This window comes from Mycobacterium sp. E3339 (assembly GCF_001666915.1).
Lineage (GTDB): Bacteria > Actinomycetota > Actinomycetes > Mycobacteriales > Mycobacteriaceae > Mycobacterium.
The window spans coordinates 1-47,478 of sequence record NZ_LZIZ01000069.1 but is presented as its reverse complement, the minus strand read 5'-3'; the positions used below and the strand labels follow the sequence as shown (position 1 = coordinate 47,478).

Genomic DNA, 47,478 nt, shown 5'->3' with positions numbered 1-47,478 from the left:
ATGGGCGCCCCCCCCCCCCCGGTGCCGGCGCCCCCGCGCAGCAATCCGCACCAGTTCGGGCGCGTCGACGACGACGGCACGGTCTGGCTGATCACCGCCGGCGGAGAGCGCATCGTCGGCTCGTGGCAGGCCGGTGACCGGGAAGCCGCTTTCGCCCACTTCGGCCGCCGCTTCGACGACCTCAGCACCGAGGTCACGCTGATGGAGGAACGGCTCGCGGCGGGAACCGGTGACGCCCGCAAGATCAAAGCCCACGCCTCCGAACTGGCCGAATCGTTGCCGACCGCGGCCGTGCTGGGCGACCTCGACGCGCTGGCCGGCCGGCTGAGCAGCCTCGTCGAGCAGGCCGAGGCCGCCGTCGCCGAGGAGCGTTCGCGCCGCGACGAGCTTCGCGCCACCCAGACCGCGCGCAAGGAGGCGCTGGCCGCCGAGGCCGAGGAGCTGGCCGCCAACTCGACGCAGTGGAAGGCCGCCGGCGACCGGCTGCGGGCCATCCTCGAAGAGTGGAAGACCATCAGCGGCCTGGACCGCAAGGTCGATGACGCGCTGTGGAAGCGCTATTCGGCGGCCCGAGAGGCCTTCAACCGCCGCCGCGGCTCCCATTTCGCCGAGCTGGACCGGGAACGCATGGGCGTGCGCCAGGCCAAGGAGCGGCTCTGCGAACGCGCCGAGGAGTTGTCCGATTCGACGGACTGGACCGCCACCAGCGCCGAGTTCCGCAAGCTGCTCACGGAGTGGAAGGCGGCCGGGCGCGCGGCCCGGGACGTCGACGACGCCCTGTGGCGGCGATTCAAGGCGGCCCAGGACGTGTTCTTCACGGCACGCAACGCGGCGACGGCGGAGAAGGACGCCGAGTTGCGGGCCAACGCCACCGCCAAGGAGGCGCTGCTGGCCGAGGCGGAAAAGATCGACACCAGCAACCACGACGCGGCCCGGGCGGGGCACCGGGCGCGAAACCGGTTGGGGCACCGGCCCAGCCGGGTCTCCGCCGCGGGGTTCGTCTGTCGTCATGCGCTCGTCACCTACCCTTCGCGCGGTCGAGATTCCGCGCACCTGCCGCGCGTAGCGGCACCGTCTGCTGCACCCGTCGGTCGGCCGGCTCGGCCCTCCCAACAGCTGCTCAACAGTATTCAAGCAGCTTGGCGGCCCACGCGCCGCCACCCTGACGATCCCGCGCAAGATGCCTCGGCGCGGACGCATCGGGTGTCTGTGATCCGTATCCGGCCCGGACGACGAAACGGGCGGCCGCCCCCGGGCTGAACCGAAGGTTGCCCACAGCCGTTGCATAGGTTGATCGCGTATCAACTGAAGGATGATTTTGTCGGCGAGCAGCAGCGTGGGCAACGTCATACAGTTGTTGCTGAACTGATCGCAAATTTTGCGTGTATTTGCCGGGGCCCCAGGGAAAGCTGGTCGGGGCAATCATGAGGTGAGGGGTCCGCTCATGTCGAAAGTTGACGTCGCTGCGTTGATCGCGTTGTGCGCGGCGTTGGCATCCGCGATCGGCGACGTGATCCGTCAGCGCTCGGCACAGGAGATCACCGACAAGGAGGTCGGCCACCTCGAGCTGTTCCGGATGTCGCTGCGGGACACCCGTTGGTGGCTGGGAGGCCTGGCGGCCATCGTCAACTACAGCCTGCAGGCCGGGGCCCTCGCCTGGGGCTCGGTGGTGCTGGTGACCGCGCTGCAGGTCACCGCCCTGCTGTTCGCCCTGCCGATCTACGCGCGCCTGACCAAGCGCCCGGTAACCCGCTTTGAGTGGGTGTGGGCGATCGTGTTGGCCGGCGCGTTGGCGGTGGTCATCATCGTCGGCGACCCGGCCTCCGGGAACCAGCGCGCCTCGGTCGAGACGTGGGCCATCGTGGCCGCGGTGATGGTGCCGCTGCTGGTGGCGTGCGTGGTCGCCGCGCGGATCTGGAAGGGCAGGCCGATCGCGGCCGCGCTGCTCGCGGTGGTGGCGGGCTCGGCGCTGGCGTTGTTCGCGGTGCTCACCAAGGGCATCGTCGAGCTGGGCGAGGACGGCGCACTGGCCGTCGTGACCTCGCCCGAGTTCGTGCCGTGGCTGCTGCTGGCGCTGACCGGGATGATCTTCCAGCAGTCGGCGTTCCGCGCCGGCGCGCTGACGGCGTCCATGCCGACGATGACGGTGGCCAAGCCCGTCGTCGCCGGTTTGCTCGGCATCTTTGTGCTCGACGAAACCCTGAACGCCGACGGGCCGAAGGCCGTACTTCTGGTCGCCGCGATCGCGATGGTGATCGTCGCCACCGTCATGCTGGCCCGCGGCGAGGCCGCCACCATGGTCGCCGAGGTCGGGCGAGACGACGGGAGCCTGGCCGACCCTTTTAACGATCCGGTCTTGGCGGCGCCGGCCGAGGCCTGACCGCCTCGCGACGGCGAAACGTTAGTTTGGTGGCGTGCTCAGCGGCATCGCGATCGTTCCGTCGACCCCGCTGCTCGTGCCCGAGCTCGCCGGAGCGGCCGCCGCGGAGGTGACCGACCTGGCGGCCGCGGTGCTGGCGGCGGCCGCCTTCCTGCCCGCGCGCTGGGCCGTCGTCGGGACCGGCGAGCGTGACCAACTGTGGGGTCCCGACACGGCCGGGACGTTCGCGGGCTTCGGCGCGGACGTCGGGGTTCGGCTTTCCCCGCGGGCCCACCCCGAACCGCCCGCCGAGTTGCCCGTGTGCGCGTTGCTGGCCGGCTGGGTCCGGGGCCGGGTCCGGCCCGACGCGACCGCGGAGGCGCGGATCTACCCGGCCGGTCTTGACGCGGGCACCGCGCTGGCCCGCGGCCGCGACCTGCGCGCCGAGATCGACCGGGCGCCGGAACCCATCGGGGTGCTGGTGGTGGCCGACGGCGCGAACACCCTGACACCGGCCGCCCCCGGCGGCTACGACCCGGCCAACGCCGACGCGCAGCTGGTCCTGGACGACGCGCTGGCAACCGGCGACATCGCCGCCCTGACGCGGCTGCCGCAACAGATCCTCGGGCGCGTGGCCTTTCAGGTGCTCGCGGGCCTGGCCGAGCCCGGGCCGCGGTCGGCCAAGGAGCTGTACCGCGGTGCGCCCTACGGCGTCGGTTACTTCGCGGGCGCCTGGCAGCCCTGAGGTGGCCGTGCGACCACTGGCGATCATCGGCCCCACCGGCACCGGCAAGTCGCAGCTGGCGCTCGACGTGGCCGAACGGCTCGACCCCGGCGCCGAAATCGTGAACGCCGACGCGATGCAGCTGTATCGCGGGATGGACATCGGCACCGCGAAGTTGCCCGCCGACCAGCGCCGCGGCATCCCGCACCACCAGCTCGACGTCCTCGACGTCACCGAGACCGCGACCGTCGCCCGCTACCAGAGCGCCGCCGCCGCGGACATCGAGGCGATCGCGGCCCGCGGCGCGGTGCCCATCATCGTGGGCGGGTCCATGCTCTACGTGCAATCCCTGCTCGACGGGTGGTCGTTCCCGGCCACCGATCCCGCCGTGCGGGCGCGCTGGGAACAGCGGCTGGCCGAGGTGGGGGTGGGCGGATTGCACGCCGAGCTGGCGCGCCGCGACCCGGCCGCGGCCGCGGCCATCCTGCCCACCGACGCGCGGCGGACCGTGCGCGCGCTCGAGGTGATCGAGCTGACCGGCCGGCCGTTCGCCGCGTCCGCACCCCGCATCGGTTCCCCGAGATGGGGCACCGCGATTGTCGGCCTCGATTGCGAGACAACGGTCCTCGATGAGCGGCTGGCCCGGCGCACCGACGACATGTTCGACCGGGGCCTGGTCGGCGAGGTGGTCGCGCTGCTGGACGCGGGTCTGCGGGACGGGGTGACGGCGTCGCGGGCCCTGGGCTACGCGCAGGTGATCGCGGCGCTCGACGCCGGCGGCGGCGCCGACCGACTGCGCGACGCGCGGGAACTGACCTATGTGGGCACCCGGCGCTACGTGCGGCGGCAGCGGTCGTGGTTCCGCCGCGACCACCGGGTGAACTGGCTGGACGCGGCGGACCCGGCCACGCTCGTCGACGGGGCCCTGCGGGCCTGGGGCCACGTATCCTGAGCACGTGAGATTCGCGAAGGGCCACGGTACGGAGAACGACTTCGTGCTGCTCCCGGACGCGCAGGCCACGCTCGATCTCACCCCCGCCCGGGTCACCGCCCTGTGCGACCGGCGGCGCGGATTGGGCGCCGACGGCGTGCTTCGGGTCACCACCGCGGGCGCCGCCCTGTCGGCCGGCGTGCTCGACCGGCTGCCCGACGGCGTGGCCCCGGCCGACTGGTACATGGACTACCGCAACGCCGACGGTTCCATCGCCCAGATGTGCGGCAACGGCGTCCGGGTGTTCGCCCATTACCTGCGCGCCAGCGGCATGGAGGCCCGCGACGAGTTCGTCGTCGGATCGCCGGCCGGCGCCCGACCGATCACGGTGCACGGTGCCGACGCGACCCACGCCGACATCACCGTCGACATGGGCAAGGCCAACACGCTCGGCGGCGGAAGCGCCGTGGTGGGCGGCCGCCGGTTCTCCGGCCTGGCCGTCGACGTCGGCAATCCCCACCTGGCGTGCGTGGACCCCGGCCTGACCGCCGAGGGGCTGGCCCGCCTCGACGTGGCGGCCCCGGTGGACTTCGACCACGCCCAGTTCCCGGAGGGGGTCAACGTCGAAGTTCTCACCGCGCCGACGGATGGCGCGGTGCGGATGCGGGTACACGAGCGGGGCGTGGGCGAGACCCGCTCCTGCGGCACCGGCACGGTCGCGGCCACCGTGGCCGCGCTGGCGGCCGGCGGGGCGGCCACCGGCACGCTGACGGTGCGGGTGCCCGGCGGCGAGGTCGTCGTCACCGTCACCGACGCCACCAGCTACCTGCGGGGGCCGTCGGTGTTGGTCGCGCACGGGGAGGTCAGCGGGGAATGGTGGGACGCGCAGGAGCGTTAATTCGAGTGCGCGGCGCCGATTCGCCGTGCATCATCTTGTATTGCCTATGACACATCCTGAATCGCTCAATTTCGCTCCCGCAGTTGAGGAGCCAAGCACCGGCGAGCTCGCCCTGGAAGAACGGTCGGCGCTGCGCCGCGTCGCCGGCCTGTCCACGGAACTCACCGACGTCTCCGAGGTCGAGTACCGCCAGCTTCGGCTGGAACGCGTCGTCCTGGTCGGCGTGTGGACCGACGGCACCGCCGCCGACAGCGAGGCCAGCATGGCCGAGTTGGCCGCCCTCGCGGAGACGGCCGGCTCCCAGGTGCTCGAAGGTCTCATCCAGCGCCGCGACAAGCCCGACCCGTCGACCTACATCGGGTCGGGCAAGGCCCAGGAGTTGCGCGAGGTCGTGCTGGCGACCGGCGCCGACACCGTGATCTGTGACGGTGAGCTGTCCCCGGCGCAGCTGACCGCACTGGAAAAGGCGGTGAAGGTCAAGGTCATCGACCGCACCGCGCTGATCCTGGACATCTTCGCCCAGCACGCCACCAGCCGGGAAGGCAAGGCCCAGGTGTCGCTGGCGCAGATGGAGTACATGCTGCCGCGGCTGCGCGGCTGGGGTGAGTCGATGTCCCGGCAGGCCGGTGGCCGCGCCGGTGGCAGCGGGGGCGGCGTGGGCCTGCGCGGTCCCGGTGAAACCAAGATCGAGACCGACCGCCGCCGCATTCGCGAACGCATGGCGAAGCTGCGCCGCGAAATCAAGGACATGAAGCAGGTTCGCGACACCCAGCGCAGCCGCCGCCTGCGCAGCGAGGTGCCGTCGATCGCCATCGTCGGCTATACCAACGCCGGCAAGTCGAGCCTGCTCAACGCGCTGACCGGCGCGGGTGTGCTGGTGCAGGACGCGCTGTTCGCCACGCTGGAGCCCACCACGCGACGCGCCGAATTCGACGACGGTCGCCCGCTGGTGCTCACCGACACCGTCGGGTTCGTCCGCCACCTGCCCACGCAACTGGTCGAGGCGTTCCGCTCCACGCTGGAGGAGGTCGTCGACGCCGACCTGCTGGTGCACGTGGTGGACGGCTCCGACGCCAACCCGCTGGCCCAGATCAACGCGGTTCGAGAGGTGATCTCCGACGTCATCGCCGACCATCACGGCGACCCGCCGCCCGAGTTGTTGGTGGTGAACAAGGTCGACGCCGCGAGCGGCCTCACGCTTGCCGAGCTTCGGCACGCGCTGCCCGGCGCCGTCTTCGTCTCGGCCAGGACGGGTGAGGGCATCGACGCGCTGCGGCGCCGGATGGGCGAGCTGGCCGTCCCCGCCGACACGGCCGTGGACGTGGTGATCCCGTATCACCGCGGTGACCTGGTGGCCCGGCTGCACGCCGACGGGCGGGTGCAGGAAGAGGAGCACAGCCCCGACGGCACCCGGATCAAGGCCCGGGTTCCGGTGGCGCTGGCCGGCCGCCTGCAGGAGTTCTCGGCCGACTGACCTACCGGGGTGACCCGGACCCCGGCCGCTGCCGACCAACCGTCTGGTTGGTATATGTTGGGCGGCAGAGTTTCCAGTCGCCGGAGGTCATCCACATGGGCAGTGCCGTCAAGTACCAGCGCACTCTTTTCGAGCCGGAACACGACCTGTTCCGCGAGTCCTACCGGGGCTTCCTCGACCGTCACGTCGCGCCCCATCACGACGAATGGGAGAAGGCGAAGATCGTCGACCGCGGCGTGTGGCTGGAGGCCGGCAAGCAGGGCTTCCTGGGCATGGCCGTGCCCGAGGAGTACGGCGGCGGCGGCAACCCCGACTTCCGGTACAACACGATCATCACCGAGGAGACCACCGCCGGTCGCTACAGCGGGATCGGCTTCGGCCTGCACAACGACATCGTCGCGCCCTACCTGCTGGCCCTGGCCACCGAGGAGCAGAAGCAGCGCTGGCTGCCGAAATTCTGCACCGGCGAACTCATCACGGCGATCGCGATGACCGAGCCCGGCACCGGCAGCGACTTGCAGGGCATCAAGACACGCGCGGTCAAGCAGGGCGACCATTACGTGCTCAACGGCGCAAAGACGTTCATCACCAACGGAATCAACGCCGACCTAGTGATCGTGGTGGCGCAGACCGATCCCGACAAAGGGGCGCAGGGCTTTTCGTTGCTCGTGGTGGAACGCGGCATGGAGGGCTTCGAACGCGGCCGGCACCTGGACAAGATCGGGCTGGACGCGCAGGACACCGCCGAGTTGTCGTTCACCGACGTCAAGGTTCCCGCCGAGAACCTGCTGGGGCAGGAGGGCATGGGGTTCATCTACCTGATGCAGAACCTGCCGCAGGAGCGCATCTCGATCGCCATCATGGCGGCCGCGGCCATGGAGCAGGTGCTCGAGCACACGCTGCAATACACCAAGGAGCGCAAGGCTTTTGGCAAGCCGATCGGCAGTTTCCAGAACAGCCGCTTCGTGCTTGCCGAGCTCGCGACCGAGGCCACCGTCGTGCGCATCATGGTCGACGAGTTCATCCGGTTGCACCTGGACAAGAAGCTGACCGCGGAACAAGCGGCGATGGCCAAGTGGTACTCGACCGAAAAGCAGGTGCACCTGATCGACCGTTGCCTGCAATTGCACGGCGGGTACGGCTACATGCGCGAATACTCGGTCGCCCGTGCCTATCTGGACGCGCGGGTGCAGACCATCTACGGCGGCACCACCGAGATCATGAAAGAGATCATCGGCCGCAGCCTCGGGGTCTAGCACTTAGTCAGCGGAAACGGCCAATTCGGACCTCGACGGCAAACCGCTGCGCGGGCCGGGTCCGTTTGTTCGGGTGGATCGTTGACCAGTTAATGGCTTCACGTACCGTCGCCCCATGCGTTTTGGGTTCGTCGGCGGCGTAATGGCGCACCGCCGAGGCTGTGCCGTATTGGGATTTGAGCGTGGCTCGGCATCATTTCGACATCGGCGTGGTATCCGTTTTTGTAATATTCGTGATTTGACTTCGCATTGTTCGTCGGCGGGAGCAAAGTTGTCCGAGCGCGGCGATAACGCGGATCGGAACGGGGCTGCGTCCCCGCGGTCGTGCGACGGCCCGCTCGCCGGCTGTGCAGGCACGGGCATGGCCGCAGGTCGGGGCGCAGCCGTCGGCTGGGAGGCTTGGTGAACGGGCAGAGAGGTCACATGCGCGGGCTGATCGGGAGCGCGCTGGTCAGCTTGGCCGCCACGGCACTGGCCCTCGGCTTGCTGGCCTCACCGGCGGCGGCGTCTCCGATCGGCGACGCCGAGGCCGCCATGATGGCCGCGTGGGAGAAGGCGGGCGGCGACGGTTCGCCCCTGGGCCCCCGCAAGGGCGATGTGTACCCCGCCGGTGACGGTTTCGAGCTGAATTTCGACGGCGGCAAGATGTTTTTCACCCCCGCGACGGGCGCCAAATTCGTCTACGGTCCGATCCTGGACAAATACGAGATGCTGGGCGGTCCCGCCGGCAGCGACTTGGGTTTCCCCGCCATCAATGAGGTGCCCGGCCTCGCCGGACCCGACAGCCGGGTGGCGACCTTCTCGGCGAGTGACAAGCCGGTGATCTTCTGGACGCCCGACCACGGCGCGTTCGTGGTGCGCGGCGCGATCAACGCCGCCTGGGACAAGCTCGGCAGTTCCGGCGGCGTGCTCGGGGTCCCGGTCGGCGATGAGACGTACAACGGCGAGGTGTCCGCGCAGAAGTTCAGCGGCGGTCAGGTCTCGTGGAACAGGCAGACGAAGCAGTTCACCACCGAGCCGCCGGCGTTGGCCGACCAGTTGAAGGGCCTGCAGGTGGCGATCGATCCCACCGCGGCCATCAACATGGCGTGGCGGGCCGCCGGCGGACCGAATGGGACGCTGGGGGTCAAGAAGGGCGCGCAGTACGCGATCGGCGGCGACGGGATCGTCCAGGACTTCGCCAACGGGAAGGTGTTCTTCAGCCCCGCCACCGGCGCGAACGCCATCGAGAGCAACATCCTGGCCAAATACGACGCGCTGGGCGGGCCGGCCGGCAGCGATTTGGGTTTCCCCACCGCCAACGAATCCGACGGCGGCATCCCGTCCAGCCGCGTCGTCCCCTTCTCCGGTGCCGACAAGCCGGTGATCTTCTGGACGTCCGAGCACGGCGCGTTCGTGGTGCGCGGCGCCATGAAGGCGGCGTGGGACAAGCTTCGCGGGCCGACCGGCAAGCTGGGCGCGCCCGTCGGCGACCAGGCCGTCGACGGCGACGTCGTCTCCCAGCAGTTCACCGGCGGCAAGGTCTCGTGGAACCGGGCGAAGAACACGTTCAGCACCGACCCGGCCAATCTGGCGCCGCTGCTGTCCGGCCTGCAGGTGTCGGGGCAGAACCAGCCGAGCAACTCGGCGATGCCCAGCCACGCCAAGAAGTTCACCTGGCAGTGGTGGTGGCTGCTGGCCGCCATTCCGGTGCTCGTGCTGATCGTCCTGGCGGGATTGCTGGCCCTCGGCTGGCGCCGGCGCCGCGCCGCCCGCGCGGACGTCGGCTACGAGCCCCACCGCGACCTCGATGCCGGTTACGACGCCGCGGGCGACCAACACTGGGGACGCGACGAAGTCGCCACCGACCACTTCGCCCGCCAGCCGGAAGGGGCCGATGCCGAGGGCGGCGGCCGGGTGAGCTGGCGCCGGGGCGGTGCGGACGAGGATTCCTACCGGGCCGACGAGGATCCCGACGCGGTGGACACCGACTCCTTCGCCGCCGTCTCGCCGGCCACGTTGGCGGAGGCCGGCTACCCCGAGGCCGAATCCGATTACGCCGAGGCCGAACCCGGTTACCCCGAATCCGGCTACCCCGAGTCCGAATACGCCGAATCCGACTATGCCGAACCGGATCACGCCGAACCCGGCTACGCGCAAGCCGACTACGCCGAGTCCGATTACGTCGAAGCCGAGTACGTCGACGACGTGCCCGAGCCCGCCTACCCGGAGCCCGTCCGGGCCGACGATGACTACGTCGAGGCCGAATACCTCGACGTCGCCGTGCCACACACGCCCCCGGACACCGAATTCGAGCCCGGCGTCCCCGAGGCCGGCGCCCCCGAGGCCGAGTACCCGGACGTCGCCGTACCGCACGTCCCGGCGGACGTTGCCGATGCCGTGGAAGATGCCGTGGAAGATGTCGAGGCCGACGCCGTGCCCGCGGCCCCGGCGGCCGAACAGCGCGGCGGGCGGCACGCGGCCGCGGAGGACGAGGACAGCGGAGCCGGGGCCGGCCCGGCCGGGCGCCCCACGATCCACCTACCGCTGGAGGACCCCTACCAGGTGCCCGAGGGCTACCCGATCAAGGCGAGCGCCCGCTTCGGGCTGTACTACACGCCGGGCAGCGAGCTCTACCACGACACGCTCGCCGAACTCTGGTTGTCCAGCGAAGAAGTGGCGCAGGCCAACGGCTTTCACAAGGCGGACTGACCCCGGCCGCCGGCTATACCTTGCGGATCACCGTGACGACCTTGCCGAGCACGGTCGCGTCATTGCCGGGAATGGGATCGAACGCCGGGTTGTGCGGCATCAGCCACACCTGACCGCCCGCACGCTTGAACGTCTTGACGGTGGCCTCCCCATCGAGCATGGCCGCCACGATGTCGCCGTTGTCGGCGACGTTCTGCTGCCGGACCACCACCCAGTCGCCGTCGCAGATGGCCGCCTCGACCATCGAGTCCCCGACGACCTTGAGCAAGAACAGCGTCCCCTCGCCGACCAGCTCGCGCGGCAACGGAAAGACGTCCTCGACGGCTTCCTCGGCGAGGATGGGCCCGCCGGCCGCGATGCGGCCCAGGACGGGAACGAACGTCGGCTCCGGAAGGGCATCCGAACCGGCGACTTCCGTGGCCGGCGCCGCCATCTCGTCGTCGGCGCCGCGGACGTCGACCGCCCGGGGACGGTTCGGATCGCGGCGCAGGTAGCCCTTGCGCTCGAGGGTGCGCAGCTGATGGGCCACCGAAGACGTCGACGTCAGGCCGACGGCGTCGCCGATCTCCCGGATGCTCGGCGGGTAACCGCGGCTGGTGACCGACGCGCGAATGACGTTCAAGATGGTGCGCTGCCGTTCGGTCAGCGTCGAATCCACGGCGTGCAGCCGACCGTCCGTGCCCGCCGATGAGGTGTCGTTGCTGTCGCTCATGGCACTGAATGTAACCCCACCGGGCCCAAGAATCAAACATGTGTTCGACTAGCGTGTCGGGATCCTACCGACTCCGCCAAAACGGCGTCTGATGTCTTGAATCACAAAGGTGTAACTCTTCGACGGATCGGGTATTTCAGCCGCATGTCAGCTCTAGCGCCCACGGACTTGTCGGTGGGGTGGTCTAGCGTTCGACTCGTGCGACACGCTTCGCTCACATGTTCGGATTTCGAACACACGAGCGATACAGTCGAACAGCTGAGCGAAGAATAGTTGACCGGAGGAACGCAGATGACAACCATCCACACGCTGGCGCCGCGTACCAGCAACCCTCGGCGTCCGGTCAACGGACCGGTTCAGGGGCTTCGCTACGGCCGGGAGGGCCTGGCCCGCTCCCGTAGGCCCGGCCCGACGCGGCCGGCCGGCGCGCCCACCCGCTATCACGGCACCGGGATCGCGATGTCCGGCGCGCCGCACCGCAAGCGGCCCGTCACGGTGACGACCACCATTTGGCTCGCGCTGGCCGCCGGCGCCATCACCCTGTGGCTGGGCCTCGTCGGCAACGTCGGCCAGGTGCTAAACGGCGACTCGGGCAGCTCGGCCGCTCACGTCCCGGACCGGCTGGCCGTCGTCCGCGTCGAGGCGGGGGAGTCGCTGCAGGACGTCGCCCACCGGGTGGCACCCGACGCGCCGGCGCGCCAAGTCGCCGACCGCATCCGCGAACTCAACGACATGAACTCGCCGGCCCTGGTGGCCGGCCAGACCCTGATCGCCCCGGTCGGCTAACGGCGCGAGTACGCTCGAAGTGCTGCGGTACCTGGATGTCGGCACGGCGAAGGAGCGGTCATGCATTGCCCGTTCTGTCGCCATCCCGATTCCCGGGTGATCGATTCGAGGGAAACCGATGAGGGGCAGGCCATTCGGCGCCGCCGATCGTGCCCCGAGTGCGGGCGGCGTTTCACCACCGTGGAGACGGCGGTGCTCGCCGTGGTCAAACGCAGCGGAGTCACCGAACCCTTCAGTAGGGAGAAGGTGATCAGCGGTGTCCGCCGGGCCTGCCAGGGCCGCCAGGTGGACGACGACGCGCTGAACCTGCTGGCCCAGCAGGTCGAGGACACGGTGCGTGCCGCGGGTTCCCCCGAGGTCGCCAGCCACGAGGTCGGCCTGGCCATCCTCGGCCCGCTGCGCGACCTCGATGAGGTGGCCTACCTGCGGTTCGCGTCGGTGTATCGCTCCTTTGAGTCGGCGGACGACTTCGAGCGTGAGATCCAGGCGCTGCGCGAACACCGCCAGGTGACGACGCCGACCTGACGGCACGGCGGGCTGCGTCGTCGCCGGGCTAGTCTCAGTTTCATGCCCCCCGACTTGCATCCCGACATCGCTGCCCTCGCACCGCTCCTGGGGACGTGGGCGGGCCAGGGCTCGGGCGAGTATCCGACGATCCAGCCCTTCGACTACCTCGAAGAGGTCGTGTTCTCCCACGTCGGCAAGCCCTTTCTGGGATACGCCCAAAGGACCAAGGCGGTGGCCGACGGCAAGCCGTTGCACGCCGAGGTCGGATACCTGCGCGCGCCGCAGCCCGGTCAGGTCGAACTGGTGCTCGCCCACCCGAGCGGCATCACCGAAATCGAGGTGGGCACGTTGACGGTCAGCGACGGTGTCATCGAAATCGAGCTGTCCACAACGGACGTCGGACTCACGCCCACCGCCAAAGAGGTGACCGCGCTGGGCCGCACCATCCGCGTTGACGGCGACGAGCTGTCGTATTCGGTGCGGATGGGCGCTGTCGGGCAGCCCCTGCAGCATCACCTCAGCGCGGCGCTGCGCCGGCAGGCCTGAGCGCGGCCTGCGGTCAATCCAGTTGCCTCACACCGTCATTGACGACGCGTCCGGCCACCCCGACCCAGCCCTCGGCGTTCCACGTCGTCTCGATGACCGACCCCCTGCCCTGGGTCACGTGCAGGTCACGGCTGAGGTAGTCGGTGATCCGCATCGCGGCCGAGCCGGTCGCTTCGTCTTCCGGCACACCGAGGTTCGCGAAAAAGCCGCGGGAGCGCAGGGCTCCGGCTTCCCGGTCGGTCCAGGCCCACAGGTAGTGCGCCGTGTCGTCGGGGAAATCGCCCGGGTCGGCGGCGAGAAGCTCGTCGGCTGAACCGAATTCGTGCAGGGCGACCTCGGGCGCCCAATCCGAGCGCGCGCTGACGCGCGTGCGGTCGCCGGCGTAACTCACCTGCACGAGACCGGCCGGCACGTGCAGCGTGTTGATCGGCGTGCCGTTCTCCCGTAGCCACCACGACGCGCCGACGGTGGGGTGCCCGGCGAATGCGATCTGGACCCGCGGCGTGTAGATGGTGGCGTGCGCGGTGGTGGAACCGGCGGCGGGCAGGTCGACGAAAACCGTTTCGCTGTAGCCCAATTGGGTGGCCAGCCGTTGCCGGTCGGCGGGCGGGACCTGAGCGGCATCCACTACGCCGAGCGGATTGCCGAAATTGCCCTCCGCGTCGGTGAACACCCGCAACACCGTGACGTCGATAGCCATGGCCCGACTGTACGACCCCCGGCGGGGCCGCATCGAGCAAGGTGGTTCAGGTGGCGCTGCGTTCGTCGGAACCCATCGCGTTCAGCACGGCGACGCGCGTGGGCGCGGGGCCGCTGACGGCCTTCTCACCGCCGCCGCTGCGGAGCAGCGCGCGCAGGGCGGCCTGATCGTATTCGGCGGGCGCGGTGGTGTCGATGAAGCGTTCGACCACGTCGATGAAGCGGGCCGGGTCGTCGTGGAACGGGAAGTGTCCGGAGCCTTGAAAGATCTCCAGGCGGGAGCCGGGCATCGCGGCGTGTGCCATCCAGGCGTGCCGGACCGGGACGACCACATCCTTGGTGCCCCAGACGATCTGCACCGGGATGGCTTCGGTCAAATAGCATCGGTCGAGCATGGTGACGATCTGCCCGCGCCAGTCGACCACCGCCCGCAGGGTCCGGCTGAAGGCCGCCGATGCCGTCGGCTCCGGCAGATCATCGAGGATCCGCAAGACGTTGGGCAGGTCGCGGCCCAGGCCGGTCGAGCCGATCGCCAGGCCCGCTATTCGCCCGGCCAGCTGCACGGCCGGCAGCACGAGGGGGAGCCGCAGCAGGGCCAGCGCCTCACTGCCCATCGGCAGCGACGCGAGCCGGAGCGCGACGTTCACGTCCTTGGTGACACCACCCGCGGCGACCAGAATGAGCCGGTCGACCAAATGCGGGAACTGGTAGGCGAATTGCATGGCCACGCCGCCCCCCAGCGAATGCCCGACGACCGTCACCCGCTCGATGTCGAGGACGCTGAGCAGGTCACGCATCCCGTTTGCGTAGGCGGCGACGGAGTAGTCGGCGCGCGGTTTGTCGGATCGCCCGTGACCGAGCAGGTCCGGGGCGATGACCGTGAACCGCTGAGCGAGCTTGGCCTGCACGGTGTTCCAGGTGGTGGAGTTGTCACCGATGCCGTGCACCAACAGGATCGCCGGCCCGTCACCGGCGATGCGGTAGGCCCGCTTGTAGCCGTGGATGGTGCGGAATTCCAGCCGGGGCGCGGTGACCTCACGCACCGGGCGGAGAGTGCTCTTGCGCTTCCGCTCGGTCATGTCGCCAACCTTGGTGTCGGGCCTAGGGCCGTGAAAAGGTCAGACCTGGTCGTCGTCGTCGCGCTTCTTCTCCGCCTGCTGGGCGAGGAATCGCTCGAACTCTGCACCAAGCTCGTCTCCGCTAGGCAGGTCCTCGTCGCGAGTTAGTAACGACCTGTTCTCCTGAGCGTCGATGAAGGCATCGTACTGGCGCTCGAGCGCCGTCACCACTTGGGCAACCTCCGCGCTCGCCTCGACCTGCTCGTCGATCTTGGTCCGGATCACCGCCGCTGCTTCGGTCAACGCCGTCAGCGGCAACTCGAGCGACGCGATCTTGGCCACCTGCTCGAGCAACGCCTCGGCGGCGGCCGGGTAGTCGGTCTGCGTCAGGTAGTGCGGCACGTGGACGGTGTAGCCGACGACCTCGTGACCGTGTTGGGCCATCCGGTATTCCAGCAGGTTGGACGCGCTGCCGGGGACCTGGATCTCGGAGATCCACGGCGTGAACTCGGCGATCAGCTCGGGCTTGTTGGAGTGCGCGGTCATCGTGATGGGCCGCGTGTGCGGTACCGCCATCGGGACGGTGCCCAGGCCGATGGTCTGACGCACATTCAGCCGTTCGGCCAGCAAGCGCACGGCGGTGATGAAGCGCTCCCACTTCAGATCCGGTTCCATGCCGGCGAGCAGCAGGAACGGGGTGCCGATGGTGTCACGCAGCGCGTACAGGCTCAGTTCCGGCTCGTCGTAGTTGGTGAAGTGATCGGTCTTGAAGGTCATCAGCGGGCGCCGCGAGCGGTAGTCCAGCAGCTCGTCGATGGCAAACGACGCGACGAGCTCGGTGTCCAGGGCCGCCTTCAGGTGCGACGACGCCAGCCGGATGGCGTGCCCGGCGTCCGAGAACCCCTCCAGCGCGTGCACCAGCACCGGGCCCCGGCCGTCCGACGTCGACAACTGCGGCGCCGGCAGCTCCAGCTCGTACATCCCGGCCTGTCCCTGCGGGTCCTGTTCGTCAGCCATCACCGCTCGCCTCCTGTCGGGGGTGTCGCCAGCGTGCCCTACCAGTGTCCCCCGAATCACGGGACACCAATATCAAACAGCGGTGTGAAGTTCGCGTTTCATCCGGAGGCGAACATCTTTCGACGTCGGCGGACGAGCGGGCAGGCGCGCGACGCGTGGGAGTCGGCCCGCTGAGCGGGCGTCAGGCATGATGAAACCGATGCGCGTACCGACCGTGATGCTGTGCCTGGTGGTCGCCGTGGCGACGTCGGTGACGTCGTGCAAGCGGCCGCCCGGCGACCGTGCGCTGGTCCCGTCGCCGTCCCCCGCGCGCAGCAGCACACCGGTGCAGCACATGGGTCAGCCGCAGCAAAAGGCGGTGGCGGCGCCGGTGGACCCGGACAAGCGCGTCGGCGCCATCTTCATCGACGGCGGGCCGCTGCACGTCTGCACGGGGTCGGTGGTGCATTCGACGGGCGGGAACCTGATGATGACCGCGGCGCACTGCCTGGCCGGGGCCTCGCAGATCACCTTCGTGCCGGGGTTCGCCGGCGACGCGCCGCCCGCCCCGGCCGACGTGTGGAAGGCCGACGCGGTCTACCTCGACCCCCGCTGGTCGGCCAGCAAGGATCCCAACGCCGACTATGCGATCGCGCGGCTCAGCAACGACGCCGGGGGCTCGGTGGAGTCGCGCGCCGGCCTGGCGCTGACCCTGGGCAAAACGCCGCCGCCCGGCAGCCACGTCACCGTGATGGGCTATCCGGCCGGCGTGGGTGGCGCGCCGATCGGGTGTCAGGCCAGCACGTCGTTGACCGAGGGCGGGTTCCCGTCGTTCCCGTGCGAGGGGCTGGTCGACGGCACCAGCGGCGCGCCCTGGGTCAGCGGCACCATGCTCACCGGGGTGATCGGTGGTTTCGAGCGCGGCGGGTGCGCTGCGAACGTGTCGTATTCGGCGCCGTTCGACGCCCAGACCGCGCAGTTGCTGGCCCGCGCCGAGGCGGGCGGCCCCGGCGACCCGCTTACCGGCCAGCTCGACGACAGCTGTTAGCTGCGGAACTGGTTGAGCGCGCGCACCTTGTTCATCACGTCGAGCGCGGCAACCTTGTAGGCCTCGGAAAAAGTGGGGTAGTTGAACACGGCGTCCACCAGGTATTCGACCGTGCCGCCGCAGCCCATGACGGCCTGCCCGATGTGCACCATCTCGGTGGCACTGGTCCCGAAGATGTGCACGCCCAGCAGCTTGAGGTCGTCGGTGGACACCAGCAGCTTGAGCATGCCGTAGGAGTCGCCGGCGATCTGGCCGCGGGCCAGTTCCCGGTACCGTGCCACCCCGACCTCGTAGGGGATCGCGTTCTTCGTCAGCTCGACCTCGGTGGCCCCCACGTAGGACACCTCGGGGATGGAGTAGATGCCGATCGGCTGCAGTTCGGTGATGCCGTCGGTCGGCTCCCCGAAGGCGTGGTAGGCGGCCAGCCGGCCCTGCTCCATGGACGTCGCGGCCAGCGCGGGGAAGCCGATCACGTCGCCGACGGCGTAGATGTGCGGCACCTTGGTCTGGAAGAAGTCGTCGACGAAGATCCGGCCGCGGTTGTCGGCCTCCAGTTCGGCGTTGTGCAGGTCGAGGTGGTCGGTCTGGCCCTGCCGCCCGGCGGAGTACATCACCGTCTCGGCCGGGATCTGCTTGCCGCTGGCCAAGGTGGTGACCGTGCCAGCCGAGCCGACGTCGACCGCGGTCACCTCCTCACCGAACCGGAACGTCACCGCGAGGTCGCGCAGGTGGAATTTCAGGGCCTCCACGACCTCGGGGTCGCAGAAGTCCAGCATGTCGCTGCGCTTCTCCACGACGGTGACCTTGGTGCCCAGCGCCGCGAACATCGAGGCGTATTCGATGCCGATCACCCCGGCGCCGACCACCACCATCGAGGTGGGCAGCGACTTGAGGTCGAGGATCCCGTCGGAGTCCAGCACCCGCTCCTCGTCGAACTCGACACCGGACGGTCGCGCCGGCCGGGTGCCGGTGGCGATGACGATGTGTTCGCCGGTGACCGTTAGCTTTTCGCGGCGGGACGGGTCTTCGACCTCGATGGTGTGCGGGTCGAGGAACCGCCCGTGGCCCAGCAACAGGTCGATGCGGTTGCGCATCAGCTGGTTGCGCACCACGTCGACTTCCTTGCCGATCACGTGCTGGGTGCGGGCCAGCAGGTCGGCCGGCGTGATCTTCTCCTTGACCCGGTAGCTCGCGCCGTACAGTTCGCGCTGGCTCATCCCGGTGAGGTAAAGCACGGCCTCGCGCAACGTCTTTGACGGGATGGTGCCGGTTTGGACGCACACGCCGCCGAGCATCTGGCCCCGTTCGACGACCGCGACCGACTTGCCGAGCTTGGCCGAGGCGATGGCGGCCTTCTGCCCGCCGGGCCCCGAACCGATGACCACCATGTCGTACTCTTGCGCCGAACCCATGCGAACAACAGTAGATCAGCACAACTCACAGTGCTGGGTTCATTCACAGGCCCGGGATCCGACCGGTTCCCGCGAGCACCGGCTGACGGTGCGGGCCACCAGCGTGGTCCCCATGACGACGCATCGACCCGACTTCAAGCTCAACCGACCCGGCGCACTCATCGCCGCACTGCCGGCCGTTCTCGGCTTCGTTCCCGAAAATTCATTGGTCCTGGTGTCTTTGGACCGTGGGGAGCTGGGAGCCGTGCTGCGGGTCGACCTCTCCGATGAACTCGCGGCCCGGGTGGGACACCTGGCCCAGGTCGCCGCCGCCGCCCGGCCCGACGGCGCCATCGCGGTGATCGTCGACGCGGACGGGGCGGACTGTCCCTGCTGCACCGAGGAATACCGGCAGCTGTCCGAAAACCTGGCAAAGTCGTTGTCGGACAACGATATCGAGCTGTGGGCCACCCACGTGGTGGACCGGGTCGCGGCCGGGGGCCGCTGGCACTGCGTGGACAACTGCGGCGCGAGCGGCCTCGTCGACGATCCGTCGGCCTCGCCGCTGGCGGCCGCCGCGGTGCTCGACGGCAGGCGGCTCTACGCGCGGCGCGCCGACCTGCAGGCGGTGATCGCGGTGCAGGACACGGCGCGCAGCGCCGCCTTGGCCGGCGCCATCGACCGGCAGGAGGGCAGGCGCCGGGCGGCCCGCCTCGCGGACCCGGCCCGCTGCGCGCGCGCCGACGTAAAGCAGGCCATGGCGGCCGCCTCGCGGGTGGCCGCCGGCCAGGCACTGTCCCGGGCGCAGCTCGCGAAGCTGAGCTGCGCGCTGGGCGACGCGCAGGTGCGCGACATCTTCTACGCCCTGGCGGTCGGCGAGAGCGCCGGCGCGGCCGAGTCGTTGTGGGCGCTGCTGGCGCGCACCCTGCCCCCGCCCTGGCGGGTCGAGGCCCTGGTCCTGCTGGCGTTCAGCGCCTACGCCCGCGGCGACGGTCCGCTGGCCGGGGTGTCGCTGGAGGCCGCGCTGCGTTGCGAGCCGGAGCATCGGATGGCAGGGATGCTGGACACGGCGTTGCAGTCGGGGCTGCGGCCGGAGGACATCCGCGAATTGGCGCTCACCGGCTATCGGCTGGCCAAACAGCTGGGTGTGCGGTTACCCCCGCGGCGGCCGTTCGGCCGCCGCGCGTGCTAGACCTTCTCGACCTTGACCGCGTGCGCCATCTCGTGCGGCAGGGTGACGTTCTCGTGGCCGGGGATGACGATGGTGACCCCGGCGGGACCGGTCTCGACGGTGACCCGGGCGTTGGGGACGACGCCGGCGTCCTTGAGGCGGGTGATCAGGTCGATGTCGCCCTGCACGTGCTCGGTCAGTTGGCGGACGACGACGGCCACCGGCGAGCCGGGCGGCAACTCGGTCAGCCGGACCAGGTTGGCGTCGTCGGCACCGGAGTCGGGGCCCACGCCCAGGTCCAACAGCCCCGGGATTGGGTTGCCGAAGGGGGAGGTGGTCGGGTGGTTGAGCACCTTCACCAGCCGCCGTTCGACGTCCTCGCTCATCACGTGCTCCCAGCGGCACGCCTCGGCGTGCACTTCCTCCCAGGGCACCCCGATGACGTCGACGAGCAATCGTTCGGCCAGCCGGTGCTTGCGCATGACGGCGATGGCCAGCGCCCGGCCCTTGTCGGTGAGCTCGAGGTGGCGGTCGCCGGCGACGTGGAGCAGCCCGTCGCGCTCCATGCGGGATACGGTCTGGCTGACGGTCGGCCCGCTCTGCTCGAGGCGTTCGGCGATGCGGGCACGCAGCGGCGTCACGCCCTCTTCTTCGAGGTCGTAGATGGTCCGCAAGTACATCTCGGTGGTGTCAACCAGGTCGTTCATTCAGCACCCTCCATCGACGCCGAGTCTACTTGGCCAGCTGCGCGAATGGGTGTAACGCTTCCCCGACAAGCAGTATGCCCGCCGCGTGTGCGGCGGGCATACCGTCTGCTACCTAGCTCGGGCGGCGATCGCAGGCGCGGCGGGAGCCGGGCGCCGCGGGTCGCCGCGATCTCTTACGTTGCGGCCTCAGCTTGCGTACGACCGTAGCCGGTCGGCGCGCTCGCCGTGGCGGAGTTTGGACATCACGTCCCGCTCGATCTGCCGGACCCGCTCACGCGACAGCCCGAACAGCTTGCCGATCTGGTCGAGGGTGCGTGGCTGACCGTCGTCGAGGCCGAAGCGCAGCCGGATCACCTGATGCTCGCGCTCGTCGAGAGTGGCCAGCACGCTGCGGATGTCGGTGTGCAGCAGCTCGGCGATCACCGCGTTCTCGGCCGACATCGCCTCGGCGTCCTCGATGAAATCGCCCAGCGGTGCTTCCTCTTCGGATCCGACCGGCATGTCCAGGCTCACCGGGTCGCGGCTGTGCTCGAGCAGGTCGTTGATCTTCTCGACCGGAATGCCGGACTCGGCGGCCAGCTCCTCGTCGGTGGCCTCCCGACCCAGGTTCTGATGCATCTCCCGCTTGATCCGGGCCAGCTTGTTGACCTGCTCGACCAGGTGCACGGGCAGCCGGATGGTGCGGCTCTGGTCGGCCATGCCGCGGGTGATGGCCTGACGAATCCACCACGTCGCGTACGTGGAGAACTTGAAACCCTTTGTGTAGTCGAACTTTTCCATCGCGCGGATCAGCCCCAGGTTGCCCTCCTGGATCAGGTCCAGCAGCGGCATCCCGCGACCCGTGTAGCGCTTGGCCAGCGACACCACCAGGCGCAGGTTCGCTTCGAGCAGGTGACGCCGCGCCGCCGCGCCGTCGCGCACGACGGCCTCCAGGTCGCGTCGACGGTTCTCGCCCAGCCGCTTACGGGTTTCGAGCAGATGCTCGGCATACAGCCCGGCCTCGATGCGCTTGGCAAGTTCCACTTCGCCCGCGGCGTTCAACAGCGCCGTCTTACCGATGCCGTTGAGATATACGCGCACGAGGTCCGCGGCCGGGCTCTGAGCATCCAGATCGCCGTCAAATCTGCTCGTGCTGGCGTTCGCCATAGCGACCTCCCGTTCGGCTTGTACTGTCATTGAGTTCAACGACAGATCAGCCCTGAGAGTTCCCAGCCCCTTGCCATCTCACACGTCTTGACGTGCAGAAATGTGCCGCCGACCTGAGAATGTCCTGAGAAGTCGGGGGCACACCCTTCTCGGCTACGGAAAGACGTCGCCGCCGGGGCCCGGGGGCCAGTCCGGTTGCGGCTGGCGGCGCGGCTCGAGCGCCGGGCGCTCGGCCGTCGGGAACAGCGGGGTGCGCCGGTGGGCGTCGTCGAACCGCCGGGGCTCCTCGGAGCGGCGGGGCGGCCGGTCGTTGGCGATCAGCACCGCCATCCACGGCAACGGCACCGACACCGCGACGATCGCCAGCGAGATCAGACCGTTGTGCCAGGCGCCGTAGGCGACGGCGGCCAGGATCAGCGCCGGGATGCGGAACGCCATCAGCGTCAGGTATTTACGCACCCGCGCGCGGTGCTGCTCCTCGTAGGACTGGGCGGCGCCGGTGATGAGGACTGGCCTGCCATCGTCGTCGAAACCCAACTCAGAGCGCTTCATATCTCCCCGCGCCTCTTTTCTTTCTGCGCCTCATTTCCACTGTCCCACACCCGAGGAATTCCGGCAGGAGCGAGTCACGGGGCACAATGTCAGGTATGCAGACCCAGACGATCGAACGCACCGAGACCGACGAACGCGTCGACGACGGGACCGGCAGCGATACGCCGAAGTACTTCCACTACGTCAAGAAGGACAAGATCGCCGAGAGCGCGGTCATGGGCAGCCACGTGGTGGCCCTGTGCGGCGAGGTCTTTCCCGTCACCAAGGCGGCCAAGCCCGGCTCACCGGTGTGCCCGGACTGCAAGCAGATCTACGACCGGATGAAGAAGGACTAGGCCCGGCCCTCACAGCGTCGCGCTGTCGGGCGCCGGCTCCGGCTCCGGCTCCCGCTCCGAAACCATTGACCGCTTCAGCACGGGCACGCGGTGTTCCAGCCACTTGCGCAGCCGGTGCGCGTGCGTCTTGGGCGCCGGGAACTCCTCCTGGATCGCGGCGTTCAGCTCGGCGCCCAGCATCACGGCGAATCCGCCGAAGAACGCGAACAGCAGGAACGCTATCGGGGTGGCCAGCGCGCCGTAGGTGTAGCCGGTGCTGGTGATCCACCGCAGGTAGACCCGCAGGCCCAGCGTGGCGATCAGGAACACGGCCGTGGCGAGCACGGCCCCGAAGATCAGGCGATGCGTCGGCAGGGGCTCGGGCAGCGCCACCCTGTACAGGATCACCACCCCGACCAGCAGGCCGAGGATGAGTGCCGGGTAGTAGCCGTAGCGCAGGACGTTTTCCAGGCTGTCCGGGATGTGCTCGCTCACCTTGCGCGGACCCACCACCAACACCGGCGCCGCGCACACCACGAAAACCAGCATCACCACGTAGAGGAACAGGGCGAACAGCCGCTGCCGCACGGGATGCCGCAGCGGGGTCTGGTCGTGCGCCTCCACGACGGCGTCGACGTAGGCCGAGATCGCCGACGATCCGGCCCACATCGAGATGAGGAACCCGACCGACACGACCTCGCCACGGGCGTTGGCGGTGACGTCCCGGATGGTCGGCTCGATGATCTCGTTGACGACGCTGGGCGAGAAGAAGCTGCGGATCGCGGAGATGATGCTCTTCTCGATCGACATCATCGTGTCCGGGCCGAACAGCGGCGCCACGTAGGCCAGGCTGCCCAGGATCCCCAACAGCAGTGGGGGGAGCGACAGCGCCGACCAGAAACCCGCCTGCGCCGACTCGGAAAAGATGGAGTCATCCCAACTTTTGGAGATGGTCCTCAGAGTGAGTCGCCAGATGTGATGGCGGGACGGTTTTGCGATTTGATCGCTCATACCCGTCCAGCATTACCGAAGACCGCCGCAGTCAGCCACATTGCCCACGGGTGAGTTGGGCGCAATCAGCTCCCGCTGAACTCCAGGACGGCCGACAGCTCGGTCAGTTTCGCCTCGTGCTCGTTGGCGTGGTGCTGGCAGAAGAGAAGCTCGGCTCCGGAAGGCAGCTTGGCGCGGACTCGAGCCGCGGCACCGCAGCGATCGCAGCGGTCCGCACGGGTTAGCTCGGGACTGGTCAGAGTTGCATTCATGGCTTCTCCGTTCTTGCTTTTATTCACTCTCTCAGACGTATGGGGTTTTCGCGTTGTTCCCCGATCGTTATCGGGTGTGTCGTTTCTCACGGCCTGTAAACGTTTGGTTTCGGCGAACTTTCTAAGCTGATCATTCGTGGCTTTCGCTCCTGAAGTGCTGGTACATCTGTGCGGCCGCGACGCGTGGTCGCGGGCCCGCGCCACCGGCGAGATTCGTCCCGACGCGTCCGGCGGTGGTGAGTTCATCCATCTTTCGGCCCCCGAACAGGTCCACCTGCCGGCCAACCGGCTCTACCGCGGGCGCGATGACTTGGTGCTACTGACCATCGACCCGGCGAGGCTGGACTCCGAAGTGCGTTGGGAGCCAGGCGTAGCAACGGACCCGGAGGCGATGCTGTTCCCGCACCTGTACGGTCCGTTGCCCATCGACGCTGTGATTCGGGTCACCGATTACCGGCCCGGCGCCGACGGCACGTTCGCGCCGGCGGGGGAGTCCACGTAGGCGTCGGCCTCGATCTCGACCAGGAGCTGGGGCGCTATCAGCGCGGACACCTCCACCATGGTGGCCGCGGGCCGGATGGCGCCGAAGACCTGCGCGTGCACCGCCGCGACGTCGCGCCACCGGGACATGTCGGTGACGTAGATGCGGGTGCGGACCACGTCGGTCAGCGACGCACCCGCTTCGTGGAGCGCAATCTCGATGCGGTGCAAGGCATCTCGGGCCTGAGCCGCGATGTCTGGCCCGGCGCCGGTCGTTCCGGCCACGGCCACGTGCGGGCCGACCCGGACCGCGCGCGAATAACCGACGGCCGATTCGAACTCGGAGCCAGACGAGACCAGTGTGCGATTCATGGCCGTCACCGTACGACGGTGGCGCCGCCGACGCGACGGGTTTTCTTCTGCGGCTGAGCGCCCTTGTGCGGCAACCGGTTCGGTGGGAGGACGGCTGGCTCTGTAGTTGGATGATCGCGCACGGGCGAAAAGAAAGTGTCCCCTTAGGTGCTCGTGATTGCCCTAGGTCGATGAACGCAGCCCGAAGGACGGGTCGCGACGACCCAAGGAGATCACCATGAAGAACGCCACCCGCAAGCCCACTCGCATCCACTACGCCGCCGCGCTGTTTGGCGCTCTGGCCATTGCCGCGTTGGCCCCTGCCACCGCTTACGCCGAGCCCAATGGGTCCTCTGGCCCGAGCGGCGGCTGCCACTACACCGACCCTGACGGCTACGACATCCCGATCGATGAGGGCCAGGGCGTGATCGTCGGGGGCAAGCTCGTCACCTGCACCGGTGGGAAAACGGTGGTCACCGATGCGCCGGCGCGCACGAACCCCCATCGACCGGTACCGCCGAGCCACGCACCCGTGTTGACCCGCAAAATCTAAGCGTCGCAACGACGCTGAAGCCGTTGGGCCCGCCATGGGAGAAATCCGGTGGCGGGCTGACGCCTGTGCCCCGGAGGATTGGTGCTCGCTAGTCGAGGTAGTCGCGCAGCACCTGGGAGCGGCTGGGGTGGCGCAGCTTCGACATCGTCTTGGACTCGATCTGACGGATGCGCTCGCGGGTCACGCCGTACACCTGGCCGATCTCGTCGAGCGTTCGCGGCTGGCCGTCGGTGAGGCCGAAGCGCAGCCGTACCACGCCGGCCTCGCGCTCGGACAGCGTCTCGAGCACGGACTGGAGCTGGTCCTGCAGCAGGGTGAAGGACACCGCGTCGACGGCCACCACGGCCTCGCTGTCCTCGATGAAGTCACCCAGTTGGCTGTCGCCCTCGTCGCCGATGGTCTGGTCCAGCGAGATCGGCTCGCGCGCGTACTGCTGGATCTCGAGCACCTTTTCGGGCGTGATGTCCATCTCCTTGGCCAGCTCCTCGGGCGTGGGCTCGCGGCCCAGGTCCTGCAGCAGCTCGCGCTGGATGCGGCCCAGCTTGTTGATCACCTCGACCATGTGCACCGGGATGCGGATGGTCCGGGCCTGGTCGGCCATCGCGCGGGTGATCGCCTGGCGGATCCACCACGTCGCATAGGTGGAGAACTTGTAGCCCTTGGTGTAGTCGAACTTCTCGACCGCGCGGATCAGGCCCAGGTTGCCTTCCTGGATCAGGTCGAGGAACGCCATGCCCCGGCCGGTGTAGCGCTTGGCCAGCGACACCACCAGACGCAGGTTGGCTTCCAGCAGATGGTTTTTCGCGCGATCGCCGTCGCGGCAGATCCACATCATGTCGCGGCGCTGAGCGGCGGGCAGCTTGTCGCCGCGCTCGGCCATCTCGCTCATCAGCTGGGTGGCGTACAGGCCGGCCTCGATCCGCTTGGCCAGCTCCACCTCTTCCTCGGCGTTGAGCAGCGCCACCTTGCCGATCTGCTTGAGGTAGGCGCGGACCGAGTCCGCGGAGGCGGTGAGTTCGGCGTCCTTGCGGGCCTGGCGCAGCGCCTCGGATTCGTCTTCGTCCCAGACGAAATCGCCGGAGGCCTTGTCCTTCTCGGAGGGCTCGGCGATCTCCTCGTCCTCCTCGGCGGCGGCCTCGCCGGCCGCGGCGACCGGGGCGGCCGCCTCCTCGCTGTCCTCGGCGTCGGCCGGCTCGATCTCCGCCTCGTCGCCGTCGGCCGCGACGTCGTCCTCGAGGTCCTCGAGGTTCAGGTCGCCGGCGTCGATCTCCAGGTCGTCGCCGGGCTCAGCGTCGAGTTCGGCGTCGTCGAGATCTTCGACGGCCTCCAGATCGACCTCGGCGTCCGCCGGGGCGGCCTTGGCCGCCTTCGTTCCGCGGCCCGACGGGGCCTTGGCCGCGCGGGGCTTCTTGGCCTCGCCGGCCGCCTCGGGCTTGGCTGCCCGGGCCGGCGCCTTGGCGGCGCGCTTCGCGGGGGCGGCGGCGTGCGCGGCCTTGGCCGCGGGTCGCTTGGCGGGGGAGGGCGAAGACTTCGTCGCGGTCCGTTTTACCGGCGCATCGGTTGCCGCGCTTGCCTTGGTGGCTGCCACTTACACCCCTTCGTTTGGGCTCACCTTCGGTGGGTATTGGGCATGGTTAACCGAAAGTGTCTGCTATGTCGATGTCGGCGTTGGATCAGCGTCGGCATTCGTACGCTGTCGGTCGGGCGGTCGCCGATGACCATTGTAACGACAGTGAGCGGCCGAACGGCTCTGCCGGGGAAAATCAGTGGGTCACGTCGGAGGTCGAGGCCATGGCCGCGCCCACTATCCCGGCGGTGTTGAGCAGGGCCGCGGCCACCACCGGGGTGCGGTTTTCCAGCAGCGGCAGCCACTTGTCGGCCTTGCGGCTGATGCCGCCGCCGGCGATGAACAGGTCCGGCCACACCGCGTTCTCGATCGCCACCAGCACCCGGGTGACCTGCTTGGTCCACTTTTCGTAGGTCCAGTTGTTGCGCTCCTTGACCGACGACGCCGCCCGCAGTTCGGCCTCCTTGCCGCCGACCTCGAGGTGCCCGAACTCGGTGTTGGGTATCAACGTGCCGTTGTGAATGACGGCCGAGCCGATTCCCGTGCCGAACGTCAGCAACACCACCAGGCCGGACTGGTTGCGGCCGGCCCCGTAGTGTTCCTCGGCCAGCCCGGCGGCGTCGGCGTCGTTGAGCACGGTGACGTCCTGGCCGTTCAGCTCGGCGCTGATGATGTCGCGGGCGTTGGTGCCGATCCACGCCTTGTCCACATTGGCCGCCGTCTGGACGACGCCGTGGGCGACGACCCCGGGATAGGTCACGCCGAGCGGGCCGGTCCAGCCGAACGCGTTGACCACCTCGGCGATGGTCTTGGCGACCGCGGCCGGGGTCGCCGGCTGCGGGGTCAACAGCTTGACCCGTTCGCCGATCAGCTGCCCGGTGTCCATGTCGACGATGCCGCCCTTGATGCCGCTGCCGCCGACGTCGATGCCGAATCCCCGACGCTGTGGGCTGCCCCCGGCGGGGCCGGTGCGGGGCGTGTCCGTGGTCGAGTCGGTGCTGGTCATCGGAGCTCCTGGGCGTGGCTGCGGCTGTCCGCCCACCTTAGCCCGGCGCCAATGTGGCCACGGGGTATCTGCGCCGCCGCGCCGCCTGTGATGCGATAGACCGGTGAGCCGAGGAGATGACGAGCCCGCCCGGTTGCGCACGGTGGCCGAGTCGCTGGCCACGGAAGCGGCCGCGTTCGTGCGCCGTCGTCGCGCCGAGGTGTTCGGTGCGGGCTCGACGGTCACCGGCGGCGGGGCGGTGCGCTCCAAGAGCACCCCGACCGATCCGGTGACCGTCGTCGACACCGAAACGGAGCGCCTGCTGCGGGAGCGGTTGGCCGAATTGCGCCCGGGCGACCCGATTCTCGGCGAGGAGGGCGGCGGGCCGGCCGACCCGGCGGGCACCCCCGCCGACGCGGTCACCTGGGTGCTCGATCCCATCGACGGCACGGTGAACTTCGTCTACGGCATCCCGGCGTACGCGGTGTCGGTCGGTGTCCAGGTCGCCGGGGTGTCGGTGGCGGGCGCGGTCGCCGACGTCGTCGGCGGCCAGGTGTACTCGGCGGCAACCGGCCTGGGTGCGCATGTCAGCGACGGGCAGGGGGTCAGACCGCTGCGGTGCGCCGCGGTCGACGATTTGTCGATGGCGTTGCTGGGCACCGGTTTCGGCTACTCACGGCAGCGCCGGGCGACGCAGGCGGCGTTGTTGGCCCGGCTGCTGCCGCTGGTCCGCGACGTTCGCCGAATCGGTTCGGCGGCCCTGGATTTGTGCATGGTCGCGGCGGGCCGGCTCGACGCGTTCTACGAGCACGGCCTGCAACCGTGGGATTGCGCCGCGGGTGCGCTGATCGCCGCCGAGGCCGGCGCGCGAGTTTCGTTGCCGGCGAACGACATCGAGGGTGCGGGCCTGGTGCTGGCCGCCGCGCCGGGGATCGCCGACGAGCTGCTGGCCGCCCTGGACGACATCGACGGGCTGGACCCGATCCTCGATTGACGTCAGCAGGCGCTGCCGTGAATCTTGTTGAGCAGCGCGGGATCCGACGGCTCGGTGGCGCCGGGGCGCAGGGCGGCCAGGGCGGCGTCGATGTCGTCGTTGTGGGCCAGGGCGGTGAAGTCGGTTCCCAAAGCCAGGTCGACGGAGTCGTCGGCGCGGTTGTCGTTGAACAGCTCCATGCACGGCGCCACCAGCCAGACCGTCGCCGCGGAGGCCTGCCCGGCGGTGCCGAACCGGATCTGCCCCTGGCAGGTGAGCCGGGCGCCGGCGTACAGCGGATCGTTGGCCGCGGTCGGCTGGGCGAACCCGAGGTCTTTCAGCGCGCCCGCGACGTCGCCGGCCTGCCCGCCGCGGCCGCTGGCGTTGAGCACGCGGACCTTGGTGTCGCCGAGCTTGGCGGGCGTGACGTCCATCATCGCGCTGCGCGACACCTGCTCGCCGAGCTGAGCCGTCCCCGAGCCGCTCGGCTTCGGCGGCGGGTTGCACACCGCGACCTCGTGCACCTTGGCCGGCCGGGTCAGCGCGATGGTCCACACCACCGCCGTCGCCACGACCAGGAAAATCACCACCACGATGGCGGGCCGGGGATTGCGTCGCCGGAAGGGCCGACCGTGCTTGTCGAAGGCGGTACCCTCGGTGATTTGTGCGACCACAGGTGCACTCTAGTCGCACCCTAAACGCACTGTTCAAAGGCGAACGCAAGGCCCAAAATGGGTGTGTGACGTAAATCACACATTAACGGACCGTGATCCGGGCACGAATCATTTGGTGGATGCGTTCGACGCTGGTACAAAGCGATGCTTGAGCAATGAGGGCATGTGAGGGGATAGGGCAATGCCTACCGACTATGACGCTCCACGGCGCACCGAGACTGACGACGTCTCGGAGGACTCGCTGGAGGAGCTCAAAGCACGACGCAACGAGGCGGCTTCGGCCGTGGTCGACGTCGACGAATCCGAAACCGCCGAATCTTTCGAACTGCCCGGTGCCGACCTGTCCGGAGAAGAACTGTCGGTCCGCGTCATTCCGAAGCAGGCTGACGAGTTCACCTGCTCGAGCTGTTTCCTGGTGCAACACCGAAGCCGGCTGGCCAGCGAGAAGAACGGCCTGATGATCTGTACCGACTGCGCGGCTTGACCCGGGTCAGCTGCGCAATGCCGACAGCACCCGCTCGGGGTGGCGGCAGCTCACCAGCCAGTACGGCGTGGGGTCGTCCGGGTCGTCCAGGACGACCAGGATCATCGGGCCGACCCATGCCCGGTGCAGCACGAAAGCCGCGGGGTCGAGCTGGCGGCCCAGCGCCGCGGATTTGGCCGACGGCGCAACCGCGGCGGACCGGGCGACCGCGGTGACCGGCAGGTGGGCCTCGCCGGCCCACAGTTCCACCCCGCCCGGCACGCTCGGGTCGGCGGTCACCCGGATCTCCACGCGGCCCAGCCACAGCAGGGTTCCGGTCGCCACCGCGAAAAGCGTTGCGTACGGCAGCCAGGACGGCCGGGGGGCGACGCCCATGTTGACTTCGAATGCGAGCAGCCCCGCCAGCCCGAAGGCCAACGGCCACCACCACCAGGGCACCCACAGTCGTTCGCGATATCGCACACTGTGCGGCGCGACGCGCGTACCGGACACGCAGTCAAGGGTAATCTGTGGCCCCGTGTCGACCAGTCTGGCCATCGTCCGCCTCGATCCCGAGCTCCCTATGCCCGTGCGCGCCCACGAGGGCGACGCCGGGGTGGATCTCTACAGCGCGGAAGACCTCAAGCTGGAACCCGGGCGACGCGCCCTGGTGCGCACGGGGGTGGCGGTCGCGATCCCGTTCGGGATGGTCGGGCTGGTCCACCCACGTTCGGGTTTGGCGTCGCGCGTGGGGCTTTCGATCGTCAACAGCCCGGGCACCATCGACGCGGGCTACCGCGGCGAGATCAAGGTCGCGCTGATCAACCTCGATCCCGCCGAGCCGATCGTCGTGCATCGTGGTGACCGCATCGCCCAACTGCTGGTGCAGCGGGTCGAGCTGGTCGAGCTGGTCGAGGTGTCGTCGTTCGACGAGGCCGGCCTGGCCGAAACATCCCGTGGCGACGGTGGCCACGGTTCCTCCGGCGGACATGCGAGTTTGTGACCGCTAGCGACGATGCAGAGCGGAGCGATGAGGAGGAGGAGCGGCACTGATGGCGGCACTTAAGAGAAACAACGACGACAGTGACAAGCCGGTGGACGCGGAAGCCGCCGCCGACCCGATCGACGAGGAGTTCGACGAAGAGCTCGAGGGCCCGTTCGACATCGACGATTTCGACGACCCCTCCGTCGCGGAGCTCGCGCGGCTGGACCTGGGCTCGGTGCTCATCCCGATGCCGGAGGCGGGCCAGTTACAGGTCGAGCTGACCGAGACCGGGGTCCCCAGCGCCGTGTGGGTCGTCACGCCCAACGGCCGGTTCACCATCGCCGCCTACGCGGCACCGAAAACCGGTGGGCTGTGGCGTGAGGTGGCCAGCGAGCTCGCCGACTCGCTGCGCAAGGACGGGGCCCAAGTCAGCATCAAGGACGGCCCGTGGGGCCGCGAGGTGGTCGGCTCCGCGTCCGGCGCGGTCCGCTTCATCGGCGTCGACGGCTACCGCTGGATGATCCGCTGCGTCGTCAACGGGGCGCACGAGACGATGGAAGCCCTCGAGCAGGAGGCACGAGCGGCGTTGGCGGACACCGTCGTTCGCCGCGGCGACACACCGCTGCCGGTGCGCACCCCGTTGACCGTGCAGCTGCCCGAGCCGATGGCGCAGCAACTGCGCGAGGCCGCGGCCGCCCAGCAGGCCGCCGCGCAAGAGGCCGCGGAGCAGGGGCCGCCCGAGCCGGCGGCGCGCCGCAGCGCCGATGGCTCGGCCATGCAGCAGCTGCGCACCACCACCGGCGGCTGACCCGAACCGGCTAGTCCACGTCGGCGAGGGCGGCCAGGCACGCCGCGCCCAGCGCGGCCGGATCCGAGCCGATCTCGTCGAGCGTCACCGTCCGCAGCGCCGCGCGCGGCGCGGCGTGCACCCACTCCTCACCCACCCGCAACGGATGGATGGGGTCGTCGACGGCGGCCGCCACGCCCATCGGCACGGCCAGCCGGGCCAGCTCGGCGTGGTCCGGCGCCACATGGGCGGCGGCCTCGTCCATCGCGTCGGGCAGTTGCGGCCACTGGGCGCGCCACGAACGGGCCAGCTCGTCGGCCAGCCACGCCGGGCTCGACGCCCGCATCTGGCCGGTCGTCGCCTCCAGCCCGTCGGCGCGCAGCTGCGCGGCGGTGTACCGCGCCGCCAGCGCCGCGCGCGCCTCCTCCGGCGCCCCGGCCCAGGCCGGCAGCGCGGCCAGCACCGCGACCGCCTTGTCCGCGTGGGTCAGTGCCCAGGCGACCGCCACCGCCGCGCCGATCGAGACGCCGCCGACCGCGATCGGGCCGGTGCGCGCGGCGGCGTCCAACGCCGAGACGTAGCCGTCGATCAACCGATCCGGCTGGGGCGGCGGGGCCACCAGGACGGCGCCGGCACCGCGCAACGGACCGGAAAAGGCCCGGTAGACGTAGTCGTCGTCGGACCCGGTGCCCGGCAACAACACCGTCGTGACACCCCGCAGATCGACAGCCACACCCCGATAGTGGCACCACGTTTGAGTCGGTTGGCGCGCGGGAACCAACAGGTCTACGGTGTCCGTTGGCATAAGTGGAAGCGCCGAGGCTTATCAGCATTGTCAGGAGTGGCCATGGGGGCCCAAGGATATCTTCGCCGGCTCACCCGTCGGTTGACGGAGGCGCCGGAGCAACGCGACTCTGAAGAGTTGTCCGACGAGGTCGCAAGCACCGGCGCGCAACGGGTTATCGATTGCGAGCGTGGCCAAGAGGTCACCATGATCGGCACGCTGCGCAGCGTGGAATGTAACGGCAAGGCCTGCGCGGGCGGCGTCCGCGCCGAGCTGTTCGACGGCAGCGACACGGTCACCCTGGTCTGGTTGGGGCAGCGGCGGATCCCGGGCATCGACTCGGGCCGCAAGCTGCGGGTGCGGGGGCGGCTGGGCAAGCTGGAGAACGGCACCAAGGCCATCTACAACCCGCACTACGAAATTCAGCGGTGACGCTTCCCGACGATCGGGAGTCGAGTCCGGGACCGCACGATTCGACCGCGCCCGAACGCGCGAGCGTTAACCGGCTTACCGCGGAACGGCTGCTGCGACAGGCGGGCGGGGTCAGCGGCGTCATCTATTCGTCGCTGCCGGTTGTGATCTTCGTCATCGCGTCGAGCCTGTGGGGCCTGTTCGTGGCCATCGGCGCCGCGCTGGCCGCGGCGGCGCTGGTCCTGCTGTGGCGGCTGATCCGACGGGAATCGCCGCAGCCCGCATTCTCGGGGTTCTTCGGCGTGGCCATCTGCGCGCTGGTCGCCTACATCGTCGGGGAGTCCAAGGGCTACTTCCTGATCGGCATCTGGACGTCGCTGGTCTGGGCGGTGGTGGTCGCGGCGTCGGTGATCATCCGGCGGCCGCTGGTCGGCTACGTGTGGAGCTGGGCCACCGGGCGTGGCCGCGCCTGGCGCGACGTGCCGAGGGCCGTCTACGCGTTCGACATCGCATCGGTCTTCTGGGTGCTGGTCTTCGCCGCCCGGTTCGTGGTCCAGGGCATGCTCTACGACGCCGACCAGACCGGCTGGCTGGCATTCGCGCGCATCGCGATGGGCTGGCCGCTGACCGTGGCGGCCGCGCTGGTGACGTACCTGGCGATCAAGTCGGCCCAGCGTGCCATGTTGGCGGCCGGTGACACCGGCACCCAGATCGCGGCCGACCCGGTCCGCGACTAGCGGTGATCGCGAGCGCGGCGGAGCCGGGCGCTGCGGGTCACCGCCATGGGCCTAGCCCTAGTCGCTGAGCGCCGGGCCGTCCGGCAGTAGCAGCTTGCGCAGGTCCTCTTCGGCCTCGGCGACCGCGACGAACAGCAGCTCGTCGCCGCCCTCCAGCGGTTCGTCCGCCTCGGGCACGATCACCCGCGGGCCGCGCAGGATGGTCACCAGCGAGGCGTCGCGGGGCAGCTGCAGCCGGCGCACCGGCTTGCCGCCCCAGGGCGTGTCGTCGGGCAGGGTGATCTCGACGAGGTTGGCCTGCCCTCTGCGGAATTCCATGAGCCGCACCAGATCACCGACCGCCACGGCCTCTTCGATCAGCGAGGCGAGCATGCGCGGGGTGGACACCGCCACATCCACGCCCCAGGCGTCGGTGAACAACCATTCGTTGCGGGGGTCGTTGACCCGGGCCACCACCCGGGGCACCGCGAATTCGGTCTTGGCCAGCAGGCTGAGCACGACGTTGGCCTTGTCGTCGCCGGTCGCGGCCACCACCACGTCGAACTCCTGCAGGTGCACCGATTCCAGCAGGCTCAGCTCGCAGGCGTCGCCGAGCCGCCAGTGCGCGGCGGGGATGGCGTCGACGTCGACGTGATCGGGGTTGCGCTCGATGAGCGTCACGTCGTGGCCGTTGCCGACGAGTTCGCGACTCACGGAGCGGCCGACCGCGCCGGCCCCGGCGACAGCTACCTTCATTTGCGCCGCTCCTTAACCGAGTTCTTCACTGGGTGGCAGCGCCGCGATGGCCACGGCCTCGGCGGCGCGGCCCGAGATCGCCGCGACGTAGACCTGATCGCCGGCCTGCAGCGCCGTCTTGGGCTCGGGCAGGACGCCGGCGCCGAACCGGATCAGGAAGGCGACCCGGGCGCCGGTGGCCTGCTCGAGATCGGTGACCCGGTGCCCGATCCACTCCTCGTGCAGGACGACCTCCGCGACGGCCACTGTGCCGGTCGGGTCCCGCCACTTGGCGGTTTCGGTGTCCCGCAGCAGCGCGTTGAGCAGGCGGTCGGTGGTCCAGGGCACGGTGGCGATGGTGGGGATGCCGAGGCGCTCGTACACCTCCGCGCGCTTGGCGTCGTAGATCCGGGCCACGACGCGCTTCACGCCGAAGGTCTCCCGGGCCAGCCGCGCCGAGATGATGTTCGAGTTGTCCCCGGAGGACACGGCGGCGAACGCGTCCGCCTCCTCGATGCCGGCCCGCAGCAACACGTCGCGGTCGAACCCCTGGCCGAGCACCCGTTCCCCGCCGTATTCCGGGCTGAGCCGGTTGAAGGCCGTGCTGTCGCGGTCGATGACCGCGACGTCGTGGCCGATCCGCGACAGCCCGTCGGCCACCGAGGAACCGACGCGGCCGCAGCCCATCACCACTACTCGCAATTTCCGATCCTCTCGGCTGCGTCCTGCGGCCCCCATCGGCAACCCACGTCGGCCAGCCGATTTCGGGTCGGCAAACATTCTCACCTACGAAGCTACCGCCACACCCCGGTGGGCTTAGTCTTGGCTCTCGTGTCCAAACTTTCCACCGCAGCGCGTCGGTTGCTGATCGGCCGGCCGTTCCGCAGCGACCGGCTGAGCCACACCCTGCTGCCCAAGCGGATCGCCCTGCCGGTGTTCGCCTCCGACGCGTTGTCCTCCGTGGCCTACGCGCCCGAGGAGATCTTCCTGATGCTCTCGGTTGCCGGCCTGTCCGCGTACGCGCTGGCGCCGTGGATCGGTCTTGCGGTGGCCGCGGTCATGTTGGTCGTGGTCGCCAGCTACCGGCAGAACGTGCACGCCTACCCCTCGGGTGGCGGGGACTACGAGGTGGTCACCACCAACCTCGGCGACACCGCCGGCCTCGTGGTCGCCAGTGCCCTATTGGTGGATTACATTCTCACCGTTGCCGTTTCGACGGCGTCGGCGATGTCCAACATCGGCTCGGCCATCCCCATCGTGGCCGAGCACAAGGTGTGGTTCTGCGTGGCGGCCATCCTGCTGGTGATGGCGATGAACTTGCGCGGCGTCCGCGAGTCCGGGCTGGCGTTCGCCATCCCGACGTACGCGTTCATCATCGGTTTGACCGTCATGATCGGCTGGGGATTGATCCGGGCCTTCGTACTTGGTGATCCGCTGCGGGCCGAATCCGCGGGTTTCCAGATGCATGCCGAGCACGGCCAGATCGTCGGTTTCGCCCTGGCGTTCCTGGTGGCGCGGTCGTTCTCCTCGGGCTGCGCGGCGCTCACCGGTGTGGAGGCGATCAGCAACGGAGTCCCGGCGTTCCAGAAACCCAAGTCGCGCAATGCCGCCACCACACTGCTGATGCTCGGCGTGATCGCGGTGAGCTTGTTCATGGGCATGATCCTGCTGGCCAAGAAGACTGGCGTCCAAGTCGTCGACGACCCGGCAAGGCAACTGTCGGGCACCCCGCCGCACTACTACCAGAAGACGCTCGTCGCGCAGCTCGCACAGGTGGTGTTCGGGAGCTTTCACATCGGCTTCCTACTGATCGCAGCCGTGACCGCGCTCATCCTGGTGCTGGCGGCCAACACCGCCTTCAACGGATTCCCGGTGCTCGGCTCGATCCTGGCGCAGCACAGCTATCTGCCGCGCCAGCTGCACACGCGCGGGGACCGGTTGGCGTTCTCCAATGGAATCCTGTTTCTGTCCGGGGCCGCCCTGCTGGCGATCATCGCGTTCCGTGCCGAGCTCAGCGCGCTGATCCAGCTGTACATCGTCGGCGTGTTTATTTCGTTCACGCTGAGCCAGATCGGTATGGTCCGGCACTGGACCCGGCTGCTGCGCACCGAGACCGACCCGCGGGCTCGGCGCCAGATGATGCGGTCCCGGGTGGTCAACACGATCGGATTGATGGCCACCGGCGCGGTACTGCTGGTCGTCCTGGTCACCAAGTTCGTCGCCGGCGCGTGGATCGCGTTGTTCGCGATGAGCTTGCTGTTCGGGATCATGAAGATGATCCACCGGCATTACGGCACCGTCAGCCGGGAACTGGAAGAGCAGGCCGCCGCCGAGCACGACGTGGTGCTGCCCAGCCGAAATCACGCGCTGGTGCTGGTGTCCAAGCTGCATCTGCCGACGTTGCGCGCACTGGCCTACGCCCGCGCCACCCGCCCCGACGTGCTCGAGGCGCTCACCGTCAGCGTCGACGAGGCCGAGACCCGCGAGTTGGTGCACCAGTGGGAGGAGAGCGACATCAGCGTGCCGCTGAAGGTCATCGCCTCGCCATACCGCGAAATCACCCGGCCAATACTGGATTACGTCAAACGCGTCAGTAAGGAGTCGCCGCGAACGGTGGTCACCGTGTTCATTCCCGAGTACGTGGTGGGCCATTGGTGGGAGCAGGTGCTGCACAACCAGAGCGCGCTTCGGCTCAAGGGCCGGCTCCTGTTCATGCCCAACGTGATGGTGACTTCGGTTCCGTGGCAACTGAATTCGTCGGAGCGGCTCAAGACGCTGCAACCGCACGCGGCCCCGGGTGACACTCGACGGGGAATCTTCGATTGACCCGTGAAGCACCCGGGGCGCCCCACGCGGTGCTGCCCCCGGATGGGGAGCTGACGTTGGTCGCCGGCGCGCCGGCCAACGGTGGCAGCTGCGTGGCGCATCACGAAGGGCGGGTGGTGTTCGTCCGCTACGCGTTGCCGGGTGAGCGGGTGCGGGTGCGGGTCACCGCCGATCGCGGATCCTATTGGCATGCAGAGGTTCTCGAGGTGCTGGACCCATCCGAGGATCGCGTCGAATCGCTGTGCCCGATCGCGGGCGTGGACGGCGCCGGGTGTTGCGACCTGGCGTTCGCCACTCCGCGGGCGGCCCGCGCGCTCAAGGCGCAGGTGGTGGCCAATCAGCTCGAGCGGTTGGGCGGGCACCGGTGGGACGGCGAGGCCGAACCGCTGCCGGGTTCCGGGCCGACGGGGTGGCGCACCCGCGTCCGGCTCGAGGTGGGCGCGGGCCGGCGCCCCGGCTTTCACCGGTATCACAGCGACGAGCTGGTCACCGACCTGCGCTGCGCGCAGCTGCCGGCCGGCATGCTCGACGGACTCGCCGAACCCGATTGGCCCCCAACCGCGCAGCTGCACGTGGTCGTGGACGACGACGGTGCGCGGCACGTGGTGCGCACGCTGCGGCAGGGCAGACGGACCGCGACCAAGGTCGTGGAGGGCGGCTACGAGGCGGTGCAGCGAGTGGGCGCCCGCAGCTGGCAGATCCCGGTCACCGCCTTCTGGCAGGCGCACCGTGGCGCGGCCACGGTGTACAGCCGCCTGGTTGCCGACTGGGCGCAGCCCGCCCCGGGCATGACCGCTTGGGACCTCTACGGCGGCGCGGGCGTTTTCGCCGCGGCGCTCGGGGCGGCGGTCGGGGAGTCGGGACGGGTGCTGAGCGTCGACACCTCGCGCGCCGCCACGCGGGCCGCCCGGGCCGCGCTGGACGACCTGCCCCAAGTGCAGGTCGTCACCGACTCGGTGCGGCGGGCGCTGGGCGCGCAAAGATCGAACGCGGACGTCGCGGTGCTGGACCCGCCGCGGGCGGGCGCCGGGCGCGAAATCATCGACCTCCTGGCCGCCGCGGGCGTCCCACGCGTGGTCCACATCGGTTGCGAGGCGGCATCATTCGCGCGCGACATCGGGCTCTACCTCGGCCGCGGCTACGCCGTCGAGGAGATCAAGGTGTTCGACGCATTCCCGCTCACCCATCACACCGAATGCGTCGCGCTGCTGACCCGCGCCTAGCTGAACAAGAAGTAGCGCAACCACATGTAGAGCGCCGCGACCGCGAGCGAAATAGTGGTCACCACAAGACCTTTGCGCGTAAATTCCCAGAAGCTGATGGGGTGGCCCGCCCGTCGCGATATTCCCAGCATGACCACGTTGGCGCTGGCTCCGACGGCGGTGAGGTTACCGCCGAAATCGGCGCCTAACGCCAGGGCCCACCACAGTGTGTCCGGGTTGGCGCGATCCGGAATGGCCGCGACGAGTTCGGTGACGATCGGTGTCATCGTCGCGACGTAGGGGATGTTGTCGATGACACCCGACACTGGCGCCGAGATGCCGAGTATCAGAAACGCGGTGAACACCTCGTTGCCGCCGCTCAGCGAGCTTGCCGCCCGTGCGAGTTGGTCAACGACACCCGTCTTCACCAGCGCCCCGACCATGATGAACAGCCCGGCGAAGAACAGCAGGGTATGCCACTCGACGCTCGACAAATAGTCGGACGGTTCCAGCCGGGAGATCACGACCAGCGTGCCGGCGCCCAGCATCGCCACAATCGAGGGCTGCATGTGCAGCACCGGATGGGCGATGAAGCCGACGAAAACCAGTAGCAGGACAAGGCCGGACTTGATGAGCAGCCGGCGATCGCGGATGGCCTCGTGCTCGTCGAGCGACATGACGTCGGCGACCCGATCCGGATCGACCGAAAACGAACCCCGGAACAGCAACGGCAGCAGCGCGACAAAGACGACCATCACAAGGACGACGGCCGGCGCCATGTGCAGAAGGAAATCGTTGAAGGTCAATCCCGCCCGGCTGGCGATGATGATGTTTGGCGGGTCGCCGACCAAGGTCGCCGCGCCGCCGATGTTGGCGGAGAAGACCTCGGCCATGAGAAACGGCGCCGCGTTGATCTCCAGCCGATCACATACCAACAGGGTCACCGGCGCGACGAGCAGCACGGTGGTGACATTGTCCAGTAACGCCGAACCGATCCCCATCACCAGGACCAACAGGATCATGATGCGCAACGGTGAACCACGGGCCCGTTTGGCCGCCCAGATGGCCACGAATTCGAACACTCCAGTCTGCCGCAGCACGCTGACGATGATCATCATGCCCAGCAGCAAAAAGATGACGTCCCAGTCGATTCCGGTCTTGTGTGAGTAGAACAGGTCATCCGAGCTGATCACCGGCAAACTCGCCACGATCGCCGCACCGGCCAGCGCGGCCAACGTCTTGTTGACTCGGTCGCTGGCGATCAGCACGTAAGCGGCGACGAACACCGTGACGGCTAACAGGCTCATCGAGTGCTCTCCGAATCTTCAGGCATGAGGCCAGATAACGTCAGCCCAGCACGAAGTAACGCAACCAGAGGTAGACGGCGGACAACACCACGGACATCACCGTGACGATTGCGCCCTTGCGGGTGAACTCCCAGAACGAGATTGGATTGTCGGCGCGCTTGGCGATGCCGAGAATGACGACGTTGGCGCTGGCGCCGACGGCGGTCAGGTTGCCGCCGAAGTCGGTGCCGAGCGCAAGCGCCCACCACAACACACCCGGGTTGACGTGATCCCCAAGGGCCGGAGCCAGATCCGCGACAATCGGTGCCATCGTCGCGGCATAGGGGACGTTGTTGACGACCCCGCTGATCAACAGGGATGCGCCCAAAATCACCATGGTCGCCAATAATGTGTTGCCGCCGGTCGCGGTGACGGCAACGTGCGCCAGTTGTTTGACGACGCCGGTCTTGACCAGAGCGCCGACCATGATGAACAGGCCCGCGAAGAACAACAGCGTGTCCCACTCGACGCTGGAGAAGTAGTCGCTCTGCTCGAGCCGCGAGACCACGATCAGGAGGCCTGCGCCCAGCATCGCCACCATGGAGGGGTCCATGTGCAGAGGCGCGTGGGCGATGAAACCCGCGAAGACGGCCACCAGGACGGCACCGCTCTTGATCAGCAGCCCGCGGTCGCGGATGGCTTCCTTCTCTTCCAGCGACATCACGTCGGCGACCCGCTCGGGATCAACGGTGAACGCACCGGGGAACAGCCGCCGCAGCATGACGACGAGGACCGCCATCACGATGATCACGATCGGCGCCAAGTGGATCAGGAAGTCGTTGAACGTCAGCCCGCCCTTGCTGGCGATGATGATGTTGGGCGGATCGCCGACCAACGTCGCGGTGCCGCCGATATTCGACGCCATCGCTTCGGCCATCAGATACGGCGCGGGGTTGATCGCCAACCGGTCGCATACCAGCAGCGTCACCGGGGCGACGAGCAGCACCGTTGTGACGTTGTCGAGCAAGGCCGAGGCGACGGCCGTTACCACGACCAACAGGATCATGATGCGCAGTGGCGAGCCCTGGGCCCGTTTGGCGGCCCAGATCGCGACGTATTCGAACACGCCGGTTTGGCGCAGGACGCTGACGATGATCATCATGCCCAGGAGCAAAAAGATGACGTCCCAGTCGATTCCGGTGTCGCGGGAGTAGAAGACGTCGTCGGACGTGATGATCGGCAGCATCACCACGATTGCCGCCCCCGTAAGCGCAATCAGCGTCTTGTTGAAGCGATCGGTGGCGATGAACGCGTAGGCGACCACGAACACGACGATCGCGATCGCGCTCATCGCGTGTGTGCCCGCAGGCCCGTGATCGCCGACTTCCTGGATATCAACGGTTCAGCGCCGCCGCGAGGACGCGCGATGCCGTGACGGCCCCGATCAGCTTGCCGTCTTTGACCACCGCGACCAGAGGGCTTCTCTCCCGCGCCATCAGGGCCGCCACCTCGATGATCGTGTCGTCGGCGTCGGCCGGAGGTACGTCGAGCAGGTGGTCCGGCAACACGTCGCGCACCTTCTTGCCGCTCAGCTTCTCCGCGCAGCGGTCAGCCATCGACTCGTTCAGCACACCGGCCAGAGACGGATCGTCCTGCACGTAGCGCGGCACGATGAATCTGACGACCTGGGAGGCGGGCAGCACCGCGTAGGGACTGCCCAAAGGGTCGGTGACGAGCAAACCCGGCAGCCGGTGCTCGGCGAGGAGGCGAGCCGCATCGAGCGCGTCGGTATCAACGCTCACGAACGGAAAATCCTCGGCGATCTGCTCGGCGCGCATGAAGCGACGATACGTCCGCGGGGGGTGTGCGGCGAGAGCGGCGGTCACGGCGTACTCCTGGGTCGGCGGGACAACGTGCCGACCAGGCTTCCCGGCTCACCGCGAGACTGAGGTTACCAAAGGCGCGGCTGCGGCGAGGGCGAGTGAAATCGCAAACTCCGCACCGGCGCCACCCCCCGGTGGCTGCGTAGACTGTCGGGATGCTGGAACAGATCCGCGGGCCCGCTGATCTGCAGTACCTGTCCCAACAGCAGCTGCGCGAACTTGCCGCCGAGATTCGCCAGTTCCTGATCCACAAGGTCGCTGCCACCGGGGGACACCTGGGGCCCAACCTCGGCGTGGTCGAACTGACGCTGGCGCTGCACCGCGTCTTCGACTCGCCGCACGACCCGATCGTCTTCGACACCGGTCATCAGGCCTACGTGCACAAGATGCTGACCGGGCGCTCGCAGGACTTCGAGAGCCTCCGCAAGAAGGGCGGCCTGTCGGGCTATCCGTCGCGCGCCGAGAGCGAACACGACTGGGTGGAGTCCAGCCACGCCAGCGCGGCGCTGTCCTACGCCGACGGCCTTGCCAAGGCGTTCGAGCTGACCGGCCACCGCAACCGGCACGTCGTCGCCGTGGTCGGCGACGGCGCGCTCACCGGCGGCATGTGCTGGGAGGCGCTGAACAACATCGCCGCGTCGCGCCGGCCGGTGATCATCGTCGTCAACGACAACGGGCGCAGCTATGCACCGACGATCGGCGGCGTCGCCGACCGCCTGGCCACCCTGCGCCTGCAGCCGGCCTACGAGCAGGTCCTGGAGCGGGGCCGCGACGCGGTGCGTTCGCTGCCGCTGGTGGGTCAGATGGCGTATCGCTTCATGCACAGCGTCAAGGCCGGCATCAAGGACTCGCTGTCCCCGCAGTTGCTGTTCACCGACCTGGGCCTGAAGTACGTCGGCCCGGTCGACGGTCACGACGAACGCGCGGTGGAGATGGCACTGCGCCACGCGCGCGGCTTCGGCAGGCCGGTGATCGTGCACGTCGTCACCCGCAAGGGCATGGGTTACGCGCCGGCCGAGGACGACGAGGCCGAGCAGATGCACTCCTGCGGCGTGATCGACCCGGTCACCGGGCAGGCCACCAAGATCGCCGGCCCGGGCTGGACCGCCACGTTCTCCGAAGCGCTCATCGGCTACGCGAGGAAACGCCGCGACATCGTCGCCATCACCGCGGCGATGCCCGGCCCGACGGGGTTGTCGGCGTTCGGGCAACAGTTTCCCGATCGCCTGTTCGACGTCGGCATCGCCGAGCAGCACGCGCTGACGTCGGCCGCGGGCCTGGCGATGGGCGGCATGCACCCGGTGGTGGCCATCTACTCGACGTTCCTCAACCGGGCCTTCGACCAGATCATGATGGACGTCGCGCTGCACAAGCTGCCCGTCACCATGGTGCTGGACCGGGCCGGGATCACCGGCAACGACGGCGCCAGCCACAACGGCATGTGGGACCTCTCGATGCTGGGCATCGTGCCCGGCATGCGGGTGGCGGCGCCCAGGGATGCCACCCGGCTGCGTGAGGAACTCGGTGAGGCCCTCGACGTCAACGACGGCCCGACGGCACTGCGGTTCCCCAAAGGCGATGTGGGGGAAGACATTCCGGCCCTCGAGCGCCGGTCGGGCGTCGACGTGCTCGCCGTGCCGGCCGCCGGGTTGAACCATGACGTGCTGCTGGTGGGCGTCGGCGCGTTCGTCCCGATGGCGCTCGAGGTGGCCAAGCGGCTGCACAACCAGGGGATCGGCGTGACGGTGATCGACCCGCGCTGGGTGCTCCCGGTGTCCGACGGGGTGCTGGAACTGGCCCGGCAGCACAAGCTCGTCGTCACCTGCGAGGACAACGGGGTCAACGGCGGCGTCGGGTCGGCGGTGTCGTCGGCCCTGCGCGGCGCGGACATCGATGTTCCGTGCCGCGACGTCGGCCTGCCGCAGCGGTTCTACGAGCACGCCGCGCGGGGTGAGCTGCTGGCCGACCTGGGGCTGACGGATCAGGACGTGGCCCGCCGCATCACCGGCTGGGTCGCCGCCCTGGGCAGCCCCGTCACCGAGGCGGAGATCCGCGAGCACCTCGACTAGACGCCTCGGGAGCGCGGCGGAGCCGTGCGAACCGGGTTGTCACCACCGACTAATGCCCCGACCGGGAGTGCATTCAGGGCTTTGAGTGTGCGCTCAGGGAGGGATTTAGCTGATTTTTCCGCCCTGCGCGCACACGCGATGCCCACGATTCACACCCGACGCGCGCACACTCCGGAACTAGTCGTCCTCGACCGGCGGTTGCAGCGCGCGCGCCAGCACGGGATCGACCAATTCCCGCTGCCACGGCCGGGCCTGCCCGGCGCGCAGGAACGTCTCGACCGCCTCGAAGGGATCGGGCGCGGCCTCCCAGTCCCAGCACAGCCGCCGCACCAGGTCGGGCGAGACCAGGTTCTCGGTGGGGACGTTGACCCGTTCCGACACCTCCGACAGCGCGGCCCGCGCCGCCTCCAGCCGCGCGGCGGCCTCGGGTTTGCGCCGGCTCCACCGCGCCGGCGGCGGCGGCCCGTTCGGCGGTTCGGCGTCCACGGGCGGATTCTTGGTCTGCCGGGCGGCTTCCAGCGCCCCCAGCCACGTGGCGGCGCTGCGCCGTTGATTGCGCCCGCCGAACACCGGCAGCGCGGTGAGTTCCTCGACCGTCTTCGGGTCGGCGATGGCGGCCTCGATGATGGCCGAGTCCGGCAGGATGCGGCGCGGCGCGATGTCGCGGCGCTGGGCGATGCGGTCGCGCGTCAGCCACAGTTCGCGGACCGCGGCCAGGCCGCGCTGGTCGCGCACCCGGTGGATTCCCGACGTGCGCCGCCACCGGTCCCGCCGCGTCGCCGCGCTCGGATCGCGGGATCCGACCGCGCGTAGGTAGTCGAATTCCTCAGCGGCCCAACCGCTTTTGCCCTGCTGGTTCAGAACGTCGGCGATCGCGGCGCGCAGTTCGATGAGCAGTTCGACGTCCAGCGCCGCGTAGTTGAGCCATTCCTCGGGCAGGGGCCGTTTGGACCAATCGGCCGCGCCGTGGCCCTTGGCCAGCCCGGCCCCCAGCAGCCGCTCCACCATGGTCGCCAGGTTCACCCGCTCGAACCCGGCCAGCCGCCCGGCCAGCTCGGTGTCGTACAGGGCCGGCGGGTGCAGTCCTACCTCCGCCAGGCAGGGCAGGTCCTGATCGGCGGAATGCAGGATCCACTCGTCCTCGCCCAGCACCTCGGCGACGGGCCGCAGCGCCTCCAGCGGGTCGGCGCCGTGGCTGACCGGGTCGATGAGCACGGTGCCGGCACCGGCCCGCCGGATCTGGATCAAATACGCGCGGTTGGAATACCGGAAACCCGACGCCCGCTCGGCGTCCACCGCGAACGGGCCGCGCCCTTGATCCAGGCGCTGCGCGGCCTCCTCGATCTGGCGGACCGTCACCGAAAGGTCGGGGATCCCTTCGGTCGGGTGCAGCAGCGGCGTGGGCTCCGGTTCGGCGCCGTCGGGCGCGGTGCTGCCGGGCCCGTCGGCCTCCGGTTCGCACATGTCAGGCGCGTGACCGAGAGCTCAGATCCGTGACGCCCGTCGGCGGGAGGCCCGCCGCGTGTTCCAGTACCTCACAGAAGGCCTCGACGTGGACGCCCACCTGCGGCGTGGTCGCCGTCCAGGACGCCCGCAACTCCAACTGGTGGGCGCGCGGCGGGCCGGAGATGTCGCCGTAGCGCACCGACGTGGTGGCGGTGACGGTGCCGCCCAGGGCGGTGACCTGTTCCATCCGCGACTCCAGGGCCTCCACCAGCCAGCTCCACGCCACCTCCGGCAGCAGGGGGTCGACGGCCTCGCTGGGATCCAGGTCGGCCTGGATGTAGGCGACCAGCCGGATGGTGCCGTCCCACGCGTCGGCGCCTTCGGGGTCGTAGAGCAGGATCAGGCGGCCGAAGGCGTCGCCGTCGGATCGCTCGGGGACAATCTCGCGGTCGGGATGTTTCACCTCGGCCCCAAGCGCGTAGCTGTAGGGGGCCAGGCGCTGCGGCGGGCGGATGGGGCCCAGCTCCAGCTCGGGCCGCACGGTGACGGCGTTCATGGCCGCGACTGCCTCGCGGAATGGTTCCGGTTCAGCTGAGGTCACTTGACGCCGCTCCTGTTCATCCCGGCCGTCCTTCGTCGGCGCGGCACGGGTCACAGGGTCCGACGGTAGACCCATCGGCCGACACGCGGAATCAGGCGCGCCGACCGCTACCAACCCGTTACCAGACCTCATCCGACGGTATCGCCGCTGCTCAGGAGGCGTTTCCGCCGGTAAATCGGGCGGGCCGCTTCTCCCGGTGCGCGGCCAGCCCTTCCCGCACGTCGGGGCCGCTGAAGCTGAGGAATTCCAGGCCGAGCGAGGTCTCGAAGGTGGGCGCGAACATGCGGTACCAGGAGTTGAGGCTGCGCTTCGTCCAGCGGATCGCGTTCTGCGCCCCCCGCGCCAGGTCCTCGGCGATTCGCGTCGCGGTGGACAGCACGTCGTCGTCGTCGACGCAGACGGACACCAGGCCGATGCGCTCGGCTTCCTCGCCCAGCAGCGTCTCGCAGGTGAGCAGGTAGTACTTGGCCTTGGCCATGCCGACCAGCAGGGGCCAGCAGATCGCGGCGTGGTCGCCGGCGGCCACCCCCAGCTTGGTGTGCCCGTCGATGAGCTTCGCGGTCCGACCGGCCACCGAGACGTCGGCGAGCAGGGCCACCACCAGGCCCGCGCCGACGGCCGGCCCGCGGATCGCCGAGACGACGGGCTTGTCGAAGTTGACCATGTTGAGCACCAGATCGCGGGCCTCCCGCATGATGCGCATCCGGCTTTCGTAGTCGCCGATGGTCTCGTCGATCAGGTCGAAGCTGCCGCCGGAGGAGAAGGCCTTCCCCTCGCCGCGGACCAGCACCACGCGCACCGCGGGGTCGCGGCCGATCACCGGCCAGATGTCGGCGAGGTCGCGGTGCATCTGCGGCCCGACGGAATTGAGGCCGGGGGAGTCGAGAACCAGGGTCAGAATGCCGTCGTCGTCCACTTCGCAGCGCAGGCTGGGGAACTCGTCGTAATTCACGGGCGGCTGGCTGACTGGCACGGTCGTGATAGTACGCAGCGCGGGGAGGGGGCCGCCGTCGTGGCAGCATTGAACGCAATGACTACTCGCCGCGACCTTCCAGAGTCGCCGTACCTGGCCGCCGTCACCGGTCGCAAACCCGGCCGGCTCCCGGTCTGGTTCATGCGGCAGGCGGGTCGTTCGCTGCCCGAATACCGGGCGCTGCGGGCCCAGACCGACATGCTGTCGGCCTGTTTCGACGCCGAGTTGGTCTGCGAGATCACCCTGCAGCCGGTGCGCCGGCACGACGTCGACGCGGCGATCCTGTTCTCCGACATCGTGGTGCCGCTGCTCGGCGCGGGCGTCGACCTGGACATCGTCGCGGGCGTCGGGCCGGTGATCGCGTCGCCGGTGCGCACCGCCGCCGATGTGGACGCGATGAAACCCCTTGACCGGCAACGCATTCAACCGGTGGCCGACGCGGTCACGCTGTTGGTGGCCGCCCTCGGGGGCGTCCCGCTGATCGGGTTCGCGGGTGCGCCGTTCACCCTGGCGTCGTACCTGATCGAGGGTGGCCCGAGCCGTCACCACGCCCGCACCAAGGCGATGATGCTCGCCGACCCGGGCAGCTGGCACGCGCTGCTGGAGAAGCTGACCGACATCACCGTCGGCTTCCTGCGGGCGCAGCTGGACGCCGGGGTGGACGCCATTCAGGTGTTCGACTCGTGGGCGGGCGCCCTGTCGCTCGCCGACTACCGCGCCTACGTGCAGCCGCACAGCGCCCGCGTTTTCGGGGCGCTGGCCGAGCACGGCGTGCCGATGACGCACTTCGGGGTGGGCACCGCCGAACTGCTCGGGGCCATGTCGGCGGTCGGCGCGACGGTGGTGGGGGTGGATTGGCGGACCTCCCTGGCCGACGCGGCGACGCGCGTCGCGCCAGGCACGGCGCTGCAGGGCAACCTCGACCCGGTGGTGCTGATGGCGGGCTGGCCGGCCGTGGAACGCGCCGCCCGGGCCGTCGTCGACGACGGGCGCCGCGCCGTCGACGCGGGGGCGCGCGGCCACGTCTTCAACCTCGGCCACGGCGTGCTGCCCGACACCGACCCCGGGGTGCTGACCGATCTGGTGTCGCTGGTCCACTCCCTATGACCGCCGCCTCGTATTGCATTGTTGGGGGCGGTATTTCGGGGCTGACGGCGGCGTACCGGCTGCGCGCGGCGGTGGGCGACGACGCGGCCATCACGCTGTTCGATCCCGGCGACCGGCTGGGTGGGATCCTGCGCACCGAGCGGGTGGGCGGGCAGACGATGGACCTGGGTGCCGAGGCGTTCGTGCTGCGCCGGCCCGAGATGCCGGCGCTGCTGGCCGAGCTGGGCCTCTCGGGGCGCCAACTGGTATCCACCGGCGCGCGGCCGCTGATCTACAGCCGGCAGGAGTTGCACCCGCTGCCCACCGGCACGGTCATCGGCATCCCGTCGTCGGCCGGCTCGGTCGCGGGGTTGGTCGACGAGGCGACCGTCGCGCGCATCGAGGCCGAGCCCG

At 69.3% G+C, this 47,478-nt stretch carries 50 protein-coding genes and 1 pseudogene; 27 read left to right on the top strand and 24 right to left on the bottom strand.

What is annotated here, in order from left to right; all coding sequences use genetic code 11:
• From A5702_RS06425 to A5702_RS06390, 8 genes and pseudogenes are all read left to right on the top strand, one after another.
• Positions 1-951 (top strand): annotated as a pseudogene (locus A5702_RS06425) (DUF349 domain-containing protein); the annotation flags it as partial.
• Between the two features lie 493 nt (positions 952-1,444).
• Positions 1,445-2,380: a DMT family transporter gene (locus tag A5702_RS06420; RefSeq protein ID WP_068219180.1), complete on the top strand. Its 936-nt coding sequence runs from the start codon at positions 1,445-1,447 to the stop codon at positions 2,378-2,380.
• 34 nt (positions 2,381-2,414) lie between these two features.
• The gene (locus tag A5702_RS06415; RefSeq protein WP_068219177.1) at positions 2,415-3,104 is read left to right on the top strand and encodes a hypothetical protein; all 690 of its coding nucleotides are present in this window, start codon (positions 2,415-2,417) and stop codon (positions 3,102-3,104) included.
• A 7-nt stretch (positions 3,105-3,111) separates the two neighbouring features.
• On the top strand, positions 3,112-4,035 hold the full coding sequence (gene miaA / locus A5702_RS06410) for a tRNA (adenosine(37)-N6)-dimethylallyltransferase MiaA (RefSeq protein ID WP_068219189.1): 924 nt from the start codon (positions 3,112-3,114) through the stop codon (positions 4,033-4,035).
• 4 nt (positions 4,036-4,039) lie between these two features.
• Positions 4,040-4,912: a diaminopimelate epimerase gene (gene dapF / locus A5702_RS06405; protein ID WP_068219174.1), complete on the top strand. Its 873-nt coding sequence runs from the start codon at positions 4,040-4,042 to the stop codon at positions 4,910-4,912.
• A gap of 46 nt (positions 4,913-4,958) precedes the next feature.
• Positions 4,959-6,386 carry a GTPase HflX gene (hflX, locus tag A5702_RS06400; RefSeq protein WP_068219171.1) on the top strand — a complete coding sequence of 476 codons (1,428 nt, stop codon included), beginning with the start codon at positions 4,959-4,961 and terminating at the stop codon, positions 6,384-6,386.
• A 95-nt stretch (positions 6,387-6,481) separates the two neighbouring features.
• Complete coding sequence (locus tag A5702_RS06395) at positions 6,482-7,642, top strand: acyl-CoA dehydrogenase family protein (protein ID WP_055401684.1); 1,161 nt, start codon at positions 6,482-6,484, stop codon at positions 7,640-7,642.
• Positions 7,643-8,065: 423 nt separating this feature from the next.
• Positions 8,066-10,333 (top strand): LGFP repeat-containing protein, encoded by a 2,268-nt coding sequence (locus A5702_RS06390; protein ID WP_068219168.1) that lies wholly within the window; start codon positions 8,066-8,068, stop codon positions 10,331-10,333.
• 13 nt (positions 10,334-10,346) lie between these two features.
• On the opposite strand, the gene lexA is transcribed toward A5702_RS06390, so the two are convergent.
• On the bottom strand, positions 10,347-11,045 hold the full coding sequence (lexA, locus tag A5702_RS06385) for a transcriptional repressor LexA (RefSeq protein ID WP_055401680.1): 699 nt from the start codon (positions 11,043-11,045) through the stop codon (positions 10,347-10,349).
• A 291-nt stretch (positions 11,046-11,336) separates the two neighbouring features.
• Here lexA and A5702_RS06380 point away from each other — a divergent pair, with 291 nt between their 5' ends.
• From A5702_RS06380 to A5702_RS06370, 3 genes are read left to right on the top strand one after another with little or no spacing between them, the layout of a single operon-like run.
• Entirely contained in the window at positions 11,337-11,831 is a 495-nt protein-coding gene (locus A5702_RS06380; protein WP_068219165.1) for a LysM peptidoglycan-binding domain-containing protein, read from the top strand.
• Positions 11,832-11,891: 60 nt separating this feature from the next.
• Entirely contained in the window at positions 11,892-12,356 is a 465-nt protein-coding gene (nrdR, locus tag A5702_RS06375; RefSeq protein WP_055401676.1) for a transcriptional regulator NrdR, read from the top strand.
• Positions 12,357-12,398: 42 nt separating this feature from the next.
• A complete protein-coding gene (locus A5702_RS06370; RefSeq protein ID WP_068219162.1) occupies positions 12,399-12,884 on the top strand; it encodes a peroxynitrite isomerase in 486 nt (161 codons plus the stop codon).
• 13 nt (positions 12,885-12,897) lie between these two features.
• Here the strand turns inward: A5702_RS06370 and A5702_RS06365 are convergent, their stop codons facing one another.
• Genes A5702_RS06365 through A5702_RS06355 form a run of 3 tightly spaced genes read right to left on the bottom strand, consistent with a single transcriptional unit; the run spans position 12,898 to position 15,658 of the window.
• Positions 12,898-13,584: a PhzF family phenazine biosynthesis protein gene (locus A5702_RS06365; protein ID WP_068219158.1), complete on the bottom strand. Its 687-nt coding sequence runs from the start codon at positions 13,582-13,584 to the stop codon at positions 12,898-12,900.
• Positions 13,585-13,630: 46 nt separating this feature from the next.
• Entirely contained in the window at positions 13,631-14,662 is a 1,032-nt protein-coding gene (locus A5702_RS06360; RefSeq protein WP_055401670.1) for an alpha/beta fold hydrolase, read from the bottom strand.
• 39 nt (positions 14,663-14,701) lie between these two features.
• Complete coding sequence (locus tag A5702_RS06355; protein ID WP_055401668.1) at positions 14,702-15,658, bottom strand: proteasome assembly chaperone family protein; 957 nt, start codon at positions 15,656-15,658, stop codon at positions 14,702-14,704.
• A gap of 187 nt (positions 15,659-15,845) precedes the next feature.
• Here A5702_RS06355 and A5702_RS06350 point away from each other — a divergent pair, with 187 nt between their 5' ends.
• Positions 15,846-16,685: a serine protease gene (locus A5702_RS06350; protein WP_067815385.1), complete on the top strand. Its 840-nt coding sequence runs from the start codon at positions 15,846-15,848 to the stop codon at positions 16,683-16,685.
• Here the strand turns inward: A5702_RS06350 and sthA are convergent.
• Positions 16,682-18,097, bottom strand: coding sequence for a Si-specific NAD(P)(+) transhydrogenase (gene sthA, locus A5702_RS06345; protein WP_055401664.1), 1,416 nt, complete (start codon positions 18,095-18,097; stop codon positions 16,682-16,684). The two genes, A5702_RS06350 and sthA, sit on opposite strands and share 4 nt — an antisense overlap.
• A gap of 112 nt (positions 18,098-18,209) precedes the next feature.
• Here sthA and A5702_RS06340 point away from each other — a divergent pair, with 112 nt between their 5' ends.
• Positions 18,210-19,268, top strand: coding sequence for a DUF4192 domain-containing protein (locus A5702_RS06340; protein ID WP_068219186.1), 1,059 nt, complete (start codon positions 18,210-18,212; stop codon positions 19,266-19,268).
• Here the strand turns inward: A5702_RS06340 and A5702_RS06335 are convergent.
• From A5702_RS06335 to A5702_RS06325, 3 genes are all read right to left on the bottom strand, one after another.
• Positions 19,265-19,954 carry a metal-dependent transcriptional regulator gene (locus A5702_RS06335; protein ID WP_055401662.1) on the bottom strand — a complete coding sequence of 230 codons (690 nt, stop codon included), beginning with the start codon at positions 19,952-19,954 and terminating at the stop codon, positions 19,265-19,267. The two genes, A5702_RS06340 and A5702_RS06335, sit on opposite strands and share 4 nt — an antisense overlap.
• Positions 19,955-20,140: 186 nt before the next feature.
• On the bottom strand, positions 20,141-21,130 hold the full coding sequence (gene sigB / locus A5702_RS06330; RefSeq protein WP_082459793.1) for a sigma-70 family RNA polymerase sigma factor SigB: 990 nt from the start codon (positions 21,128-21,130) through the stop codon (positions 20,141-20,143).
• A gap of 123 nt (positions 21,131-21,253) precedes the next feature.
• Positions 21,254-21,652, bottom strand: coding sequence for a DUF3099 domain-containing protein (locus A5702_RS06325; protein ID WP_067815388.1), 399 nt, complete (start codon positions 21,650-21,652; stop codon positions 21,254-21,256).
• Positions 21,653-21,747: 95 nt separating this feature from the next.
• Between A5702_RS06325 and A5702_RS06320 the strand changes: the two genes are divergently transcribed.
• Complete coding sequence (locus tag A5702_RS06320) at positions 21,748-21,987, top strand: DUF3039 domain-containing protein (RefSeq protein WP_055401655.1); 240 nt, start codon at positions 21,748-21,750, stop codon at positions 21,985-21,987.
• Positions 21,988-21,996: 9 nt separating this feature from the next.
• Here the strand turns inward: A5702_RS06320 and A5702_RS06315 are convergent, their stop codons facing one another.
• Entirely contained in the window at positions 21,997-22,977 is a 981-nt protein-coding gene (locus tag A5702_RS06315; RefSeq protein WP_068219156.1) for a YihY/virulence factor BrkB family protein, read from the bottom strand.
• A 65-nt stretch (positions 22,978-23,042) separates the two neighbouring features.
• Positions 23,043-23,228, bottom strand: a complete 186-nt coding sequence (locus tag A5702_RS25495) for a hypothetical protein (protein WP_082459792.1) — start codon at positions 23,226-23,228, stop codon at positions 23,043-23,045.
• 136 nt (positions 23,229-23,364) lie between these two features.
• Here A5702_RS25495 and A5702_RS06310 point away from each other — a divergent pair, with 136 nt between their 5' ends.
• Positions 23,365-23,730, top strand: a complete 366-nt coding sequence (locus A5702_RS06310; RefSeq protein WP_055401651.1) for a DUF952 domain-containing protein — start codon at positions 23,365-23,367, stop codon at positions 23,728-23,730.
• Here A5702_RS06310 and A5702_RS06305 read toward each other — a convergent pair.
• Positions 23,679-24,080 carry a RidA family protein gene (locus A5702_RS06305; protein WP_068219152.1) on the bottom strand — a complete coding sequence of 134 codons (402 nt, stop codon included), beginning with the start codon at positions 24,078-24,080 and terminating at the stop codon, positions 23,679-23,681. The genes A5702_RS06310 and A5702_RS06305 overlap by 52 nt on opposite strands.
• 217 nt (positions 24,081-24,297) lie before the next feature.
• On the opposite strand from A5702_RS06305, the gene A5702_RS06300 reads away from it, so the two are divergent.
• Positions 24,298-24,612: a hypothetical protein gene (locus A5702_RS06300; RefSeq protein ID WP_068219149.1), complete on the top strand. Its 315-nt coding sequence runs from the start codon at positions 24,298-24,300 to the stop codon at positions 24,610-24,612.
• Between the two features lie 88 nt (positions 24,613-24,700).
• Here A5702_RS06300 and A5702_RS06295 read toward each other — a convergent pair whose 3' ends face one another.
• Together A5702_RS06295 and ppgK are read right to left on the bottom strand one after the other, a co-directional pair.
• Complete coding sequence (locus A5702_RS06295; protein ID WP_055401645.1) at positions 24,701-26,200, bottom strand: RNA polymerase sigma factor; 1,500 nt, start codon at positions 26,198-26,200, stop codon at positions 24,701-24,703.
• A 175-nt stretch (positions 26,201-26,375) separates the two neighbouring features.
• Complete coding sequence (ppgK, locus tag A5702_RS06290; protein WP_068219146.1) at positions 26,376-27,185, bottom strand: polyphosphate--glucose phosphotransferase; 810 nt, start codon at positions 27,183-27,185, stop codon at positions 26,376-26,378.
• A 103-nt stretch (positions 27,186-27,288) separates the two neighbouring features.
• Between ppgK and A5702_RS06285 the strand changes: the two genes are divergently transcribed.
• Positions 27,289-28,158: an inositol monophosphatase family protein gene (locus A5702_RS06285; RefSeq protein ID WP_068219143.1), complete on the top strand. Its 870-nt coding sequence runs from the start codon at positions 27,289-27,291 to the stop codon at positions 28,156-28,158.
• 2 nt (positions 28,159-28,160) lie between these two features.
• Here the strand turns inward: A5702_RS06285 and cei are convergent, their stop codons facing one another.
• Positions 28,161-28,811: an envelope integrity protein Cei gene (cei, locus tag A5702_RS06280; protein ID WP_055401639.1), complete on the bottom strand. Its 651-nt coding sequence runs from the start codon at positions 28,809-28,811 to the stop codon at positions 28,161-28,163.
• Positions 28,812-28,992: 181 nt separating this feature from the next.
• On the opposite strand from cei, the gene A5702_RS06275 reads away from it, so the two are divergent.
• Positions 28,993-29,295, top strand: coding sequence for a DUF4193 domain-containing protein (locus A5702_RS06275; protein WP_007171590.1), 303 nt, complete (start codon positions 28,993-28,995; stop codon positions 29,293-29,295).
• A gap of 6 nt (positions 29,296-29,301) precedes the next feature.
• On the opposite strand, the gene A5702_RS06270 is transcribed toward A5702_RS06275, so the two are convergent.
• Positions 29,302-29,787, bottom strand: a complete 486-nt coding sequence (locus A5702_RS06270) for a DUF3093 domain-containing protein (RefSeq protein ID WP_055401637.1) — start codon at positions 29,785-29,787, stop codon at positions 29,302-29,304.
• Positions 29,788-29,812: 25 nt separating this feature from the next.
• Between A5702_RS06270 and dut the strand changes: the two genes are divergently transcribed.
• Both dut and A5702_RS06260 read left to right on the top strand, forming a co-directional pair.
• A complete protein-coding gene (dut, locus tag A5702_RS06265; protein WP_055401634.1) occupies positions 29,813-30,277 on the top strand; it encodes a dUTP diphosphatase in 465 nt (154 codons plus the stop codon).
• 49 nt (positions 30,278-30,326) lie between these two features.
• Positions 30,327-31,067: a DUF3710 domain-containing protein gene (locus tag A5702_RS06260; protein ID WP_067815408.1), complete on the top strand. Its 741-nt coding sequence runs from the start codon at positions 30,327-30,329 to the stop codon at positions 31,065-31,067.
• A 10-nt stretch (positions 31,068-31,077) separates the two neighbouring features.
• On the opposite strand, the gene A5702_RS06255 is transcribed toward A5702_RS06260, so the two are convergent.
• On the bottom strand, positions 31,078-31,779 hold the full coding sequence (locus A5702_RS06255; protein ID WP_068219140.1) for a hypothetical protein: 702 nt from the start codon (positions 31,777-31,779) through the stop codon (positions 31,078-31,080).
• A gap of 114 nt (positions 31,780-31,893) precedes the next feature.
• Here A5702_RS06255 and A5702_RS06250 point away from each other — a divergent pair, with 114 nt between their 5' ends.
• Both A5702_RS06250 and A5702_RS06245 read left to right on the top strand, forming a co-directional pair.
• Positions 31,894-32,262: an OB-fold nucleic acid binding domain-containing protein gene (locus tag A5702_RS06250; protein WP_055401629.1), complete on the top strand. Its 369-nt coding sequence runs from the start codon at positions 31,894-31,896 to the stop codon at positions 32,260-32,262.
• Positions 32,263-32,351: 89 nt separating this feature from the next.
• Entirely contained in the window at positions 32,352-32,978 is a 627-nt protein-coding gene (locus A5702_RS06245) for a DUF3159 domain-containing protein (RefSeq protein WP_068219183.1), read from the top strand.
• 57 nt (positions 32,979-33,035) lie between these two features.
• Here A5702_RS06245 and A5702_RS06240 read toward each other — a convergent pair whose 3' ends face one another.
• Together A5702_RS06240 and A5702_RS06235 are read right to left on the bottom strand one after the other, a co-directional pair.
• Positions 33,036-33,713: a TrkA family potassium uptake protein gene (locus A5702_RS06240; protein ID WP_055401627.1), complete on the bottom strand. Its 678-nt coding sequence runs from the start codon at positions 33,711-33,713 to the stop codon at positions 33,036-33,038.
• Positions 33,714-33,725: 12 nt separating this feature from the next.
• Positions 33,726-34,394, bottom strand: a complete 669-nt coding sequence (locus A5702_RS06235; RefSeq protein WP_156349484.1) for a TrkA family potassium uptake protein — start codon at positions 34,392-34,394, stop codon at positions 33,726-33,728.
• 129 nt (positions 34,395-34,523) lie between these two features.
• Here A5702_RS06235 and A5702_RS06230 point away from each other — a divergent pair, with 129 nt between their 5' ends.
• On the top strand, positions 34,524-36,518 hold the full coding sequence (locus A5702_RS06230; protein ID WP_068219137.1) for an APC family permease: 1,995 nt from the start codon (positions 34,524-34,526) through the stop codon (positions 36,516-36,518).
• A 29-nt stretch (positions 36,519-36,547) separates the two neighbouring features.
• On the top strand, positions 36,548-37,741 hold the full coding sequence (locus A5702_RS06225) for a class I SAM-dependent RNA methyltransferase (RefSeq protein WP_068219135.1): 1,194 nt from the start codon (positions 36,548-36,550) through the stop codon (positions 37,739-37,741).
• Here the strand turns inward: A5702_RS06225 and A5702_RS06220 are convergent.
• The 3 genes from A5702_RS06220 to A5702_RS06210 are packed head-to-tail and all read right to left on the bottom strand — an operon-like array spanning position 37,738 to position 40,844.
• Positions 37,738-39,027: an ArsB/NhaD family transporter gene (locus A5702_RS06220; RefSeq protein WP_068219132.1), complete on the bottom strand. Its 1,290-nt coding sequence runs from the start codon at positions 39,025-39,027 to the stop codon at positions 37,738-37,740. The genes A5702_RS06225 and A5702_RS06220 overlap by 4 nt on opposite strands.
• A gap of 40 nt (positions 39,028-39,067) precedes the next feature.
• A complete protein-coding gene (locus A5702_RS06215) occupies positions 39,068-40,357 on the bottom strand; it encodes an SLC13 family permease (protein WP_068219129.1) in 1,290 nt (429 codons plus the stop codon).
• Positions 40,358-40,400: 43 nt separating this feature from the next.
• Positions 40,401-40,844, bottom strand: coding sequence for a CBS domain-containing protein (locus A5702_RS06210; protein WP_068219127.1), 444 nt, complete (start codon positions 40,842-40,844; stop codon positions 40,401-40,403).
• 200 nt (positions 40,845-41,044) lie between these two features.
• On the opposite strand from A5702_RS06210, the gene dxs reads away from it, so the two are divergent.
• The gene (gene dxs / locus A5702_RS06205; protein ID WP_068219123.1) at positions 41,045-42,958 is read left to right on the top strand and encodes a 1-deoxy-D-xylulose-5-phosphate synthase; all 1,914 of its coding nucleotides are present in this window, start codon (positions 41,045-41,047) and stop codon (positions 42,956-42,958) included.
• 177 nt (positions 42,959-43,135) lie between these two features.
• Here the strand turns inward: dxs and A5702_RS06200 are convergent, their stop codons facing one another.
• From A5702_RS06200 to A5702_RS06190, 3 genes are all read right to left on the bottom strand, one after another.
• Positions 43,136-44,422: a ribonuclease D gene (locus A5702_RS06200; RefSeq protein ID WP_068219121.1), complete on the bottom strand. Its 1,287-nt coding sequence runs from the start codon at positions 44,420-44,422 to the stop codon at positions 43,136-43,138.
• Between the two features lies 1 nt (position 44,423).
• On the bottom strand, positions 44,424-45,080 hold the full coding sequence (locus A5702_RS06195) for a DUF3000 domain-containing protein (protein WP_082459790.1): 657 nt from the start codon (positions 45,078-45,080) through the stop codon (positions 44,424-44,426).
• A gap of 76 nt (positions 45,081-45,156) precedes the next feature.
• Positions 45,157-45,978 (bottom strand): enoyl-CoA hydratase/isomerase family protein, encoded by an 822-nt coding sequence (locus A5702_RS06190; protein ID WP_068219118.1) that lies wholly within the window; start codon positions 45,976-45,978, stop codon positions 45,157-45,159.
• 57 nt (positions 45,979-46,035) lie between these two features.
• Here A5702_RS06190 and hemE point away from each other — a divergent pair, with 57 nt between their 5' ends.
• Together hemE and A5702_RS06180 are read left to right on the top strand one after the other, a co-directional pair.
• The gene (hemE, locus tag A5702_RS06185) at positions 46,036-47,085 is read left to right on the top strand and encodes a uroporphyrinogen decarboxylase (protein ID WP_068219115.1); all 1,050 of its coding nucleotides are present in this window, start codon (positions 46,036-46,038) and stop codon (positions 47,083-47,085) included.
• Positions 47,082-47,478 (top strand): NAD(P)-binding protein (locus A5702_RS06180; protein ID WP_156669505.1); only part of this gene is annotated, 397 nt, incomplete at its 3' end. The genes hemE and A5702_RS06180, both read left to right, overlap by 4 nt.

What these genes read in the sequence shown, in the direction of transcription:
- A5702_RS06420 (WP_068219180.1), top strand. Translation starts at nt 1,445, where the DNA reads ATGTCGAAAGTTGACGTCGCTGCGTTGATCGCGTTGTGCGCGGCGTTG.
- hflX (WP_068219171.1), top strand. Translation starts at nt 4,959, where the DNA reads ATGACACATCCTGAATCGCTCAATTTCGCTCCCGCAGTTGAGGAGCCA.
- A5702_RS06395 (WP_055401684.1), top strand. Translation starts at nt 6,482, where the DNA reads ATGGGCAGTGCCGTCAAGTACCAGCGCACTCTTTTCGAGCCGGAACAC.
- A5702_RS06390 (WP_068219168.1), top strand. Translation starts at nt 8,066, where the DNA reads ATGCGCGGGCTGATCGGGAGCGCGCTGGTCAGCTTGGCCGCCACGGCA.
- lexA (WP_055401680.1), bottom strand. Translation starts at nt 11,045, where the DNA reads ATGAGCGACAGCAACGACACCTCATCGGCGGGCACGGACGGTCGGCTG.
- A5702_RS06380 (WP_068219165.1), top strand. Translation starts at nt 11,337, where the DNA reads ATGACAACCATCCACACGCTGGCGCCGCGTACCAGCAACCCTCGGCGT.
- nrdR (WP_055401676.1), top strand. Translation starts at nt 11,892, where the DNA reads ATGCATTGCCCGTTCTGTCGCCATCCCGATTCCCGGGTGATCGATTCG.
- A5702_RS06370 (WP_068219162.1), top strand. Translation starts at nt 12,399, where the DNA reads ATGCCCCCCGACTTGCATCCCGACATCGCTGCCCTCGCACCGCTCCTG.
- A5702_RS06365 (WP_068219158.1), bottom strand. Translation starts at nt 13,584, where the DNA reads ATGGCTATCGACGTCACGGTGTTGCGGGTGTTCACCGACGCGGAGGGC.
- A5702_RS06360 (WP_055401670.1), bottom strand. Translation starts at nt 14,662, where the DNA reads ATGACCGAGCGGAAGCGCAAGAGCACTCTCCGCCCGGTGCGTGAGGTC.
- A5702_RS06355 (WP_055401668.1), bottom strand. Translation starts at nt 15,658, where the DNA reads ATGGCTGACGAACAGGACCCGCAGGGACAGGCCGGGATGTACGAGCTG.
- A5702_RS06350 (WP_067815385.1), top strand. Translation starts at nt 15,846, where the DNA reads ATGATGAAACCGATGCGCGTACCGACCGTGATGCTGTGCCTGGTGGTC.
- sthA (WP_055401664.1), bottom strand. Translation starts at nt 18,097, where the DNA reads ATGGGTTCGGCGCAAGAGTACGACATGGTGGTCATCGGTTCGGGGCCC.
- A5702_RS06340 (WP_068219186.1), top strand. Translation starts at nt 18,210, where the DNA reads ATGACGACGCATCGACCCGACTTCAAGCTCAACCGACCCGGCGCACTC.
- A5702_RS06335 (WP_055401662.1), bottom strand. Translation starts at nt 19,954, where the DNA reads ATGAACGACCTGGTTGACACCACCGAGATGTACTTGCGGACCATCTAC.
- sigB (WP_082459793.1), bottom strand. Translation starts at nt 21,130, where the DNA reads ATGACAGTACAAGCCGAACGGGAGGTCGCTATGGCGAACGCCAGCACG.
- A5702_RS06325 (WP_067815388.1), bottom strand. Translation starts at nt 21,652, where the DNA reads ATGAAGCGCTCTGAGTTGGGTTTCGACGACGATGGCAGGCCAGTCCTC.
- A5702_RS06320 (WP_055401655.1), top strand. Translation starts at nt 21,748, where the DNA reads ATGCAGACCCAGACGATCGAACGCACCGAGACCGACGAACGCGTCGAC.
- A5702_RS06315 (WP_068219156.1), bottom strand. Translation starts at nt 22,977, where the DNA reads ATGAGCGATCAAATCGCAAAACCGTCCCGCCATCACATCTGGCGACTC.
- A5702_RS25495 (WP_082459792.1), bottom strand. Translation starts at nt 23,228, where the DNA reads ATGAATGCAACTCTGACCAGTCCCGAGCTAACCCGTGCGGACCGCTGC.
- A5702_RS06305 (WP_068219152.1), bottom strand. Translation starts at nt 24,080, where the DNA reads ATGAATCGCACACTGGTCTCGTCTGGCTCCGAGTTCGAATCGGCCGTC.
- A5702_RS06300 (WP_068219149.1), top strand. Translation starts at nt 24,298, where the DNA reads ATGAAGAACGCCACCCGCAAGCCCACTCGCATCCACTACGCCGCCGCG.
- ppgK (WP_068219146.1), bottom strand. Translation starts at nt 27,185, where the DNA reads ATGACCAGCACCGACTCGACCACGGACACGCCCCGCACCGGCCCCGCC.
- A5702_RS06275 (WP_007171590.1), top strand. Translation starts at nt 28,993, where the DNA reads ATGCCTACCGACTATGACGCTCCACGGCGCACCGAGACTGACGACGTC.
- A5702_RS06260 (WP_067815408.1), top strand. Translation starts at nt 30,327, where the DNA reads ATGGCGGCACTTAAGAGAAACAACGACGACAGTGACAAGCCGGTGGAC.
- A5702_RS06250 (WP_055401629.1), top strand. Translation starts at nt 31,894, where the DNA reads ATGGGGGCCCAAGGATATCTTCGCCGGCTCACCCGTCGGTTGACGGAG.
- A5702_RS06240 (WP_055401627.1), bottom strand. Translation starts at nt 33,713, where the DNA reads ATGAAGGTAGCTGTCGCCGGGGCCGGCGCGGTCGGCCGCTCCGTGAGT.
- A5702_RS06220 (WP_068219132.1), bottom strand. Translation starts at nt 39,027, where the DNA reads ATGAGCCTGTTAGCCGTCACGGTGTTCGTCGCCGCTTACGTGCTGATC.
- A5702_RS06215 (WP_068219129.1), bottom strand. Translation starts at nt 40,357, where the DNA reads ATGAGCGCGATCGCGATCGTCGTGTTCGTGGTCGCCTACGCGTTCATC.
- A5702_RS06210 (WP_068219127.1), bottom strand. Translation starts at nt 40,844, where the DNA reads ATGCGCGCCGAGCAGATCGCCGAGGATTTTCCGTTCGTGAGCGTTGAT.
- dxs (WP_068219123.1), top strand. Translation starts at nt 41,045, where the DNA reads ATGCTGGAACAGATCCGCGGGCCCGCTGATCTGCAGTACCTGTCCCAA.
- A5702_RS06200 (WP_068219121.1), bottom strand. Translation starts at nt 44,422, where the DNA reads ATGTGCGAACCGGAGGCCGACGGGCCCGGCAGCACCGCGCCCGACGGC.
- A5702_RS06195 (WP_082459790.1), bottom strand. Translation starts at nt 45,080, where the DNA reads ATGGGTCTACCGTCGGACCCTGTGACCCGTGCCGCGCCGACGAAGGAC.
- hemE (WP_068219115.1), top strand. Translation starts at nt 46,036, where the DNA reads ATGACTACTCGCCGCGACCTTCCAGAGTCGCCGTACCTGGCCGCCGTC.